58 protein-coding genes and 1 pseudogene (1 of these 59 cut by a window edge) are annotated in these 55,780 nt (G+C 62.3%); 18 read left to right on the forward strand and 41 right to left on the reverse strand.

All coding sequences use genetic code 11. The annotated features are described in order from the left end of the window. Window positions 1–695, reverse strand: a 695-nt coding sequence (locus tag FY112_RS27455) for a LysR family transcriptional regulator (RefSeq protein ID WP_151519736.1), incomplete at its 3' end; no start/stop codon positions are given. Between the two features lie 114 nt (window positions 696–809). Here FY112_RS27455 and FY112_RS27460 point away from each other — a divergent pair. Further along, window positions 810–1,517: a glutathione S-transferase family protein gene (locus FY112_RS27460; protein ID WP_151519737.1), complete on the forward strand. Its 708-nt coding sequence runs from the start codon at window positions 810–812 to the stop codon at window positions 1,515–1,517. 44 nt (window positions 1,518–1,561) lie between these two features. Here FY112_RS27460 and FY112_RS27465 read toward each other — a convergent pair whose 3' ends face one another. Further along, complete coding sequence (locus FY112_RS27465) at window positions 1,562–1,948, reverse strand: RidA family protein (RefSeq protein WP_151519738.1); 387 nt, start codon at window positions 1,946–1,948, stop codon at window positions 1,562–1,564. Between the two features lie 27 nt (window positions 1,949–1,975). Between FY112_RS27465 and FY112_RS27470 the strand changes: the two genes are divergently transcribed. Beyond that, a complete protein-coding gene (locus tag FY112_RS27470) occupies window positions 1,976–2,557 on the forward strand; it encodes an Lrp/AsnC family transcriptional regulator (RefSeq protein WP_151519739.1) in 582 nt (193 codons plus the stop codon). Between the two features lie 26 nt (window positions 2,558–2,583). On the opposite strand, the gene FY112_RS27475 is transcribed toward FY112_RS27470, so the two are convergent. The 4 genes from FY112_RS27475 to FY112_RS27490 form a co-directional block, all read right to left on the reverse strand. Continuing rightward, window positions 2,584–2,985 (reverse strand): GFA family protein, encoded by a 402-nt coding sequence (locus tag FY112_RS27475; RefSeq protein ID WP_017962966.1) that lies wholly within the window; start codon window positions 2,983–2,985, stop codon window positions 2,584–2,586. Between the two features lie 67 nt (window positions 2,986–3,052). Continuing rightward, window positions 3,053–4,585: a carboxypeptidase gene (locus FY112_RS27480; protein ID WP_151519740.1), complete on the reverse strand. Its 1,533-nt coding sequence runs from the start codon at window positions 4,583–4,585 to the stop codon at window positions 3,053–3,055. Between the two features lie 94 nt (window positions 4,586–4,679). Continuing rightward, on the reverse strand, window positions 4,680–5,972 hold the full coding sequence (locus tag FY112_RS27485; RefSeq protein ID WP_017962968.1) for an MFS transporter: 1,293 nt from the start codon (window positions 5,970–5,972) through the stop codon (window positions 4,680–4,682). Beyond that, window positions 5,969–6,646, reverse strand: coding sequence for a FadR/GntR family transcriptional regulator (locus FY112_RS27490; RefSeq protein ID WP_017962969.1), 678 nt, complete (start codon window positions 6,644–6,646; stop codon window positions 5,969–5,971). The genes FY112_RS27485 and FY112_RS27490 overlap by 4 nt, the downstream gene beginning before the upstream one ends. A gap of 523 nt (window positions 6,647–7,169) precedes the next feature. On the opposite strand from FY112_RS27490, the gene FY112_RS27495 reads away from it, so the two are divergent. Continuing rightward, window positions 7,170–7,982: a class II glutamine amidotransferase gene (locus FY112_RS27495; RefSeq protein ID WP_017962970.1), complete on the forward strand. Its 813-nt coding sequence runs from the start codon at window positions 7,170–7,172 to the stop codon at window positions 7,980–7,982. A gap of 29 nt (window positions 7,983–8,011) precedes the next feature. Here the strand turns inward: FY112_RS27495 and coaBC are convergent, their stop codons facing one another. Continuing rightward, a complete protein-coding gene (coaBC, locus tag FY112_RS27500; protein WP_017962971.1) occupies window positions 8,012–9,217 on the reverse strand; it encodes a bifunctional phosphopantothenoylcysteine decarboxylase/phosphopantothenate--cysteine ligase CoaBC in 1,206 nt (401 codons plus the stop codon). A 140-nt stretch (window positions 9,218–9,357) separates the two neighbouring features. Beyond that, a complete protein-coding gene (locus FY112_RS27505) occupies window positions 9,358–10,122 on the reverse strand; it encodes an SDR family oxidoreductase (RefSeq protein WP_151519741.1) in 765 nt (254 codons plus the stop codon). A 126-nt stretch (window positions 10,123–10,248) separates the two neighbouring features. Here FY112_RS27505 and FY112_RS27510 point away from each other — a divergent pair, with 126 nt between their 5' ends. Then, entirely contained in the window at window positions 10,249–11,154 is a 906-nt protein-coding gene (locus FY112_RS27510; protein ID WP_131619540.1) for a LysR family transcriptional regulator, read from the forward strand. On the opposite strand, the pseudogene FY112_RS27515 reads toward FY112_RS27510, so the two are convergent. Then, window positions 11,151–12,025 (reverse strand): annotated as a pseudogene (locus FY112_RS27515) (LysR family transcriptional regulator). The gene FY112_RS27510 and the pseudogene FY112_RS27515 overlap by 4 nt on opposite strands. 91 nt (window positions 12,026–12,116) lie before the next feature. Here FY112_RS27515 and FY112_RS27520 point away from each other — a divergent pair. After that, entirely contained in the window at window positions 12,117–13,367 is a 1,251-nt protein-coding gene (locus tag FY112_RS27520; protein WP_151519742.1) for an MFS transporter, read from the forward strand. Continuing rightward, entirely contained in the window at window positions 13,364–13,750 is a 387-nt protein-coding gene (locus FY112_RS27525; protein ID WP_151519743.1) for a VOC family protein, read from the forward strand. The genes FY112_RS27520 and FY112_RS27525 overlap by 4 nt, the downstream gene beginning before the upstream one ends. 17 nt (window positions 13,751–13,767) lie before the next feature. Here FY112_RS27525 and FY112_RS27530 read toward each other — a convergent pair whose 3' ends face one another. The 8 genes from FY112_RS27530 to ubiE all read right to left on the reverse strand — a co-directional run bounded on the left by FY112_RS27530 (window position 13,768) and on the right by ubiE (window position 23,697). After that, window positions 13,768–15,429 carry a urocanate hydratase gene (locus tag FY112_RS27530; protein ID WP_151519744.1) on the reverse strand — a complete coding sequence of 554 codons (1,662 nt, stop codon included), beginning with the start codon at window positions 15,427–15,429 and terminating at the stop codon, window positions 13,768–13,770. 16 nt (window positions 15,430–15,445) lie between these two features. Continuing rightward, window positions 15,446–15,775 (reverse strand): TfoX/Sxy family protein, encoded by a 330-nt coding sequence (locus FY112_RS27535; RefSeq protein WP_130673467.1) that lies wholly within the window; start codon window positions 15,773–15,775, stop codon window positions 15,446–15,448. A gap of 3 nt (window positions 15,776–15,778) precedes the next feature. Continuing rightward, entirely contained in the window at window positions 15,779–16,876 is a 1,098-nt protein-coding gene (locus FY112_RS27540; protein ID WP_151519745.1) for a DUF917 domain-containing protein, read from the reverse strand. Further along, window positions 16,857–18,137 carry a Zn-dependent hydrolase gene (locus tag FY112_RS27545; protein ID WP_151519746.1) on the reverse strand — a complete coding sequence of 427 codons (1,281 nt, stop codon included), beginning with the start codon at window positions 18,135–18,137 and terminating at the stop codon, window positions 16,857–16,859. Before FY112_RS27545 ends, FY112_RS27540 begins: the two co-directional genes overlap by 20 nt. Further along, the gene (locus tag FY112_RS27550) at window positions 18,134–19,513 is read right to left on the reverse strand and encodes an amidohydrolase family protein (protein ID WP_151519747.1); all 1,380 of its coding nucleotides are present in this window, start codon (window positions 19,511–19,513) and stop codon (window positions 18,134–18,136) included. The genes FY112_RS27545 and FY112_RS27550 overlap by 4 nt, the downstream gene beginning before the upstream one ends. Window positions 19,514–19,536: 23 nt before the next feature. Then, a complete protein-coding gene (locus FY112_RS27555) occupies window positions 19,537–21,123 on the reverse strand; it encodes an aromatic amino acid lyase (protein WP_151519748.1) in 1,587 nt (528 codons plus the stop codon). A 151-nt stretch (window positions 21,124–21,274) separates the two neighbouring features. Beyond that, on the reverse strand, window positions 21,275–22,849 hold the full coding sequence (gene ubiB, locus FY112_RS27560) for a 2-polyprenylphenol 6-hydroxylase (RefSeq protein WP_151519749.1): 1,575 nt from the start codon (window positions 22,847–22,849) through the stop codon (window positions 21,275–21,277). Between the two features lie 71 nt (window positions 22,850–22,920). Further along, window positions 22,921–23,697: a bifunctional demethylmenaquinone methyltransferase/2-methoxy-6-polyprenyl-1,4-benzoquinol methylase UbiE gene (gene ubiE / locus FY112_RS27565; protein ID WP_151519750.1), complete on the reverse strand. Its 777-nt coding sequence runs from the start codon at window positions 23,695–23,697 to the stop codon at window positions 22,921–22,923. Between the two features lie 149 nt (window positions 23,698–23,846). Between ubiE and mutM the strand changes: the two genes are divergently transcribed. From mutM to FY112_RS27590, 5 genes are all read left to right on the forward strand, one after another. Continuing rightward, entirely contained in the window at window positions 23,847–24,752 is a 906-nt protein-coding gene (gene mutM / locus FY112_RS27570) for a bifunctional DNA-formamidopyrimidine glycosylase/DNA-(apurinic or apyrimidinic site) lyase (protein WP_151519751.1), read from the forward strand. A 38-nt stretch (window positions 24,753–24,790) separates the two neighbouring features. Next, on the forward strand, window positions 24,791–25,564 hold the full coding sequence (locus FY112_RS27575) for an enoyl-CoA hydratase (RefSeq protein ID WP_151519752.1): 774 nt from the start codon (window positions 24,791–24,793) through the stop codon (window positions 25,562–25,564). Window positions 25,565–25,756: 192 nt separating this feature from the next. Next, window positions 25,757–26,035 carry a 30S ribosomal protein S20 gene (gene rpsT, locus FY112_RS27580; protein ID WP_003544819.1) on the forward strand — a complete coding sequence of 93 codons (279 nt, stop codon included), beginning with the start codon at window positions 25,757–25,759 and terminating at the stop codon, window positions 26,033–26,035. 858 nt (window positions 26,036–26,893) lie between these two features. Further along, the gene (gene dnaA, locus FY112_RS27585; RefSeq protein ID WP_151519753.1) at window positions 26,894–28,444 is read left to right on the forward strand and encodes a chromosomal replication initiator protein DnaA; all 1,551 of its coding nucleotides are present in this window, start codon (window positions 26,894–26,896) and stop codon (window positions 28,442–28,444) included. A gap of 135 nt (window positions 28,445–28,579) precedes the next feature. Next, entirely contained in the window at window positions 28,580–29,692 is a 1,113-nt protein-coding gene (locus tag FY112_RS27590; protein ID WP_017958685.1) for a saccharopine dehydrogenase C-terminal domain-containing protein, read from the forward strand. A 130-nt stretch (window positions 29,693–29,822) separates the two neighbouring features. Here the strand turns inward: FY112_RS27590 and hemW are convergent, their stop codons facing one another. From hemW to rph, 4 genes are read right to left on the reverse strand one after another with little or no spacing between them, the layout of a single operon-like run. Then, on the reverse strand, window positions 29,823–31,025 hold the full coding sequence (gene hemW / locus FY112_RS27595; RefSeq protein WP_151519754.1) for a radical SAM family heme chaperone HemW: 1,203 nt from the start codon (window positions 31,023–31,025) through the stop codon (window positions 29,823–29,825). Between the two features lie 9 nt (window positions 31,026–31,034). Beyond that, entirely contained in the window at window positions 31,035–31,679 is a 645-nt protein-coding gene (gene rdgB / locus FY112_RS27600) for an RdgB/HAM1 family non-canonical purine NTP pyrophosphatase (protein ID WP_094086844.1), read from the reverse strand. Further along, complete coding sequence (locus FY112_RS27605) at window positions 31,680–32,105, reverse strand: VOC family protein (protein WP_151519755.1); 426 nt, start codon at window positions 32,103–32,105, stop codon at window positions 31,680–31,682. Then, on the reverse strand, window positions 32,102–32,821 hold the full coding sequence (gene rph / locus FY112_RS27610) for a ribonuclease PH (protein WP_017958689.1): 720 nt from the start codon (window positions 32,819–32,821) through the stop codon (window positions 32,102–32,104). The genes FY112_RS27605 and rph overlap by 4 nt, the downstream gene beginning before the upstream one ends. 128 nt (window positions 32,822–32,949) lie before the next feature. Between rph and hrcA the strand changes: the two genes are divergently transcribed. After that, window positions 32,950–34,038, forward strand: a complete 1,089-nt coding sequence (gene hrcA / locus FY112_RS27615; protein WP_012755759.1) for a heat-inducible transcriptional repressor HrcA — start codon at window positions 32,950–32,952, stop codon at window positions 34,036–34,038. A gap of 110 nt (window positions 34,039–34,148) precedes the next feature. After that, complete coding sequence (grpE, locus tag FY112_RS27620; RefSeq protein WP_003544834.1) at window positions 34,149–34,781, forward strand: nucleotide exchange factor GrpE; 633 nt, start codon at window positions 34,149–34,151, stop codon at window positions 34,779–34,781. A gap of 38 nt (window positions 34,782–34,819) precedes the next feature. Here grpE and FY112_RS27625 read toward each other — a convergent pair whose 3' ends face one another. Then, window positions 34,820–35,764, reverse strand: coding sequence for a nucleoside hydrolase (locus FY112_RS27625; RefSeq protein WP_151519756.1), 945 nt, complete (start codon window positions 35,762–35,764; stop codon window positions 34,820–34,822). Between the two features lie 278 nt (window positions 35,765–36,042). Between FY112_RS27625 and FY112_RS27630 the strand changes: the two genes are divergently transcribed. Both FY112_RS27630 and FY112_RS27635 read left to right on the forward strand, forming a co-directional pair. Continuing rightward, window positions 36,043–36,468 (forward strand): Hsp20 family protein, encoded by a 426-nt coding sequence (locus tag FY112_RS27630; RefSeq protein ID WP_151519757.1) that lies wholly within the window; start codon window positions 36,043–36,045, stop codon window positions 36,466–36,468. A 47-nt stretch (window positions 36,469–36,515) separates the two neighbouring features. After that, complete coding sequence (locus FY112_RS27635; protein ID WP_003544838.1) at window positions 36,516–36,773, forward strand: DUF1150 family protein; 258 nt, start codon at window positions 36,516–36,518, stop codon at window positions 36,771–36,773. Window positions 36,774–36,827: 54 nt separating this feature from the next. Here FY112_RS27635 and FY112_RS27640 read toward each other — a convergent pair whose 3' ends face one another. The 17 genes from FY112_RS27640 to FY112_RS27720 all read right to left on the reverse strand — a co-directional run bounded on the left by FY112_RS27640 (window position 36,828) and on the right by FY112_RS27720 (window position 51,479). After that, on the reverse strand, window positions 36,828–37,094 hold the full coding sequence (locus tag FY112_RS27640) for a DUF2277 domain-containing protein (RefSeq protein WP_017958692.1): 267 nt from the start codon (window positions 37,092–37,094) through the stop codon (window positions 36,828–36,830). 234 nt (window positions 37,095–37,328) lie between these two features. Next, complete coding sequence (locus FY112_RS27645) at window positions 37,329–38,030, reverse strand: tRNA (guanosine(46)-N(7))-methyltransferase TrmB (RefSeq protein WP_151519758.1); 702 nt, start codon at window positions 38,028–38,030, stop codon at window positions 37,329–37,331. After that, on the reverse strand, window positions 38,027–39,280 hold the full coding sequence (gene metK / locus FY112_RS27650; RefSeq protein ID WP_017958694.1) for a methionine adenosyltransferase: 1,254 nt from the start codon (window positions 39,278–39,280) through the stop codon (window positions 38,027–38,029). The genes FY112_RS27645 and metK overlap by 4 nt, the downstream gene beginning before the upstream one ends. A 178-nt stretch (window positions 39,281–39,458) precedes the next feature. After that, a complete protein-coding gene (locus FY112_RS27655) occupies window positions 39,459–39,875 on the reverse strand; it encodes a helix-turn-helix domain-containing protein (protein ID WP_003544853.1) in 417 nt (138 codons plus the stop codon). Window positions 39,876–40,027: 152 nt separating this feature from the next. Further along, complete coding sequence (gene lnt, locus FY112_RS27660) at window positions 40,028–41,632, reverse strand: apolipoprotein N-acyltransferase (RefSeq protein WP_151519759.1); 1,605 nt, start codon at window positions 41,630–41,632, stop codon at window positions 40,028–40,030. 80 nt (window positions 41,633–41,712) lie between these two features. Continuing rightward, entirely contained in the window at window positions 41,713–42,846 is a 1,134-nt protein-coding gene (locus FY112_RS27665; RefSeq protein WP_027669322.1) for a hemolysin family protein, read from the reverse strand. After that, entirely contained in the window at window positions 42,843–43,358 is a 516-nt protein-coding gene (gene ybeY / locus FY112_RS27670) for an rRNA maturation RNase YbeY (RefSeq protein WP_017958697.1), read from the reverse strand. The genes FY112_RS27665 and ybeY overlap by 4 nt, the downstream gene beginning before the upstream one ends. Continuing rightward, window positions 43,358–44,407: a PhoH family protein gene (locus FY112_RS27675; RefSeq protein WP_025392894.1), complete on the reverse strand. Its 1,050-nt coding sequence runs from the start codon at window positions 44,405–44,407 to the stop codon at window positions 43,358–43,360. Before FY112_RS27675 ends, ybeY begins: the two co-directional genes overlap by 1 nt. Before the next feature lie 18 nt (window positions 44,408–44,425). Further along, on the reverse strand, window positions 44,426–45,835 hold the full coding sequence (miaB, locus tag FY112_RS27680) for a tRNA (N6-isopentenyl adenosine(37)-C2)-methylthiotransferase MiaB (protein WP_151519760.1): 1,410 nt from the start codon (window positions 45,833–45,835) through the stop codon (window positions 44,426–44,428). A 60-nt stretch (window positions 45,836–45,895) separates the two neighbouring features. Further along, window positions 45,896–46,693: a 1-acyl-sn-glycerol-3-phosphate acyltransferase gene (locus tag FY112_RS27685; protein ID WP_017958700.1), complete on the reverse strand. Its 798-nt coding sequence runs from the start codon at window positions 46,691–46,693 to the stop codon at window positions 45,896–45,898. A 27-nt stretch (window positions 46,694–46,720) separates the two neighbouring features. Next, window positions 46,721–47,149 carry a Fur family transcriptional regulator gene (locus tag FY112_RS27690; protein ID WP_003544875.1) on the reverse strand — a complete coding sequence of 143 codons (429 nt, stop codon included), beginning with the start codon at window positions 47,147–47,149 and terminating at the stop codon, window positions 46,721–46,723. A gap of 83 nt (window positions 47,150–47,232) precedes the next feature. Continuing rightward, window positions 47,233–47,733: an N-acetyltransferase gene (locus FY112_RS27695; protein WP_017958702.1), complete on the reverse strand. Its 501-nt coding sequence runs from the start codon at window positions 47,731–47,733 to the stop codon at window positions 47,233–47,235. Further along, the gene (tsaB, locus tag FY112_RS27700) at window positions 47,730–48,392 is read right to left on the reverse strand and encodes a tRNA (adenosine(37)-N6)-threonylcarbamoyltransferase complex dimerization subunit type 1 TsaB (RefSeq protein WP_151519761.1); all 663 of its coding nucleotides are present in this window, start codon (window positions 48,390–48,392) and stop codon (window positions 47,730–47,732) included. The genes FY112_RS27695 and tsaB overlap by 4 nt, the downstream gene beginning before the upstream one ends. Before the next feature lie 88 nt (window positions 48,393–48,480). Further along, window positions 48,481–49,047 carry a NifU family protein gene (locus tag FY112_RS27705; protein ID WP_017958704.1) on the reverse strand — a complete coding sequence of 189 codons (567 nt, stop codon included), beginning with the start codon at window positions 49,045–49,047 and terminating at the stop codon, window positions 48,481–48,483. A gap of 218 nt (window positions 49,048–49,265) precedes the next feature. Further along, window positions 49,266–49,757 carry a universal stress protein gene (locus tag FY112_RS27710; RefSeq protein WP_003544884.1) on the reverse strand — a complete coding sequence of 164 codons (492 nt, stop codon included), beginning with the start codon at window positions 49,755–49,757 and terminating at the stop codon, window positions 49,266–49,268. Window positions 49,758–49,885: 128 nt separating this feature from the next. Continuing rightward, complete coding sequence (gene trpS, locus FY112_RS27715; RefSeq protein ID WP_151519762.1) at window positions 49,886–50,950, reverse strand: tryptophan--tRNA ligase; 1,065 nt, start codon at window positions 50,948–50,950, stop codon at window positions 49,886–49,888. Between the two features lie 130 nt (window positions 50,951–51,080). Continuing rightward, a complete protein-coding gene (locus FY112_RS27720; protein ID WP_151519778.1) occupies window positions 51,081–51,479 on the reverse strand; it encodes a VOC family protein in 399 nt (132 codons plus the stop codon). A gap of 188 nt (window positions 51,480–51,667) precedes the next feature. Here FY112_RS27720 and FY112_RS27725 point away from each other — a divergent pair, with 188 nt between their 5' ends. Then, complete coding sequence (locus tag FY112_RS27725; RefSeq protein WP_151519763.1) at window positions 51,668–52,096, forward strand: D-Ala-D-Ala carboxypeptidase family metallohydrolase; 429 nt, start codon at window positions 51,668–51,670, stop codon at window positions 52,094–52,096. A gap of 82 nt (window positions 52,097–52,178) precedes the next feature. Here the strand turns inward: FY112_RS27725 and FY112_RS27730 are convergent, their stop codons facing one another. Continuing rightward, on the reverse strand, window positions 52,179–52,772 hold the full coding sequence (locus FY112_RS27730) for a TetR/AcrR family transcriptional regulator (RefSeq protein WP_246700761.1): 594 nt from the start codon (window positions 52,770–52,772) through the stop codon (window positions 52,179–52,181). A 108-nt stretch (window positions 52,773–52,880) separates the two neighbouring features. Between FY112_RS27730 and FY112_RS27735 the strand changes: the two genes are divergently transcribed. Together FY112_RS27735 and FY112_RS27740 are read left to right on the forward strand one after the other, a co-directional pair. Beyond that, window positions 52,881–53,963 carry an aldehyde reductase gene (locus FY112_RS27735; protein WP_151519765.1) on the forward strand — a complete coding sequence of 361 codons (1,083 nt, stop codon included), beginning with the start codon at window positions 52,881–52,883 and terminating at the stop codon, window positions 53,961–53,963. A gap of 165 nt (window positions 53,964–54,128) precedes the next feature. After that, a complete protein-coding gene (locus FY112_RS27740) occupies window positions 54,129–54,533 on the forward strand; it encodes a nuclear transport factor 2 family protein (protein WP_151519766.1) in 405 nt (134 codons plus the stop codon). 26 nt (window positions 54,534–54,559) lie between these two features. Here the strand turns inward: FY112_RS27740 and murJ are convergent, their stop codons facing one another. Then, window positions 54,560–55,780 carry the 3' portion of a murein biosynthesis integral membrane protein MurJ gene (gene murJ / locus FY112_RS27745; RefSeq protein ID WP_151519767.1) on the reverse strand. Its footprint extends 360 nt past the window's final position, so only the last 1,221 of its 1,581 coding nucleotides appear in the window; its start codon lies off the right edge, out of view; its stop codon occupies window positions 54,560–54,562.

Here is a 55,780-nt window from a genome sequence, read left to right on the forward strand (position 1 = left end):
GCCATTTCCATCAAGACATAGGGCTCATCCGCCGCCATGACGGAATGCAGCGCGATGAGAACCTCGTCGCCGCCTGAATAAAGCCGCCACTGGTCCTCCGTCAGGCTGGTCATGATCGTCGCATGCTGTGCCAGCTCCTCCGGCCGGCGCGGTTGCCCATGGGCGCTGACATAATCCGGCGAGGCGAGGATGAAGAAAGGGTGGCTGGCGAGCTTCCTCTGCACGAGCGCCGAATCCGGCAGTGGCCCGCGGTGGCTGCGCAGCGCGATGTCGAACCCTTCCTGGACGATATCGACGAAACGGTCCGTCACATGCACGGAAAGCCGGAGCTTCGGATAGCGCACCGCCAGCGCCGGCAGATGCTCCGTCAAGGTAAACTGCGCCGTCGGCACCGAGGCGGTCAGGCGAACGCTGCCGGCAGGTTCGGCCAGATGCCGGCGCACGATGCCCTCGGCCATCTCCGCTTCGATGATCGAGGCCTGGGCATGCTGAAAGAATTCCCGGCCGAGTTCGGTCAGCGCGAAGCTTCGCGACGTGCGCTGGATCAGCCGCACGCCAAGCCGTGCCTCCAGTTCTGCAACCCGCTTGCTCACCGTCGATTTCGGAATGCCGAGATGCCTTGCAGCGGCCGTAAAGCTGCCGCTGTCGACGGCCTGCACGAAAAGACGGAGGTCGTTGAGATTGAAAAGCGCCATCGTCATCTTCCAGATATGTGGACATTGCGATGCATTTATAGCCTCTACCGCAAGATCGTCCACATCCTCATATTCATCTCGTCCAAACGGGTTCAATTCTGAAAGGAACGATTGATGTCCCCCATATTGTTTTACGGCGTGCCGGAGGGCTGCTCCTTCGGCTCGATCGTCGCGCTGGAATGGTCCGGCCTGCCTTATCGGCTCTGCCGCGTCGAGATGCCGGAAATAGTCTCCAGTGAAGACTACAAGCAGATCAACATGGTCGGCGAAACGCCGTCGCTGCTGCTCGAAGATGGCAGGACGATCAGCGAAAGCATGGCGATCTTGCACCATATCGGCGCCCGCACGATCGGCAACGGTCTGGGCGTTGCGCAGGGATCGGCGGATTTCGATCGGCTGAACCAGATGCTCGCCTTTCTCAACACCACCTTCTTCCAGGCCTTCGGCCCGCTCTGGTATGCGATCGAGCATCCGCTGGAGCCGCAGCAGAAGCAGGTCCTCACGGCCTATGGCATCGCGGCGGTCGAAAAGGCGCATCATACGCTGGAGCGTCTGCTCGATGGCCGCGAATGGCTTCTCGGCAACGGGCCAAGCCTCGCGGACGCCTATTTCGTCGGCATCGCCCGCTGGAACGATTTCCACACGGTCGTCGACCGCCGGCAGTTTCCCGGCCTGCATCGTCTCTATGAGCGCATGCAGCAGGAGCCGGCCGTGCGTTTTGCCCATGCGATCGAGCATCGGCAGGAGGCGAAGAGCAGCGGCGGTTTCCGCGGTGAGGTCGATCTGGCCGAGGCGCTCGGCCAGTTGAAACAGGCGGCCTGAAAACCATGGCCATCGCATCTTTGGGTGCGATGGCCAATGTGCCGTCAGCCGGCAGCGATGATCTCGATTTCGACGAGCCAGTCGTGGCGCAGCGTTTCGACGATGATCGCCGTAGTCGGCACGGCGCGACCGCCAAGTGTCCGAAGACGGGCATTCTGGTTCGCTTCCATAAAGGCGCCGTCGCTGAGATAGCTCGTCAGCCGCACGATATTGTCGACCGTCATATCAGCGGACGTGAGGATGGCGCGAAGATTGGACCAGATGAGCTCTAACTGGCCTTCCAGATCGGCCGCCGCCATTCCCTGTTGATCGAGACCCATCGTACCGCTGACGAAGAGCAGCCGGGATGGATGCCTGACCTCCAGCGCATGGATGTAATCAGGGCTCGCTGCATAGATCCCGTTTGCCGGATTGTGCGCGATCATCTCCATGAGATTCCTCCTCTTCCGAATATCCTATTGAAGAATGCCAGTATCGGCGATTATTCTTCGGCAGAAAGGGGAGTTTGCGGAATGGCGAAAAATACAGAGGATCTTCGGCAGGGACGCGGGCCGCAGCCGGTCATCGATGCATTCGACCGAAGAATATTAGCCGCGCTCGCCGCCGACAGCAGCCAGAGCTATGCCAGACTTGGCGAAGTGGTCGGCCTGTCAGCGCCGGCCGTGCATGAGCGGGTGCGCCGCCTGAGACAATCCGGCGCCATCAAGGGCGTGCATGCCGCGCTGGATGGCGCAGCGCTTGGCAAACCGCTGCTTGCCTTCGTGCATGTGGAGGCGGCCGGCTGGGGCAAGAGCGAGCGGCTGATGCAGGTCCTGCAGTTTCCCGAGGTCGAGGAGATGCATTCGGTTGCCGGCGACGCCAGCGTTCTCTTCAAGGTCCGCACAGCAAGCCCACAGGCCTTGGAAGCTTTTCTCGCCCAGATCCATGCCGTCCCCGGCGTCACCGGTACCCGCAGCTATATCGCGCTTTCCACCTATCTGGAGCGTCCGATACAGGCCGGCGTCACCGATAGCTGGCCGGACATGCCTCTGCCGGAATAAAGGCGGGATGTTAAGCCGAGGCCAGCCTAATCCTCGCCCTCGAAGCGCGGAAGCGTTTCGATATTCGCCACCCCGGGCAGGGCTGAGCGGCACCATATCTGTTTCTTCGGCGCCAGTTCCTGCCGCTGGTCGATGCTGCCCAGGCGGATGCCGAACCCGCCGCCGTCGCCGTCCGTGCGGTAGAGCGGCGATCCGCAATTCGGGCAGAAGAATTGCCGGCTGAGACCACCGCTGTCGCCATATTTTGCGTAGCCTCTCGGCTCGCCTGACGTGAGCGTGAAACTTCCCGGCCGCGCCGGTGCGGTGATGCGATAGGCCGAGCCCGTCAACCGCTGGCAATCGGTGCAATGGCAGATCGAGACCCGCTCCGGGTCGATCTCCGCCTGATAGCGGATCGCGCCGCAGTGGCATCCTCCGGTAATATGCATCGGCAAGTCCCCAAAGCATGTCGCGCAAAACTGTACAGCGGTTAAGCGACAAAGACATCGCCACGCTTTAGTCCGCCGGCTGAGCGGCCAAATGTGTGGCGTAGAAGGCCTTTGCATCCGCCGTGAAGGCGGCCCGCTGATCAGCTCTTGTATAGAACATATGGCCGCCGCGATAAAGCTTCAGCCCGACGCGGCCGCCGGCAAGCGATGGCGGCAGATGGTCGACCACGTAGCGGCTGACGCCATAAGGCGTCACCACATCGCTGTAGCCATGTGCGATCAGCAGATGGAAGGCCGGGTTTGAGGCGAGCAGCTGCCTGATGTCGTCAGTGGCGCTGGCCTGGAAGCGCGATCCGCCGCCGCGCCCGCCGCCCCATTCCCAGCGCCGGCTGATATCGCCGTCGAGCAGCGAATAGGTCATCACCGTCTTGAAGCCGAGTTCGTTGCGGGCGTAATCGGCAAAGGCGCCGCCATAGGCGCGGGTGAAGCCGTCGAGGATGGCGTCGTCGCCGCGATCGTAATCCGATTCCGGATAGGGATCGGGTGCTGCAAAGGAGGCGTCGTAAGAGCTCATCACCTCGCCGCTGCCCCCATCTGAATGTTTGACGAAGGAACTGCCGAGGAAGCCGCGGTTGCGCGTGACGATATCCTCGGGAATGCCGGTCAATGCGGCGATCCTGCCATAGAAGGCAGCGGCGTCGGCACCGGTCGGCGGCGGCCCGGCAAGCGTCGTCAGATAGTCCCCGAGCGCGAAGGTCTCGGCTGCCTTCTGCTTCTCTTCGTCAAAGGCGTTATGCCGGTCGAGTTCGGCGGCGGCGAGCGACGGCAGCTCCAGCGCGGCACCGAGCGGGAACTGGTCGGCATTGAACATCAGCTGGCCCTCGACCAACGGGGAAAGCATCACCGCACCGGCGACGATGATGCCCTGGCTTTCCTGCAGCGCCGAGGCAACCTTGGCCGCGCGGAAGCCGCCATAACTTTCGCCGAGAAGATATTTCGGCGAGTTGGAACGGTTGTTGTGCGCGACATAGAGCCCGATCGCCTTGGCGATGCTCTGGGCATCTGAGTTGACGTTGTAATAATTGGATGCGTCGTCCGCCTTCGCCGTCCGGCTCCAGCCGGTGCCGATCGGATCGATCAGCACGAGATCGGTGAAATCGAGCCAGCTTTGCGGGTTGTCGACGAGTTTCGCATTGGCGCCGTCGCGTCCGTTCGGTCCGAAGTCGAGAACCTTCGGCCCGACCAGCCCAAGATGCAGGAAGGCGGAAGCCGCACCCGGCCCGCCGTTAAAGGCAAAGGTCAGAGGCCGGTTCGCCCCGCTATCTCTTGCAACATAGGCGGTGTAGAAGATCGCGCCGGTCTGCGCCCCGTCCTGGCCGAAGAGATCCAGCGTGCCGGCAGTGGCGGTATAGGCAATCTTCCGGCCACCGATCGTCAACGCGTGTTCGGTGACGGAATCGGCCGGCAGAAGCTTCAGCACGCCGTCGCGTGCGCCGCTCTGGACATTCGCCCTCGGTGGATCGCTTTCCTGCGCATGGGAAAGGGCAGGGGCCAGCGATGCTACAAGCGCGGCGAGCAGGAACAGGGTTCGTATGCGCAAGATGTTTCCTCCGGCGGTCGGGATGCGAGGCTGAGATAGCGTAGCATCCGCGGCCGACGACCGGCATCAAGAGATGGTGATGGATAGGTGAGGCTCAGCCGTCCTTTTCGACCGCGTGAACGTTGATCTCAACCGCCCGCCCGGCCTTCCAGCCGTTGATTGCCGCGCCCAGTCCGAGCGCAACGAAGAGGGCTGCGCACCAGGAAAAACTGCCGGTCCAGCCGCGGATGAGGCCGACGATGAGCGGGCCGATGGCGGCAAGCAGGTAGCCGACGCATTGCGCCATGCCGGAAAGATGGGCGGCGACATCGGGATCGCGTGAGCGCAACACGATCGTCGTCATGGCCGCTGCGATCAGCCCGCCCTGGCCGATGCCCTGCAGAACCGCCCATAGCCAGACCGTCGAAAGCGGCGCGAAGAGCAGGCCGAGCAGGGCGGTGACGGCGACGCCGCAGAGGCTCGCATTGATTAGCCGCTGGTCCCGACCGCGCACCGCGATATGCGGCACGATCAGGCAGGATGCCGCCTGCACCATCACCGACAGCGAAACGATCGCCCCGGCAGTGACGCCGTCGAGCCCGCGTTCACGCAAGATCGGAACCAGCCAGCCGAAGACGCAATAGGCAAGTGCCGATTGCAGCCCCATGAACAGCGTGACCTGCCAGGCGAGCCGGTCGCGCCAGAGGCCTTCGACGCGAAAGCCGTTTCGCCTTGCCTGTCTGCCGCTGCGAAGAACCTCAGGCAGCCAGAGCAGGCTGACGGCGAGCGCCGGCAGCGCCCAGATGGCGAGCGCGCCTTCGAGGGAGCCGCCGAGCCCATGCTCGATCGGCAGTGTCAGTCCGGCGGCACTTGCCGCTCCGGCGCAAAGCGCCATCGTGTAGAAGCCGGTCATCAGCGCGGCGCGCCCGGCGAAATCCCGCTTCACCAGCCCCGGCAGCAGCACGTTGCCGACGGCGATACAGGCGCCGGCAAGGGCCGTGCCGATGAAGAGCAGCGGCACGGAGGAAAGCCCGCGCAAGGCGGTGCCCAGCGCCAAAAGCAGGAGAACGCCGAGCAGCGTGCGTTCGGTCCCGAAGCGCTGGGCAAGACGAGGCGCAAGCGGCGAGAAGGCGCCGAGGCAGACAACCGGAAGCGTCGTCAGCAGGCTGGCGCCAAGCGCGCTGAGGCCGAGTTCGGAGCGGATTTCCGGCAGCAGCGCCGAGGCGCTGGAGAAGACCGGGCGCAGGTTGAAGGCGATCAGCACCAGGCTTGCGCCGAGCAGGAAACGATGCGCAGCTCCCCGCACCGGCGTTGCCTGCGGCGGTAGAAGGCTGCCGGCCTCGGCGTCTACAAGCAATTCGTCGGCCGCCTCGAGCGTGCTGGCGGCATTGTTGGAAGGCGTGTTCATGACAGGATCATCCGCTCGAGTGCGGCAAGAACCGGTGCCATGAAACGGCGCACCGCCGCATCCGCCTTGTCGGGATCGCCGGTTTCGATGGCATCGACGATATCGGCATGCGCCTGCATGTCCGGCTCGGGAATGTCCTTGCCGAGCGTCGCCGCGATGGTGTCGGCGATCGAGGCCGAGAAGAAATCGTAGATCTCGATCATCGCCCGGTTCCCCGAAGCGGCGATGATGGCCTTGTGAAAGGCGAGGTCGCGTTCGATGAAGGTGGCCTGATTGCCGCCGTCGTAATTGCCGCGTTCGGCAAGCAGCCGGCGAAGCCCGGCAACCGTCTCCGGCGTCTTGCGGATCGCCGTCAGCCGGGCGGCCTCGACGTCGAGCGCCAAGCGCGCCTCGAACTGATCACGCAGGCTGGCACGCCGCGCCATCGTCAGCGGCCGGCCGGCATCGCTGGTGGCGCGGACATAGGTGCCCGAACCCTGCCTTGTTTCGAGATAGCCCTGGGAGACGAGAACCCGCACCGCCTCGCGCACCGTGCCGCGGCTGACGGAAAGCATGGCCGACAGCGAGGCTTCATTCGGCAATTTCTCGCCGACCGCCCAGCGTTTGCCGAGAATGTCGCCGCGGATTGCCTCGATCGCCTCATCGGCGAGATTGGTCTTGCTGAGCGCTCGCATCTCACTACTCATAAAGTCATCTGATGACTTTATGAGTAGTGAGATTTCGATCTTCCGTCAACGCCTGGCATCAAGACAATGAAGACATCAAGACAATAAAAAAGGGCCGCCTCGGCGACCCTTTCCATGAGTTTGGCCTCAAACTGGCCTGGACTGTCTATGCAGCCCCAGGAAGGCGGGGATTAGAGCGAGGGCTGCCTCGCCTTCGTCACCTCTTCCATGCCCGTTACGAGGTCCGAAATCTCATTAGACATTGGATCACCTTCCTTTCGTTCTGTTGCCGATGGCTTAAAGTTAGGCTGATTCTTTCGAGATGCAAGCAAAAATGCACGCATGCCCTGCTTTGGGGAACACGGGTGTTCACGAGAGAACACAGTGTTTTGCCGAATTTGAAGAGGCTATACGTCAAGAAACCGTCATGTTTGGCTTGCAAACCGGCCGCGCGTTAAGCTGTTGTTAGCTGCGTCGTTCGACAATTTCAGCATTCCCGCCGATGCGGCGGCGGGTTCCGGAGCAAAGAGCCATGTGTCGCTGGGCAGCCTATCGCGGAGACCCTCTCTATCTCGAGGAACTGGTATCTTCGCCCGCCCATTCCCTGATCGAGCAGTCGCATTGCGCCACCCGCGCCAAGACGGCGACGAATGGCGATGGCTTCGGCATCGCCTGGTATGGTGACAGGCCCGAACCCGGCCGCTACCGCGATATCCTGCCGGCATGGTCGGATTGCAATCTGAAGAGCCTGGCACGGCAGATCCGTTCGCCCCTCTTCCTCGCCCATGTCCGCGCTGCCACAGGCGGCGGCACGCGCCGCGACAACTGCCATCCCTTCACCCATGGCACCTGGTCCTTCATGCATAACGGCCAGATCGCAGGCTTCGAGCGCCTGCGCCGGCCGATGGAGGCGATGCTCGACGACGAGCTGTTCAATGCCCGCGGCGGCACGACCGATTCCGAGCTGATGTTCCTGCTGGCGCTGCAGTTCGGCCTGCGCGAGGCGCCGGTCGCTGCGATGGCGGATATGATCGGTGTCGTCGAGGGCCTGGCCGAAAGCGTCATCGGCTCGATCCTGCTGCGATTCACCGCCGCCTTCTCCGATGGCAGCACGCTCTATGCGATCCGTTATGCCACGGATCGCAAGGCGCCGACGCTCTACGCCTCTCCCGTCGGCGCGGGTTATTGCCTCGTCTCCGAGCCGTTGAATGACGATGTCGATGCCTGGGCCGAAATTCCGGATGGCAGCGCCGTCACCGTCGGCAAAGATGGCATCGACGTCGCCGACTTCCGGCCGGAGAAGCGCAGTGCCGCCAAGCCGCTGCGCGTGGCCATTCCTGCCTAAACGCTCGGTGTCAGCTGAGCCGCTGGCGATCAGCGGAGCTGCTTGGCGATCAGTGCCGCGAGTCGTTCGGCAACCTCTTCCTTCGTCAGGTCAGGCCATTGCTCGACGCCGTCGCGGCGAATGAGTTTGACCCTGTTGCGGCTGCCGCCCATGATTCCGGTCGCAGGAGAGACGTCATTGGCGACGATCAGGTCGGCGCCTTTCCTTTCCAGTTTCGCCTTCGCATTGCTTTCCACATCCTGCGTCTCGGCGGCAAAGCCGATCACCAGCTTCGGTCGCATCGTGTGATGGCCGACGGTTTTCAGGATGTCCGGATTCTCGGTCAGCGCCAGCGTCGGGATGGATTCGCCCGGATGTTTCTTCAGCTTCTGGTCGGCCGCCGAGGCGACGCGCCAGTCCGCCACCGCCGCGACCATCACCGCGATGTCGGCCGGCAGCGCCGCAAGCACGGCGTCGCGCATTTCTTCGGCCCGCTCGACATGCACGGTGCTGACGCCGACGGGATCGGCGATCGTCACCGGCCCCGACACGAGGGTCACCTCCGCCCCGAGCTTTGCAAGGGCTGCGGCGATCGCATGCCCCTGCCGGCCGGAGGAGCGGTTGGCGATATAGCGCACCGGATCGATCGGTTCGTGCGTCGGTCCTGAGGTGACGATCGCCTTGCGTCCCTTGAGCGGCTTTTCTCCATCGTCGAGCATGGTTTCGGCCGCAGCGACAATGTCAAGCGGCTCCGCCATCCGGCCGAGCCCGGCCTCTCGGCTTTCCGCCATCTCGCCGGCCATCGGTCCGATGAAGCGGATGCCGTCGGCTCTGAGCATCGCAGCATTCCGCCGCGTCGCCGGATGCGCCCACATGGCCGGGTTCATCGCCGGTGCGGCAAGCACCGGCCTGTTGGTCGCCAGGAGCACGGTCGAGGCGAGATCGTCGGCAAGCCCGTTCGCCATCTTCGCCATCAGGTCGGCGGAGGCAGGGGCAATCAGCACGAGGTCGCAGTCGCGCGCCAGCCGGATATGGCCGACATCCTGTTCGTCCTGACGCGAAAACAGATCGAGGAACACATGGTCCGCCGCCAGCGCACCGACGGCAAGCGGCGTGACGAATTCCTGCGCGCCCTTGGTCATGACAGGGCGCACGCTCGCGCCGCGCTCGCGCAGCCGGCGGATCAGATCCAGGCTCTTATAGGCCGCGATGCCGCCCGAGATGATGAGGAGGATGCGTTTGCCGCTGAGAGCCATGGCCTTCTACCCGTTGCCTTTTCTGACCGCCCTCGACCCTAAGCCTTTGGCGGAGAACATGCAATCGCGCGGATCTACGCGACGTCCCCACGGGTCGGGGAAGCCCCCCAACCCGCAGCGGATAATCGCGCCGCGCCGTCTCAGGTGCGGGTGATCGAAGCGCCGCCGTCGACCAGCGAGGCCGTGCCGGTGACGAAGCTCGCATCGTCGGAGGCGAGATAGAGAACCGAGCGGGCGAGTTCTTCGGGGGTTGCGACACGCTTCAGCGCATGCAGGTTGGTGACGAAGGCCTGCTTGTCAGGCGTATCGTTCATGTCCCGATACATGTCGGTATCAACAGCACCCGGCAGGATGGCATTGACGCGCACGCCCTGCTGGCCGAATTCGGCGGCAAGCGCCTGCGTCAGGCCGATCAGCCCGGATTTGCTGGCGGCATAGGCGGCAACGCCCGGAAAGGCGAAGCTGTAGCCGACGAAGGTCGAGGTGAAGATTACCGAGCCGCCGCCATTTTCCACCATCGCGCCGATCTGATGCTTGGCGGCGAGGAAGGAAGCCGTCAGATTGATCGCCAGCGCCTCGCTGAAGCCTGCTTCCGAAACGGCGGTGCTCGGACCGGCTTCGCCGAGCGTGCCGGCATTGTTGAAGGCGATATCGAGCTTGCCGTATTTCGTCACGGCGGCGGTGACCAGCGCCTTGTGATAGTCTTCCGAGCGTACGTCGCCGGCAATGGCCATGGCGTCGCCGCCCTCTGCCTTGATCTCTGCGACGAGGCTGTCGAGTTCGCCCTGGCGGCGGGCGCCGACGACGACCTTGGCGCCTTCGGCGGCGAAGAGCTTTGCCGTGGCGCGGCCGATGCCGGAGCTTGCGCCGGTAACGATCGCGACCTTGTTGTTCAAGCGGTTCATGGTTCCATCTCCTGCGTTTAAGGTGAGGCGGCCCCTGCCGTCCCTTTCGATGAGTGGAAGATGGCATTTTCCTTTCGTTCGGATTAGTCTTCAGATTGGGGAATTCGAATTCGGAAAAGCCGAACGATGATCAGAATAGAAGGTATTGCGGCTTTCGTCGCCGTGGTTGAGGCGGGCTCGGTCAGCGAGGCGGCCCGGCGCCTGCGGCTGTCCAAATCCGTCGTCAGCGAAAGGCTGGCGGAACTGGAGAAGTCGCTCGGCGGCATGCTGCTGCACCGAACGACGCGCAAGCTCACCTTGACAGAGGATGGCACGGTCTTCCTGGAGCGCGCCGCGCGCATCGTGCGCGAGATCGAGGAAGCCGCGGCAGATATGGCGGAGCGGCGCGGAACGCTGTCCGGCCCGATCCGCATTGCCGCCCCCGTCACCTTCGGCCGCATGCATCTCGGTCCGGCGCTCTATCCCTTTCTTGCCGAACATCCCGAGATCGAACTGACCCTCGATATCGATGACCGGCGCGTCGATGCCGCCTCGGACGGTTATGATGCCATTATCCGCAACGGCCCAATCGCCGATAGCCGGCTGGTCGCCTGGAAGCTCGCGCATAGCCGCCGTCTTCTCTGCGCCTCGCCGGATTATCTCGCCCGCCAGGGAATTCCGTCGTCGCTTTCCGATCTCAACAGCCATCGCGGCATCTTCTACACCAATCGCGGCGTTGCCGACTGGCGTTTCCAGACGCCCGATGGTGCGATCGTCGTCCGTGCGAAATTGGCGCTCGGCATCAACAATGGCGACATGCTTCGCGATGCCGCGATTGCCGGGCTCGGCATCGCGCTGTTGCCGGCCTTCATCGCCGGCCCGGCCATCCGCGAGGGCCGGCTTGCGGAAGTCGATGTCGGTCACAGGCCGGAGGCCGAATTCATCTACATGGCCCATCCCGAAGGCCGAAATCCCTCCGCCAAGCTTCGCGCCATTGCCGATCATCTGAAGACGAGCTTCGGCGACCCGCCCTATTGGGATCCGGTGGGCTAACTCAGCAAGCTGATCAGGTTCTCGGTGACCGGCGAGCGATGTGTTTTCAGGATTGCCAGCGCCAGGCGCGCCACGGCCGGCGGCCCCTCGATCGGCCGGTAGGCCACACCTTCGAGCTTGATCTGCGAAATCGAGGCCGGCACGATCGAGACGCCGAGATCGGCCGCCACCAGATTGACGACAGAGGAAATCTGCGGTGCCTCCTGCGCCACGGTCAACTCGAATCCCGCCTTGCGGCAGGCGAGCACGACATCGTCGTAGAGGCTCAGGCCCACGAGCCGGGGAAAGAGGATGAAGGGTTCCTCCGCCAGCGCCGCAAGCGGCAGGCTGGGATGCCGTGTCAAGGGATGGCTGGCGGGCAGGGCGATCACCATCGGCTCATCCGGCAGCCGCCGCAGCCGGATGCCGGCGGGATCGTCGAGGCTGGGGCGCATGAAGGTGGCGTCCAGCTCGCCGCGTTCCAGCTTCTGCATCAGCGCCAGCGTATTCATTTCCGTCAGCGACAGCTGCACCTCCGGCCAGCGTGCGCGAAAGCGGCGGACGTCGTGCTGACGACGGGATTGAAGGCGGAGGAAGCGGTGAAACCGAGCGACAGCCGGCCCGTCTCGCCGCGATTGGCGCTTTGCGCCGCAAGCTTCGCCTTTTCCGCGGCCGCGAGCGAAGCCTTTGCCTCGCCGAGGAAGGCCGCGCCAGCTGCCGTCAATTCGGCCCCATGCGGGACGCGGTGAAACAGCGCCGCACCCACTTCCCTTTCCAGGTCGCGGATCTGCTGGCTGAGCGGCGGCTGCCCGATGCCGAGCTTGCCGGCGGCGCGGGTGAAATTGCCTTCTTCCGCCACCGCGAGAAAATATCTCAAATGCCGCAGCTCCATCGCCATCTCCAAAACCTATCGAAATCGCCAGCGCCATATATTGGACAAATGGAGCGGCGTTGACTAGATCGGAGACTGGAAGGATGAAGATATGCCGACGTCAGTGCATGCAGTGAAGACCGCCGAGACAACCGCGATCCAAGGACAGAAGCACTATCTGACCCGTGGCACCGGCGCCTATCGCCGCGCCAGCCTGGCGCTCTTCCTCTCCGGCTTCTCCACCTTCTCGCTGCTCTATTGCGTCCAGCCGCTGCTGCCGATCTTCTCACAGCAATTCTCCGTCAGCCCGGCCGAAAGCTCGCTGTCCCTCTCGCTCTCCACCGGTTTCCTCGCGGTCGCCATCGTCTGCGCCGCCGCGGTTTCGGAAGGCCTTGGCCGCCGCAGCCTGATGTCGATATCGCTGGTCGGCGCGGCATTGCTGACCATTGCCACCGCCTTTGCCCCGAATTGGCACTTGCTGCTCGTCATCCGCGCGCTCCAAGGCCTCGTTCTCGGCGGCGTGCCGGCTGTCGCCATGGCCTATCTCGCCGAGGAAATCGATCCGCGCGGCCTCGGCGCCACCATGGGCCTCTATGTCGGCGGCACGGCCTTCGGCGGCATGTCCGGCCGCGTGCTGACCGGCATCTTCGCCGAATATCTCACCTGGCGTCCGGCGCTTTTTCTCATCGGCGCCATTGGCCTTGCCGCCGCGATCGGCTTCATCGCCCTCCTGCCGCCATCACGCAATTTCGTCCGCCGGCCGGGCTTCGATCCGCGCTTTCATGCAAAAGCCTGGCTCGGCCATCTCACCAATCCGGCGCTGCCCTTCATCTTCGCCATTGCCTTCCTGGCGATGGGCTCCTTCGTGACCATCTATAACTATGCCGGGTTCCGCTTGGTGGCGCCGCCCTACGGCCTCAACCAGACCGAACTCGGCCTGATCTTCACCGTCTACCTCTTCGGCATCGGCGCCTCTTCGATCGGCGGCCTGCTCGGAGACCGGATCGGGCATTTTTCCGTGCTTCTTTTCGGTCTGGCACTCACCGCAGCTGGCAGCGCGCTAACGCTCGCGGCCTCGCTTCCGGTCATCATCTTCGGTATAACAGTGCTCACGACCGGCTTCTTCATGAGCCATTCGATCGCCAGCGGTCTCGTCGGCAAGCTGGCGCGTGGCACCAAGGGCCATGCTTCATCGCTCTATATGCTCGCCTATTATGTCGGCTCCAGCCTCATGGGTTCGGCGGGCGGTTGGTTCTTCGCGGTTGAAGGCTGGGGCGCCGTCGTTATCTTCACCCTTGCCATGCTGGCGCTGGCCTTTGTCTCCGCCTGTCTTGCCCAGCACCTCGCGAGGAGAAAAGCATGATCCGCATAGACCGTCTCGACCATCTCGTGCTGACCGTCGCCGATATCGCCATCACCTGCGATTTTTATTCCCGCATCCTCGGCATGTCGGTCGAAACCTTCGCGGAAGGCCGCAAGGCGCTGAAATTCGGCGGGCAGAAGATCAACCTGCACCAGGCCGGAGACGAATTCGATCCCAAGGCGATACATCCCACACCCGGCTCCGGCGACCTCTGCTTCATCGCCGAAACGCCGATTGCCGATGTCATCGCTGATCTACAGGCCGCGGGCGTTGCGATCGAAGAAGGCCCGGTCGAGCGCACCGGCGCGACAGGAGGTTTGCGCTCGGTCTATTTCAGGGATCCCGACGGCAACCTCATCGAGGTCTCCAATCTGATTGCCTGACGTCCGCCTCCCGCACATCAACCAAGCCGGATATAGGGCACGTCCTTCTTCGCCACCTCGTCCAGCGCCTCCTCGTAACCGGCATCGGCGTAACGCATGACGCCGAGCGCCGTATCGTTGGTCAGCGCATGGTCGAGCCGTTCGTCAGCGTCGTCCGTGCCGTCGGCGACGACGGTGACGCCGCAGCTGGTCATGTAGCCGGCATAGCCGCCGCCGCCGGAATGGACGACGACGAGATCGGCCATCGACGAGCAGAGCATCATCGCATCGATCAGTGGCCAGTCGGCGATCGCATCCGAGCCGTCCTTCATCCCCTCGGTCATGATATTGGGATGCGCCATGGCGCCGGCATCGAGATGGTCGCGGGAGAAGGCGACGGGGCCTTTGAGTTCGCCGCTCGCAACCAGCGCGTTGACGCGCCGGGCGAGTGCCGTGCGTTCGCCATGGCCGAGCCAGGCGATGCGGGCCGGCAGCCCCTCGAAGGGCACGTGCTCGCGCGCCAGCCGGATCCAGTTGGTGATGATCTTGTTGTCGGGGAACATTTCGAGCAGCAGGTCGTCGATGCGGGCGATATCGCTCTCCTCGCCTGACAGAGCCATCCAGCGGAATGGGCCGATCGCCCGGGCAAACAGCGGCCTGAGATAGGCTTCGGTGAAGATCGGGATGTCGAAGGCATTGGCGACGCCGCCCTCTTTGGCCTGCGTGCGGATCAGATTACCGTTGTCGAAGACTTCGGAACCCTTCTTCTGAAACTCCAGCATCGCCGTCACATGCTCGACGATCGAGGCGCGGCTTGCCGCCATCAATTGCCCCTGGCCATTGTCGCGCAGACCCTTGACCTGATCGAGGTTCATGCCCTTCGGCACATAGCCATAGACGAGGTCATGCGCCGAGGTCTGGTCGGTGACGATGTCGGGCACGATGCCGCGCCGGGCGATCTCGGGATAGACTTCCGCCGCATTGCCGACAAGGCCGACGGACAGCGCCCGCTTGTCCTTCACCGCCGCATCGATCATCTGAAGGGCGGTATCGAGATCGGGTGCGATTTCCTGGAGATAACCGATCTGCTGGCGCTTGCGGGCCCGCTCCGGATCGATGTCGACGCAGAGGATCGCAGCGCCTGCCATACGGCCGGCAAGCGGCTGCGCTCCGCCCATGCCGCCGAGGCCGGCCGTCAGCACGAACCGGCCGAGGAGATCGCCGCCGAAGCGCCGCTCGGCGATGCGCATGAAGATTTCGTAGGTACCCTGGATGACGCCCTGGCTACCGATATATTGCCAGGCGCCGGCCGTCAGCCCGCCCCAGCAGATCAGTCCCTTGCGCTGCAGCTCGTAGAACACTTCGGCCTTTGCCCATTGCCCGACGATATTGCAGTTCGCCATGATGACGAGCGGCGCCTTGGCATGCGTTCGAACGAGCCCGATCGGCTTGCCGGACTGGATGAGCAGCGTCTGGTCCTCCTCCATCTCGGTCAGAGCCTTGACAATGCCCCTGTGCGCCGCCCAGTTGCGGGCCGCCTTGCCGAGAGCGGCATAGACAATCAGGTTGTCGGGGTCCTCGCCGACGGAAAGCACATTTTCGAGCAGCCGCAGCAGCGCTTCCTGCCGCCAGCCCTTGGCGCGCAGCTCCGGCCCGCCGGGAATCGGAAATTTCGGATGACGTAGATTGGCCTTCGGCATCGTGGTTCCTCGTTTGTTATTTGCTCGGCAGCGATTCCACATAGGCGAGCGCGGCATCAAGCAGACGCCGTCTGAGAGCATCGTCGCCGTAAACCTCGGCATTGCCTCGCACCCAGCCATGCATCACCCGCTCGCCCGACAGCATCTGGATCACGCCCGGCAGCGCCAGCGCCCAGCCGTCATTGCCCTTGCCGAGACGGATCAGCATGCCGTCATGGCGCGCGCAGCAGAGAAGATTGCCGTTCAGCATGAAGGCCCAGCCGCCGAACATCGATTTTTCGGCAAGGCCCGGCCGACCGCCGAGTTCCTCACGCATCAGTTCTTCGAGGCCGGGATCGCGCGCCATGGCTCAGGCCTTCGTCGCCAGTGCATAACGTGCGATCTCGATCCCCATCGCCTTTTCGACGACGGGATAGACGGTTGGATCGAGCACGCTTGCCGACAGCGGAATGATCTCCATCGGCACATGCAGGATGAAGACAGGCATGCCTTCTTTGAGCTGGCCGACGCTGAGCGGCTCGCCCTCCGGTGAAAGCGTGGTGATGACGGCGGGGAAGGTCGCAAGCCTTTTGCCATCCGCATCGTCCACCGCCATATATTCGTTCATCACATGCAGCGTCACCGATTTTTCGCCCGCGCCGACAGTGATCGTGCCGATGTCGAAGGCCTCCTTGGTGTAGACGACGTCCTTGCGGGTGATGACGCCCTCGGCAAGGATATGCCCGCCCGTCGTCTTGCAGATCGCGTCGATGACGGCAGATCCGCCGCGCTTCTCCGCCGCGATGATCGCCTCGCCGAGCGCAAGCGCCATCGAGATACCGCCGAGCGCTGCATGGGTGCGGACATAGGAGGCGCGGAGCGGATTGCGGCAGCTGGCGATGAAGCCGCCGGATTGGTCGGCGGCGGCGCGCAGCACCGGCGAGATCTTCGCCGTCGCTCCCTTCACCACCAGTTCTATATAACGGTTCTCGGCGCGATTGCCGCCGACGGCGGTCTGGATCATCTGCTCGGGCGAACCGGCCATGCCGATCGAGCCCATGTCGCCTGTGGGATGCGCGCGGATATCACCGACCGCGTCGACCACCTTGGTGCCGAGGATCGCTGACGGCAGCCAGCCGTTCAGCGTCGAGGATTTGCCGTTCTGGCCGATGATCAGCCCGGAAAGCTTTTCGCCCAGCGCCTCCTGCAGCAATTGCACAGCCTTCACATAGTCGATGCCCTGCATTTCCCAGGGCGTCGTGGAGGCCGGTGCGCCAATCGCGGCTGCGGTGGCAATCCAGTCCTCGTCCTTCAGTTCGTCGATCGAGACCAGCTCGGGCTTGCCGACATTGACGGCGGCATAACCGAGCATCCGTCCGTGATCGGCCCAGCCGCCGCCGCCGGCGGCATAGACGGAGCCGCCCTTGACGGCAGCTTCCACGTCCTTCTCAACGAGTATGCGTCCCATTCGCCTTCTCCTGATTCAAGCTTTTGTCCATCGCGCGCACCGCCTCGAACATCACGGCCGCGCCGAGCGCGATATCGTCGTTTTCAGCCCACTCGTCGGCCGAATGGCTGCGGCCGTCCCGGCAGGGCACGAAGATCATCGCCGCCGGCGCCACCTTGGCGATCCAGGCGGTATCGTGTCCCGCGCCGGAGGCCATGCGCCGATGTTTTGCGCCGACCCGTTCGCAGGCAGCCTCCAAGATCGACAGCAGTCCGGCATCGCCAGGCGTCGGCTGATTGTCGGAAACTCGGTTCGGGGTCTTGATCGTCACGCCATAGGCGCCCGCCAGCTTTTCGACATGGCCGTCGAGCCAGCGGCAGAATGCCTCGATGTCGGCACGGACTTCGGCACGGCCATCGATCAGCAGCACCACCTTCGACGGCACGACATTGGCGGCGTTCGGCTCGATCCTGAATTCCCCGACCGTTGCTGCAAAATGGCCCGGCGTTTTGGCAAGTTCGGCGGCGGCGTTGCGGATGTCGAGCACCAACTGCGACGCTGCGACCAGCGCATCCGCCCGCCGATCCATCGGCGTCGTTCCGGCATGGTCGGCCCGCCCTTCGACGGTGATCTCGATACGGGTGATGCCTGAGATCGCGGTGACGATGCCGATATCCTCCTTTTCGGCTTCGAGCACCGGCCCCTGTTCGATATGAAGCTCCAGAAAGCCTGCTATATCGGGCCTGTTCTGCTGCATCAGCACATCGGGTCTGCCGCCGACCTGGGCGATGCCTTCGGCCAGGTCGCGCCCGTCGCTGACGCGCGAAAGCCAGGCCTCCGGCAGTTGGCCGGTCATGCCGCGGCTGCCGATGCAGGACACGCCGAAGATGCTCACCTCCTCGGCAAGGAAATCGACGATTTCGAGATCGTGATCGAGTTCGATATTCTGATCGCGCAGCGCGCGCGCCACCTCCAGCGCCGAGATCACGCCGGCGATGCCGTCAAAGCGGCCGCCCTCCGGCACCGTGTCGGAATGCGAGCCGACCATGATCGTGCCGAGCCACGGTTTCCGGCCTGTCCGCCGTCCGATCAGATTGCCGGCGGCATCGATCCGCGTTTCCAGTCCCGCCGCCTTCATCCGCGCTTCGATATAGGCCCGGCCATCGAGAAAGAGCGGCGAGAAGGCCCGCCGCGTCCAGGGATGCCCCGGCTCGGTGATCCCGGCCAGCGCCTCGATATCTCCAGCGATCCGGCTGGCATTGACGGGAAGATTGCGGCTCATTCGACAGCTCCCGCAATGACCTGGCGCGGCGGCGGCCGCACGAAGCGGCCGTTGCCGGGTTTGGCCAGCACCTTGGCGCCCTCGGCGATCTTTTCGCCCCTGAGGTAGGTGGCGGAAACGGCCCACGGCAGGCGGATGCCGTTATAGGGGCTCCAGCCGACGACGTTGTTGCCGCTCACGGCGGCATCATAGACGCTGTCGCGCGGCTCGAGCACGACGATATCGGCATCCTTGCCCGGGGTCAGCGCGCCCTTGATATGGTCGAGCCGGAAATGCTTTGCCGGGTTCTCCGCCATCAGCCTGGCTGCCCATGTCAGCGGAATGCCGCGGTCCACGGCGCCTTTGACAAACAGCGGCATCATCACCTCGAGACCGGGAACGCCGGAGGCATTGGCAAGCATGTCGGGATTGGTCTTGCGGTTTTCCGACCAGCTGACGTGATCGGTCGAGACCAGCCAGACATCGCCCTCGGCAACCTTCCGCCAGAGCGCCTCCACCTCGGCGCGCGGCCGCACGGGCGGATTGATCTTCGCCTTGCCGCCGAGGCGCTTCACGTCGTTTTCCTCGTCGAGCGTTAGATAGTGGATGCAGCATTCCACCGTCGCCGCAAAGCCGTCGCGGCGATAGGCGCGCGCGATATCGTAGCCGCGCCCGAGCGAGCAGTGCACCACATGCGCCGGGCAGCCGGTATTGGCGCCGGTCTCGAAGATCGTATGCATCGCCAGCAGCTCGGTGATCGGCGGCCGCGACAGGCCGTGCGCCCGCCAATCGGTGATGCCGCTCGCCTTCACCTGCTCCATGTAAGTGCGCACCGCCTCGTCGTCTTCATTGTGTACGCCCGCCGTCAGCCCCGTCGGCGCGATAGCCGCAAAGCAGGCGTCGAGCAGGGCCGGCGGAATGCGCGGAAAGCGCTTCGGGTCGGTACCGAATGTCGAGAATTTGAAGGCCGCAACGCCTGCCTCCACCATTTCGCGGACCCGTGCGGGGCCTTCTTCCGGATCGACGGTGCCGTAAAGCGCGAAATCGACGCGCGCCTGCGGACCGGCATGGTCGATCTTCCGCTTCACCGCCGCTGCCGAGCAGACGAGATTGCCTTCGTCATAGGGCATGTCGACGATCGTTGTCACTCCGCCGGCTGCCGCCGAGCGCGTCGACCAGATGAAATCTTCCTGGTCCTTCTGGGAAAGCGAATGCACCTGGGCGTCGATCGCGCCGGGCAGGATCAGCGCTTTTCCGAGCAGATGCCGTTCGCGGCCCGCAGGCGGCACGCCGAGGCCGGCCTCGGCGATTTTGCCGTCGCGCACGGCGACATAGCCCTCGTCGAGAATGCGGTCCGGCAGCACCACCGTGCCCTGCAAAACGAGATCGAAGTCCATGCCGCTTTCTCCGTAACTGGAAATCACACCGCTGCCGGCTCGTGACGGGTTAGCCGTTCCTCGATGCGCTCCAGCGAGCCGAGGGCGAAGAAATCGTCGAAGGAGGCGATCGGAACCTGCTCGGTCAGCTTCGTAACGAATTCGTCCGAACCAAGTTCCTCCTCGATCGCCTCCACTTCAGCCGAAAGCGGCCGGTCGACCGTATAGAAATCCGCATGTTTGCGCACGACCTCGTAGAGCATGGCGGCGACACCCTTCGGTTCATCGCCGAGAATGTCGATAGCTTGGGCCGACAGCAGCGCCTCGAGTGCTGCGAGACGCTTCAGCGCCCGCATCTGCCGGTCGAAGCGTTCGATGACGAGCGGCAGGAACGCCGCCTCATCCTCGAGCCCGGCCGCGACGACCAGCGACTGCGCCGACACGGGATTGGACATCGACAGCACGCGCGAGAAGATCTCGCCGGCAAGTTTGATGATCGGCCCGAAGCCGGTGGCGATCCGCCCCGGCGGCACGAGATTGACCGGCAGGTCGCGCCGCTGGCCATTGCCGAGAATGACGCAGCGGTTGAAGGCGTTGCGCGCCGCATGCGCCATGCAGAGCGCTGCCGATTCGAGCAGGATCGTCACATCGAGCGGCAGCGAACCGCCCGACGTCATCACCCGGCCTTCGACCACGACGGGATTGTCGTCCGAGCGCCCGGTGGCGGCAAGGATCTTGTGGCCGGTCGATAAGAGGTTTTCGATCACCGCGCCGAACACCTGGGCGATCATCCGCAGGCTGAGCGGATCCTGCACATGGGTTGCGACGGGCCAGTTCCATTCGTCGGAGGCATTGCAGAGCCATGCGCCGATCAGCGCCTCGCGCGCCGTTCCGACATGCCGGACCGCCTTCCAGGGATCGCGGGAAGCGCCGAGCGCGCCGGCCGCCATCATCGCCGTCGCCAGCAGGACGCGGATCGAGGCCGCGGCGTTGCGCGTCGTTTCCGCTGCCGAGGCAAAGCTCACCGCATTGATGCTGAGCGAAGCGAGGCTGTCGCGCGGCGCCATCCGCATCGGTTCCAGCCCGGCCGCCTGGAAAGCCTCGGCCGCCTGCATCCGGTTGCCTCGATAGATCGCTTCGCCGACGCCGGTCAGCACCGCGCCGATCTGTCCCATCAACCCGATATCCGCACAGCCGATCGAGCCGGTACGGCGCACGACCGGGATGAGATCGGCCTCGAGCATCCTGATATAGGCCTGGATCAGCTCCGGCGTGCAGCCGACCTGGCCGGTCAGCGCCGTGTTGATACGGATCGCCATGGCATTGCGCACGATACTGCAGGAAAAAGGGGTGCCGGTGCCGAAATGATGGGCGCGCACCAGGCCTAGATTGAAGGTGTCGAGTTCGTCGGCCGACCACTCCACATCCTTCATGGCGCCGACGCCTGTCGTCGAGCCGTAGACGGGCATGCCGGAGGCAATGGCATCCTCGACGACCTCGCGGGCGATCGCGATGCGGGCCATGCCGGTTGCCGAAGCCGAAACCGCAGCCTTGCCCGCCCCGATCGTCACCATGTCGGCAAAACCGAGCGGCCGTCCGGAAAGTTCGATGCCAAGGCGTTCGTGCTTCATGTGCCTATCTCCCTAGAACAGGATGCTGAGCATGATGTCGCCCGAAAACCGTTCACACTGTTCGGCATCATGCTCGGAACGAGAGACTAAGCGAGCCCTCCGTCACATGGGATATCCCAAATGCCGAACACCGCATGTTTTTGGCAGGCGGTCAGCTCAGCATCCAGGCAATATAGACAAGCGTCAATGCGATGATCCACAGCGCAATCCTGCCCGAGCGGTTGTGCCGCGCTTCGGCCTTGCCGATCGCCTCCGCCGTCTCATTATCGAAACGCAGTCCATGTTCGCTCATATACAGCAGCTGATGGTGGAATTTTTCGGTTTTTGCCGCGATTTCCGGCACGGCTTCGGCGAGCTTGACCGCCGCTTTCAGCCCGTCCTTGAGATCGGTGGCGATCCGTTTCGGACCAAGATTGGTGCGGATCCAGTCGCCGACGACAGGTTCGGAGGCCTTCCACATGTTGAAGCGCGGATTGAGCATGCGCGACACGCCTTCGACCACGACCATGGTCTTCTGCAGCATCACCAGCTCCGGCCGTGTCGCCATGTCGAAGAGTTCGGTCACTTCGAAAAGCAGCGTCAGCAGCTTGCCCATCGAGATCGTCTCGGCCGGCTGCCCATGGATGGGCTCGCCGATCGCCCGGATCGCCTGGGCGAAGCTCTCGACATTGTGGTGACCGGGCACATAGCCGGCCTCGAAATGCACCTCGGCGACGCGGATATAGTCGCGGGTGATGAAGCCATAGAGGATTTCGGCGAGGAACCGCCGCTCCTTCTTGCCCAGCCGCCCGACGATGCCCATGTCGACGGCGACGATCATGCCGCCCGCATCGACGAAGAGATTGCCCGGATGCATGTCGGCATGGAAGAAGCCGTCGCGCAGCGTGTGGCGCAGGAACGACTGGATCAGCGTATCGGCAAGCAGGTTGAGATCGTGGCCTGCCGCGCGCAGGCCGTCGACATCGGACATCCTCGTGCCGTCGATCCACTCCATGGTGATGACGTCGCGCCCGGTGCGTTCCCAGTCGACCTTCGGCACGCGAAAGCCGGGATCCCGTTCGGTATTCTCGGCGATCTCGGAAAGGGCGGCCGCCTCCAGGCGAAGATCCATCTCCACCTTGGTCGTCTGCTCCAGTGTCTTCGTCACCTCGACCGGCCGCAGCCGCCGGCTGGACGGCAGGAAACGCTCCTGCATATGGGCAACGAGATACATTGCCTCGATGTCATGGGCAAAGCGCTGGCGCACGCCGGGGCGCACGATCTTGACGGCGACCTTCTTCCGGCCCTCGGCACTATCGACCTCGGCCGGATGCACCTGCGCGATCGAGGCGGCGGCGATCGGATCGCCGAAGCTCGCATAGAGTTCGCCGATCGGCCGTCCGAGCGAGCCCTCGATATTGGCCTTGGCGGCGGCCGAGGGAAAGAAGGCCATCCGGTCCTGAAGCTGCGACAGGTCGTTGGCGAATTCGACGCCGACGACATCCGGCCGCGTCGCCAGGAACTGCCCGATCTTCACATAGGAAGGACCGAGCCGCTCGACAGCCTGGGCCAACCGGTCGCTGCGCTTCTGATGCCGCGCCTTGCTTCGCTCGAAAATCGTGACGAAGGATTTGGCGAACGCGACCGGAGGCGGCAGCCCTTCGGAAGGAAGGGCTGACACGACACCCTCACGCACGAGCACCCAGCCGACGCGCCAAAGGCGGAAATAGGCGCCGAAAGTGCTCATGCAGGCTGGCCTGCTTGCGAAGGGGCGGCCAAGGACAGGAATGAAGGAAAGCGTGTGGCCTGCGTCATGCCTCAGAGCTTCCAGCCGGAATGGAGTGCGGCAATGCCGCCGGTATAATTGGTGAAGGTGACGCGCGAAAAGTCGGCCTGGCGGATCATTGCCGCGAAATTCTCCTGGTTCGGGAACTTGCGGATCGATTCCACCAGATATTGGTAGGGTTCGGCATCGCCGGTGATCGCCTTGCCGAACTGCGGAATGGCATTGAATGACCAGGCGTCGTAGATCTTGTCGAGAAGCGGCATATCGACTTCGGCAAATTCCAGCACCAGCAGCCGCCCGCCGCGCTTCAAGACGCGATAGGCTTCAGACAGCGCCGCATCGATCCTCGGCACGTTGCGGATGCCGAAGGCGATCGTATAGGCGTCGAAGCTGCCTGCCTCGAAAGGCAGTTCCTCGGCATTCGCCTCGACAAAGGTGAGATTGCCGGAAAGCTTCTTCTTTTCCGCCCGCTCGGCGCCGACGCCGAGCATCGAACCGTTGATGTCGAGCACCGTGGCATGCGCCTGTCTTCCCGAAGCCTCGACGATGCGGAAGGCGATATCACCAGTGCCGCCGGCGACGTCGAGCACCTTGTAGCCAGGCTCCTTGCGCGGGTTCAGCGCCGAGATCATCGCATCCTTCCAGGCGCGGTGCATGCCCATCGACATGACGTCGTTCATGATGTCGTAGCGCTTGGCGACCTTGTGGAACACCTGGTTGACCAGGCTCTGCTTCTGGCCGTCAGGCACCTCGCGGAAGCCGTAGGAGGTCTCCATGCCGCCATCGGCGGAAGTGCGGCTTTCTGACATCAGACTGCTCCGTTCCTGACGATTCGGGCGCGACGGCCATAGCGAAAGACCGCGCGCGACGTTATCACTGGGCCGCGTTTTCCGCGGCACACTGGCGCTATAGCGCACATCGTCGTTTGTTGAAACACGTTAGAGATAGATGGGTTAAGATGCCGGAATTGCCAGAAGTCGAAACGGTGAAACGCGGCCTGACGCCGGCGATGGAGGGCACGCGCGTCACCAGACTGGAGCTGCGCCGCGGCGATCTGCGCTTCCCCTTTCCCGATGCTTTCGCGGACAGGGTTTCCGGCCGCACCATCGTCAGCCTTGGCCGCCGCGCCAAATATCTGCTGGTCGATCTCGACGACGGCAACACGCTGATTTCGCATCTCGGCATGTCTGGTTCTTTCCGCATTGAGGAAGGCCGCATTGAGGAGGGTGCCGCCTCCGGCGTGCCGGGCGAATTCCACCATGCCCGCTCGAAGGACGAGAAGCACGATCACGTCGTCTTCCATCTGGAAGGCACAAGCGGCCCGCGCCGCGTCGTCTATAACGATCCGCGCCGTTTCGGCTTCATGGATATGGTGGGACGTGCCGATCTCGCCGCCCATCCCTTCTTTCGCGATCTCGGCCCGGAGCCGACAGGAAACGAGCTCAGCGCCGCCTATCTGGCCGAACGCTTTCGGGACAAGGCGCAGCCGCTGAAGAGTGCGCTGCTTGACCAGAAGAACATTGCCGGTCTCGGCAATATATATGTGTGCGAGGCGCTGTGGCGCTCGCATCTTTCGCCGATCCGCGCCGCCGGTACGCTGGTAACGGCGACTGGCCGGCCGAAGGCGCAGCTTGACCTGCTCGTCGCCTCGATCCGCGACGTCATCGCCGAAGCGATCGCCGCCGGCGGATCATCGCTGCGCGACCACATCCAGACCGACGGATCGCTCGGTTATTTCCAGCATTCCTTCTCCGTCTATGATCGCGAAAGTCAGGCTTGCCGCACGCCCGGCTGCGGCGGTACGGTCGCCCGCATCGTCCAGGCGGGTCGCTCCACCTTCTATTGCGCCACCTGCCAGAACTAAGCCTGCCAGAAGCAAGAGTGAGAAACCGGGAGAACAGCATGGCCTATGAGACCCTGATCGTCGAAACCCGAGGCAATGTCGGCCTCGTCACGCTAAACCGCCCGCAGGCGCTGAACGCGCTGAATTCCACCGTCCTGAAGGAACTGAAGGAGGCCTATGCCGCCTTCCACGCCGACGAGGCGATCGGCGCGATCGTGCTGACCGGTTCCGAGCGCGCCTTTGCTGCCGGCGCCGATATCAAGGAGATGCAGCCGCTTGAGTTCGCCGATATCTATAAGAGTGATTTCATCAGCGGCTGGGATGAGGTCGCCAAGGCACGCAAGCCGGTGATCGCTGCCGTCAGCGGTTTTGCGCTCGGCGGCGGCTGCGAGCTCGCCATGATGTGCGATTTCATCATCGCCTCGGAGACGGCGAAGTTCGGCCAGCCGGAAATCACCCTCGGCGTCATTCCCGGCATGGGCGGCTCGCAGCGGCTGACGCGCGCCGTCGGCAAGTCGAAGGCAATGGATCTCATCCTGACCGGCCGCATGATGGATGCGGCGGAAGCCGAACGATCGGGACTCGTTTCGCGTGTGGTCGCGTCCGAGCGTCTGCTCGACGAGGCGCTGGCGGCCGCCGAAAAGATCGCTTCGCTGTCGCGCCCCTCGGTGATGATGGCCAAGGAGGCGGTCAACCGCGCATTCGAGACGACGCTGGAGGAGGGATTGCGTTTCGAGCGCCGCCTGTTCCACAGCCTCTTTGCCACGGAAGACCAGAAAGAAGGCATGGCGGCCTTCGTCGAGAAGCGCAAACCGGCTTTTACGCACCGTTGAATGCTTTTAGGCGCTTGCTGGTGGTAAAGCTTGAAAATCCGCGTTGACGTGGGCCGGCTTTAGAGTTATATGCCCGCCCACGGTTCGGAAAGCCGGTTTGGTTTTCCGCGATTGCTCCCGCATTGCTGGATTTTGTGGCCGCAGGGCCCGCGGTAATGGCGGAGTTTGTTCGAATTCTTGAGAGAGGCATCCATGGCCAATACAACTTCGGCGAAAAAAGCGACCCGCAAGATCGCCCGCCGTACCGACGTCAATAAGGCTCGTCGCTCGCGCGTTCGTACTTTCGTTCGCCAGGTCGAAGAGGCCATCGCCTCCGGTGACGCCGCCAAGGCGAAGGAAGCTTTCCTGGCGGCTCAGCCCGAGCTTGCCCGCGCTGCCAGCAAGGGTGTGCTGCATTCCAACACGGCATCTCGCAAGGTCTCGCGCCTGGCCGCTCGTGTGAAGGCTCTTTCGGTCACCACGACCGCGTAATCTTCCGTTAACGACTTCTTCTTTATGATTAGCCCGGTAATTTTACCGGGCTTTTTCGATTCAACCGATCAGCCCCTGCATGGTTAATCTCAAGACTGTTACGTGTCAGCGCCATGACAGGAAAAATTGTTTAAAAACAAAGTCTTGCGCAAGGATGCTTTTGCACTGCGCGACTCTGCCCCAAGCTTCCCGGACCACAGGGGAGTCAAGAGGATTTTATTTTTTTTCTTTCAATGCGTGTCAAAATAGCCCGAACGGGGGAATCTCTTTGATTCAACTGCGATTCTTTTTTGACGCTGGTGTGACGCCCGAAAAGGGCAGGCCGAGTCAATGGCCGCTTGTTAATTTTGCGTAAAATTCATCGTTGATATTGCCGTTTGATCCTGCCTAAATGGCTTCCAACAGAGGGCGCGGACATCACCTGCAGAGGCTCGGTTTTAACTGCCACGTCGGCAGGGCGATGAGTTTGTGCCTTTTGTTACGGAGCCCTGCGCTTTCGTTTTTTCAAGCACTCGACGGATTTGAGCCGTAACGTGGCTGTTACGGAGCGGGGATGTTTTGTGCCTTCAGCGGCCACACGTTTAAGGCGAGGCCGCCGGAGAAGGTAAAGTAATATTGCGTTCGGGCTGGTCGGCCGAAAACGAGGTTCGACCGCCAGCCTGACACGGAAGGCCGATGAAGGTTGCCGCATGAATGCGGCCCCTGCAACGGAGTTCTGCGTCGGTCCCGTTGAGGGGCCAGTGTTTTGAGTGAACCGGCAGGCGAGCGGCTCATGAGGATCCGTCAGCCCGCCAAAGCGGGGATTGATCGGGCGGCTGTTTTAGCGGATGCCGCCCGGTGGAATTGAAAGGCGGCATTATGCAGATGAATACGATGACGACGGGCGGGCTCGACAATGGGGATGCGGCACCGCAAGCGTTCGGCTCCATTCGCCTCGAAGTGGGCGAAGCAAAGGCGGAAATGAAGCAGAGCATTTTGTTTGAGCGCGTCAGCGCGCGCTTGAAGGCCCAGGTCGGTCCTGACGTCTATGCCAGCTGGTTTGCCAGGCTGAAGCTGCATTCGGTATCGAAGAGCGTGGTTCGCCTTTCGGTTCCCACGACCTTCCTGAAGTCGTGGATCAACAATCGTTATCTCGATCTCATCACCGGTCTGTTCCAGGCCGAGGATCCGGAAATTCTGAAAATCGAAGTCCTGGTGCGCACGGCAACGCGCCACGGCACCAAGGCACTCGATGAGGCGGTCGCGCCGGAACCAGCCGCCCCCACGCAGATGCGCCGCCCGACAAGCGCGCAGCCGGCCGGTCAGGCCGTCCAACAGGCGGTTTCGGCTGTTGCCGCCGCAAGGCCAGCAAGCTTTGGCTCGCCGCTCTTCGGTTCGCCGCTTGATAGCCGTTTTACCTTCGACACCTTCGTCGAAGGTAGCTCGAACCGGGTCGCACTTGCGGCTGCAAAGACGATTGCGGAAGCTGGTCAGGGCGCCGTGCGCTTCAACCCGCTCTTCATTCATTCGACCGTCGGCCTGGGCAAGACCCACCTGCTGCAGGCGGTCGCCAATGCGGCGGTGCAGAACCCGCGGGCTCTGCGCGTCGTCTATCTGACGGCCGAATATTTCATGTGGCGCTTTGCCACCGCGATCCGCGACAATGATGCGCTGACGCTGAAGGATTCGTTGCGCAATATCGATCTCCTGATCATCGACGACATGCAGTTCCTGCAGGGCAAGATGATCCAGCATGAATTCTGCCATCTCCTGAACATGCTGCTCGACAGCGCCAAGCAGGTCGTCGTTGCCGCCGACCGTGCGCCCTGGGAGCTGGAGTCGCTCGACCCCCGCGTTCGCTCGCGGCTGCAGGGCGGTGTGGCGATCGAATTCGACGCGCCGGATTACGAGATGCGTCTCGAAATCCTCAAGCGTCGCCTGGCTGTCGCCCGGCTCGAAGATCCGTCGCTCGACATTCCGGCCGAACTGCTCCAGCATGTCGCCCGCAACGTCACGGCCAGCGGCCGCGAACTTGAAGGCGCCTTCAACCAGCTGGTCTTCCGCCGTTCCTTCGAGCCGAACCTGTCGATCGAACGCGTCGACGAACTGCTCGCCCATCTGGTCGGCTCCGGCGAGCCCCGCCGTGTGCGCATCGAGGATATCCAGCGCATCGTCGCAAGGCACTACAACGTCTCGCGCCAGGAACTGGTGTCGAACCGCCGCACCCGCGTCATCGTCAAGCCGCGCCAGATCGCCATGTATCTGTCGAAGACGCTGACGCCGCGCTCCTTCCCGGAGATCGGCCGCCGGTTCGGCGGGCGCGATCACACGACCGTGCTGCATGCCGTGCGCAAGATCGAGGAACTGATTTCGGGAGACACCAAGCTTTCGCACGAAGTCGAGCTTCTGAAGCGGCTGATCAACGAATAATCGATAGTTTTTGCGAAAAATCAACGGCCGGAAGCGATTCCGGCCGTTTTCCTTTATAAGTTTTTTATTCTATACCTCCCGCGCATGACGTGCATGTCAAAGACTGAAGCGCCAAACGGCGCGTGGGAGGAATGAATGAGTTTCGAAAAGATCGCCGTTCTCGGCCTGGGCAAGGTCGGACGGCTGGCGGCGACGCTGTTGCATGAAGGCGGCTTCGAGGTCATCGGCGTCGACGCGCAATTGCCGCTGAGTGACGTCCCCTTCAAGTGCCGCACCGGCGATATCTCCGACCCGCAGGTGATCGGCGAACTGCTCTCGAATGTCGAGGCGGTGCTCTCCTGCCTGCCCTATCATTTGAACATCGAATTGGCGCGCGCCGCCCATCTTGCCGGCATTCATTATTTCGATCTGACCGAAGACGTTCCCACAACCAATTTCATCATCGAGCTGTCGAAGACCGCCCGCGGCCTGATGGCACCGCAATGCGGCCTGGCGCCGGGTTTCGTCGGCATCGTCGGCGCAAGCCTGGCCGACGGCTTCGATCGCTGCCGGTCGATCCGCATGCGCGTCGGCGCCCTGCCGCAGCATCCGACCGGGCTGCTCGGCTACGCCTTCAACTGGTCGCCCGAGGGCGTCGTCAACGAATATCTGAACGACTGCGAGGTCATCGAGGGCGGTGTGCGCAAGCTCGTCTCGCCGATGGAGTGGCACGAGACCGTCTATGTCGGTGGCGTCAAGCTCGAAGCCTTCACGACGTCGGGCGGCCTTGGCACCATGTGCGACACCATGCTCGGCAAGATCGACAATCTCGATTACAAGACCATGCGTTATCCCGGCCATATGGAGCTGATGAACTTCTTCTTCCACGAGCTGCTGATGCGCGACAAGCGCAAGCTCGCCGGCGAGATCCTGACCAATGCCAAGCCGCCGGTTGAAGACGATGTCGTCTATGTCCATGTCGCCGCCGAGGGCACCGAGAATGGCAGCCTGCGCCGCAAGGAGTTCGTGCGCGCCTATTACCCGATCGAGATTGCCGGCGCGCGCCGCACGGCGATCGCCTGGACGACGTCAGCCTCCGTCGTCGCCGTCATCGAGATGGTCCGCGACGGTCTGCTACCGGCGACCGGTTTCCTGCACCAGGAGCATATTCCGTTGGAGATGTTCCTGAAGACGCCGACCGGCAGCCTCTTCAAGGCGGGCGCCACTACAGCGCCGCGCGTCTATTCAGACGCGCAAAGGACGCTGTAGCACTTTGAATGCTGCATAATTTTATCCTTAAATCGATCTCGATTTAAGGAATTATGCAGTAGTCACGGCTGAGACGTGCCTGCGCGGCGGTGATGTCAATGCCGCCGCGCTGCAAATCCAGCCCGCCGCGTTAGCAGGCGAGATCGGCGACGACGGAATCGAGGATCAGCATGCCTGATGGCGTGCAGCGCAGGCGTGAATTACCGATCCGCTCGATGAATTTGTGTTCGAGCAGGAATTCCTCGCGTTTGGGGTCGAGGTCACGGCCCGAAAGCTGCTGCCAGCGGGCGAGATCGACACCTTCTCTCAGCCGCAGCCCCATCAGCAGCAGCTCGTCGGACTGCTCCTCGAAGCCGAGCCGCTCCTCGTCGAGAATGCCGTGCCCGTCACGCTCGACCATGTCGAGCCAGGTTTCCGGCTTGCGTTCGGTCGCCGTCGCGAGCTTCTCGGGGCCACGCGTCAGCCGGCCGTGGGCGCCTGGGCCGATGCCGGCATAATCGCCGTAGCGCCAGTAGGTCAGGTTATGCCGGCTTTCGGCCCCCGGCCGGGCATGATTGGAAACCTCATAGGCCGGCATGCCCTCGCGCGCGGTGATCTCCTGCGTCGCCTCGTAGAGCACTGCCGATTGCTCGCCGTCCGGTACGATCAGCTTGCCGGCCTTGTGCAGGCCGTAGAAGGGCGTGCCCTCCTCGATGGTCAGCTGATAGAGCGAAAGATGGTCGACCGCATGGGAGATAGCCTCCTTCAGTTCCTTTTCCCATTCCTCGACCGTCTGCTCCGGCCGGGCATAGATCAGGTCGAAGGACATGCGCGGAAAGATGTCGCGCGCCAGCCTTATCGCCTTCAGAGCGTCGGCGACATCATGCAGCCGGCCGAGGAATTTCAGATCCCGGTCGTTCAGCGCCTGCACGCCGAGCGAGACGCGATTGACGCCGGCCGCCCGGTAGCCGCGGAAGCGTTCGGCCTCGACGCTCGAAGGGTTGGCCTCCATGGTGATCTCGATGCCGGCAGGCACATGCCAGTGCTGCGCAATGCCGTCGAGAATGGAGGAGACCGTTTCCGGCTTCATCAGCGAAGGCGTGCCGCCGCCGAGGAAGATGCTCGTCACCGTCTTCGGTCCGCTGATCGCCCGGACCGCCGCCATCTCCTTCAAGAAAGCTGATGTAAAGCGTTCTTGATCCACCGGCTGGTGGCGCACATGGCTGTTGAAGTCGCAATAAGGACACTTCGCCGCGCAGAAGGGCCAATGCACATAGACGCCGAAGCCCGGCTCGCCGGTATCAGGCAGCAGAGCCGCGTCGCGCGAGGTGCTTGGCGTATCGAAATTGACCACGGACCGACCTTATGCCTCCAGGCAGGTTTCGACAAAGAGCTTGAAGGCGCGGGCGCGGTGCGACAGCGCTTGCGGCTTGCCGACGTTCCAGCCGTGTTTTTCCTCGCCGCTCATTTCGCCGAAGGTGATGTCGTAGCCCTCGGGCTGGAAGACCGGATCGTAGCCGAAGCCCTGGGTGCCGCGCGGCGGCCAGACGACGCTGCCTTCCACCTCGCCGCGAAACAGCTCCGTATGCCCGTCCGGCCAGGCAAGGCAGAGCACGCTGATGAAACGCGCCCTGCGCTGTTCAGGCTTTGTCGCGCCGGCATCCTGCAGCGCCTTTTCCACCTTCGCCATCGCCATATCGAAATCGCGCGTGCCGTCGGCCTTCTCCGCCCAATTGGCGGTGTAGACACCGGGATCGCCGCCGAGTGCATCGACCACCAGCCCGGAATCGTCCGACAGCGCCGGCATGCCTGAGGCATTGGCCGAGGCGACCGCCTTGATCGTCGCATTCTCCTCGAAGCTCGTGCCGGTCTCATCGGGTTCGACGAAGTTCAGCTCGGCGGCCGATTTGGCGGTGAAGCCGAGCGGCCCGATCAATTCCTGGATCTCGCGGATCTTGCCGGCATTGTGGCTGGCGACGACGATGGTCTTCGTTTCAAGCTTGCGCATTCAGATTTCCTGTTCGATGCCCCAGATTTTAGCCTCCGCGCATTCCAGGCTGTTGCCATCCGGATCGCGGAAATAGATCGAGCGGCCGCCGTTCGGCCAGCGCACTTCGGATTCGATCGCCACGCCCGCCGCCGTCAGCCGTTCGGCCATGGCATCGATATTGCGGCCGGATACCCGGAAACAGGCATGGCCCTGGCCGATCGTGCCGTGCGGCGGCACCTGCAGTGCCTCCGGCGCCGGCGGCTTTACCGTTTCGTCCGGATTGAAGATCAGGAGAACGCCCGGCCCGCAGCGGAAGAAGACATGCCGGTTGGCGGCGCGGGCGATCTTTTCAAGCCCGAGAACGTCTTCGTAGAACGTCTCGGCCTTATCGAGATCCCGCGCATAGAGCGCCGTTTCCAACATGCCTTCCAGCATGGGGTTCATCCTTCGACGGCTTGCTTCTGCAGCGCCACGAGTTCGCCGATGCCGTTTCTGGCAAGCTGCATCAGCGAGGTGAATTCGCCTTCGCTAAACGGCGTGCCTTCGGCTGTGCCCTGGATCTCGACGATCCCGCCGGTGCCTGTCATGACGAAGTTCGCATCGGTCTCTGCCGAGGAATCCTCGATGTAATCGAGATCGATCACCGGCTGGCTGGCGAAGATACCGCAGGAAATGGCGGCGACATGATCTTTCAGGACCCGGTCGACCTTGATCATGTTGCGGCTTTCCATCCACTTCAGGCAGTCGTAAAGCGCGATCCAGCCGCCGGTGATCGAGGCTGTCCGTGTGCCGCCATCGGCCTGGATGACATCGCAATCGAGCGTGATCTGCCGTTCGCCGAGCGCCTGCAGGTCGACGACGGCGCGCAGCGACCGGCCGATCAGCCGCTGGATTTCCTGGGTGCGGCCGCCCTGCTTGCCGGCGGCGGCTTCGCGCTTCATGCGTTCGCCGGTCGCTCGCGGCAGCATGCCGTATTCGGCCGTGACCCAGCCCTTGCCGGTATTGCGCAACCATGGCGGCGTCTTTTCTTCGAGGCTTGCCGTGCAGAGCACATGCGTATCGCCGAACTTCACCAGGCAGGAGCCTTCCGCATGCTTGGAAAAATTGCGCTCGAACGAGACCTTGCGCATCTGGTCGATTTTTCTGCCTGAAGGCCGCATTCTTATCTCCTGGGGTTTATTTGACCGCTTCTACGATTGGCGGCGCTCATTTGCAAATTCCCTTTTGCCACGGGTGTTAGTTTGACTTACTTTTCGGGAAGTATCATCAACACGGGTTCGAAAGCTTCATGGGCATCAGGTCGACGTCGGTTTCGGATGCCGTAGCTGCGCTGGACGAGCGCTCCAGGGAAATTTTTCGTCGCATCGTCGAAGGTTATCTGGAGAGCGGCGAGCCGCTCGGTTCGCGCAACCTGTCCCGTATCCTGCCGATGTCGCTGTCGCCGGCCTCGGTGCGCAACGTCATGAGCGATCTCGAAGAGCTCGGCCTGATCTATTCGCCGCATGTCAGCGCCGGCCGGCTGCCGACCCAGATCGGCCTGCGGTTCTTTGTCGATGCCTTCATGCAGGTCGGCGACCTCTCGGCCGAGGAGCGCGCCAGCATCGACCGCCAGGTGCGGGCCGAAAGCGGCGGCAATCCCGTCGAATCGATGATGAACGAGGCAAGCCGCATGTTATCCGGCATTTCGCGCGGCGCCGGCCTCGTCATCACCTCGAAAAGCGATCCGGTGCTGAAACATGTCGAGTTCATCCGGCTCGAACCGACAAAGGCGCTGGCCGTGCTCGTCGGCGATCATGATCAGGTGGAAAACCGCATCATCGAGCTGCCGGCGGGCGTCACCTCCTCGCAGCTGACGGAAGCGGCGAATTTTCTCAATGCCCATATGTCCGGCCAGACCCTGCCGGAGCTCCGCAAACAATTAAGCCGGCTGAAAGACGACGTCCGTCACGAGCTTGATGCCCTGTCGCGCGATCTGGTCGAGCGCGGCATCGCTGTCTGGGCCGGCAGCCCGGACGAGGGAAAGCCGACGCAGCTGATCATCCGCGGTCGCGCCAACCTGCTCGAAGGGCTCGCTGGTGCCGAGGATCTCGACCGGCTGCGCCTGCTGTTCGATGATCTCGAGAAGAAGGACAGCCTGATCGAGATCCTCAATCTCGCCGAAAGCGGTTCGGGCGTGCGCATCTTCATCGGTTCGGAAAACAAGCTCTTCTCGCTGTCCGGCTCGTCGCTCATCGTCGCGCCGTATCGCGACGATGACGATCGCATCGTCGGCGCCGTCGGCGTCATCGGTCCGACGCGGCTCAATTATTCCCGCATCGTGCCGATGGTGGACTATACAGCCCAGCTCGTCTCCCGCCTTTCGCGCAATCAGCTTTGATGCGCAGCAATCAGTCACGCGGAATTTTCGCTTCTTTGTCACGCAGACTTGATTTTTTTCGGTCAAACCTCGATATCGGGCGCATCTGAAGACACCAACCGGAGACCGTCATGACCGATGACACGACGAAAAACGGACCTGACGCAACTGCGGCCGACGCCGCAGCCGACGCTGCCGCCTACGTCGAGAACGAAACTGCGCAGCAAGAGCCCGCCCAGCCGGACCCGATCGAGCTTCTGAAAGCCGAAAACGGCGAACTGCGCGACCGCTATTTGCGCCTTGCTGCCGAGATGGACAATCTGCGCCGGCGCACCGAGCGCGAGGTAAAGGATGCCAAGTCCTATTCCGTGGCGGGTTTTGCCCGCGATATGCTCGCCGTGTCTGACAATCTGCGCCGCGCGCTTGATGCCATCCCTCCGGAGACCAAGGCTGCAGCAGACGCCGGCCTGAGCACGCTGATCGAGGGTGTCGAGATGACCGAGCGTGCCATGCTGTCGGCTCTGGAACGCCACGGCGTTCGCAAACTGGAGCCGGTTGGCCAAAAGTTCGATCCGAATTTCCATCAGGCGATGTTCGAGGTGCCGAACCCGGACGTGCCGAACAACACGGTCGTGCAGGTCGTGCAGGCCGGTTTCACCATCGGCGAGCGCGTGCTGCGCCCGGCCATGGTCGGCGTCGCCAAGGGCGGTCCGAAGCCGGCCGAAGCCGAAACCAACTCCGTCTTCGACGAGAAAGACGCTTGAGATCGTTTCCTTCCTCCTCGAGGAAGGGAAACCGAAGTTTAGATGCGGGCGAAGCGTTCGATCAGCAGATTGAAGAAGCCGTCCGCATCGACTTGGCGCATGACCCTGGCATTGCGCTTGCGCTCGGTCACATGCCACCAGTCGACGACGGTCATGCCGATCGTGAGTTCGGACTGGACCTCGATCTCGACATTGCACTCCCGGCCCTTGAAAAGCTCCGGCTTCAGCAGGTAGGCGACGACGGTCGGGTCGTGCAGCGGCCCGCCGTCGGAACCGTATTTCTCGATGTCGAAGCGTTCGAAGAATTCCAGCATCTCGACCATGGCCTTTGCCGGCGCCGTGCCGATCTCGGCCATGCGCTTCACCCGGTCCTTGCGGGTCAGCAATTGATGCGTCACGTCTAGCGGCATCATCACGATCAGAACGCCCGAGCGGAAGACGATATCGGCTGCCTCCGGGTCGACATAGATGTTGAACTCGGCCGCCGGCGTGATGTTGCCGCCCTCGAAAAAGCCGCCGCCCATCATCACCAGTTCGCGGATGCGGGGGACGATGTCGGGCGCCTTCTGGAAGGCCATGCCGATATTGGTGAGCGGCCCGAGCGTACACAGCGTCACCGTGCCTTCCGGCTCGCGGCGCAGCGTCTCGATGATGAAGTCGACGGCATGGCCGGGCTGCAGCGCCATCGTCGGCTCGTCGAGATCCGGACCGTCGAGGCCAGTTTTGCCATGCACATGTTCGGCGGTCACCAGCTTGCGAGCGATCGGCGCGTCGGCGCCGGCGAAAACCTTCGTCTCCGCCCGGCCGCAGAGCTCGCAGACGATGCGCGCATTGCGGCTGGTGAGCGAAAGCGGCACATTGCCGGCGACCGTCGTGATCCCCAGCACCTCCAGCTCATCAGGGCTGCCGAAGGCAAGCATGATGGCGGCCGCGTCGTCCTGGCCGGGATCCGTGTCGATGATGATCTTTCTTGCGCTTGCCATTCCGATCGTTCCATCCTCGCACTGCATGTTATCGGCATGTACCGATTTCTTCACGTCCCGTCTCAAATCAGCACATTCGGCGCGGGCATGTTTTGATGCGAGGCAGCTGACGCTTTGTCAAGGAAAGAGCCTGACGCCATCACCTTAAAATCGAGAGGTGACGCCGGCACGTCGCGGCCGATGCCTTGCGGCGCCGGTATTCTGTCCCCATATTAGCGGCATCCGGATGCTGCACTTGAGGTCCGGGATGGTCGCTTGCATCAAGGACTTGAAAAAAGATGAGCCGCATTACCCCTTTCGCCAGTCCGCTGCTTCTGGGCTTCGATGCCATGGAAAAGACGCTGGAGCGCATTTCCAAGGCGAGTGACGGATATCCGCCTTATAATATCGAACGTATCGCCGCCGACACCGGCGCCCCGGAACGTCTGCGCATCACCCTTGCCGTGGCCGGGTTCAGCGAGGAGGAACTCGATGTCTCCATTGAGGAGAACCAGCTTGTGATCCGCGGCCGCCAGGTCGAACAGGGTGAGCGGGACTATCTTTATCGCGGTATCGCCGCCCGTCAGTTCCAGCGTACTTTCGTTCTTGCCGACGGGATGCAGGTGCTGGGTGCGGCCCTGAAGAACGGTCTGCTCTCCGTCGATCTAATTCGTCCGGAACCCGCGCGCATGATCAAGAAAATTAACATTTCGGTCTCACAGTAGCACAACGGTTTGTCGAACCGTTGGTCCCTTCTCCCGGAGGAACAGGAATGTTGATGAAAGAAGCCACGTCTCACTTGACCAAATCCGAGCTTGCCCACATCGGCAACGGCGAGGTCGCCTATATCAGAAAAATGCGCACCGATGAGGTCGCCAAGTGCTTTCCCGAGGCGCCGGATATCGATCCGAACGTCGATCTCTGGGCACTCTTCGGCGCCGACGGCACGCCGATCCTTTTGACGGACAACCGCTCCAGCACCTTTTTCAAGGCTGCCGAGGACGAATTGAAGACGGTCAGCCTGCACTGACCGTCAAGGCCATTTGAGCCTTGATTGAGATCTCTTGTGCGTGACAGGGTTTCCTTAAGCGAACCGGACCGCCGTTCTCGCGCGCGCCTTTGCCGCTACTTCTTCGCGATCACGAGGAGGTTGAGACGTTTCCAGCGAATCGAGCAGCTCGCGGGCACATGCCGCGATGGAATTGACCGCGTGCTCGAATGCGACCTCATTGCGCTTCGACGGTTTGGTCGTTCCGCTCACCTTGCGCACGAACTGGAGCGCGGCATCGTGGATCTCGTCGTCCGTCGCTGGCGGATCGAAATTGAACAGGGGTTTTATATTTCGGCACATGACTTGCTCCCGGTCATTGTCTCTCTTCCATTGAGAGGAGGGTGGCCAGCACAGAAAATAGTCGCGTGAGCGCTAATGGCAACCGGTCCAACGGCGGAACCCTACGCGTCGCAAGGCAGGGCGCAACTCCTTCAGTTCGGTTTTTTGTCGCTGTCGGGAACCATCAGATCAGCGTCCCAGGCGATTGCTCTCGCGAAGAACATCACAGGCGCGTTCGCCGACTTGCCGGCTGCCTCAGATTTTCCTGAACGTCAGATAGGCCGAAGACCGGCCCTCGCGGCGCGCCTTGGCCTCGTAACGTGTGCTCGGCCAGCCCTCATAGGGTGTCAGCCAATCGGCTGCATTGTCGGCTATCCAGTCGAAACCGCCGTGGTCGCGGCACTTGATCAGCGTCCAGTTTACATAGGTATCGATGTCGGAGGCGAAGCAGAACAGGCCGCCGGGCTTCAGCACGCGATGAAAGCGGTCGAGATTGGTTTTCGAGACGAAACGCCGCTTCCAGTGCTTCCGCTTCGGCCAGGGATCGGGATAGAGCAGATCGACCTGATCGAGTGCGCCGTCCGGCAGCCAGTCGAGCAGCTGCGTCGCGTCGTCATTATAGACGCGAATATTGGCGGCACCCGTCTCGCCGATGCGCGACAGCAGCTTCTGCATGGAATTGACGAAGGGTTCGACGCCGATGAAGCCGGTCGAAGACCTTTCCAGCGCGCGGTAGATCAGGTGCTCGCCGCCGCCGAAACCGATTTCCAGCCGCAATCTTTCGACCGGAAGCGGGAAGAGGGAAGTCAGCGGCTCCGGGGGAGCCGCCGACAGATCGATCAGGAATGCCGGCAGGAGACTGTGCAGCGTTTCGGCCTGCTGTTCGCGCAGGGCCTTGCCCTTGCGGCGACCGAAGAAGGCTTCGGTCGCCCGCCCCCGGCGTTCCATATCCGTCATGCAGCGGCTTTGGTCTTAACAGATTCCTTGAGCGCCTTCACGAGGTCGGTGCGCTCCCAGGAGAACGAGCCGTCGCGGCCGGCCTTGCGGCCGAAATGGCCATAAGCCGAGGTCTTGGCGTAGATCGGCTTGTTGAGGTCGAGATGACGGCGGATGCCCGACGGCGACAGGTCCATGTTCTGGCGGATCGCGGCTTCGACCTGATCCTCGAAAACACCCTTGCCGGTGCCGTGCAGGTCGACATAGATCGACAGCGGCTGAGCAACACCGATGGCGTAAGAGAGCTGGATCGTGCAACGGTCGGCAAGGCCGGCAGCTACGACGTTCTTGGCGAGGTAGCGAGCGGCATAGGCGGCCGAACGGTCGACCTTCGTCGTGTCCTTGCCGGAGAATGCGCCGCCGCCATGCGGAGCGGCACCGCCGTAGGTGTCGACGATGATCTTGCGGCCGGTGAGGCCCGCATCGCCGTCCGGTCCGCCGATGACGAACTTGCCGGTCGGGTTGATGTACCACTTGCAATCGTCAGCGATTTTCAGCTCGCCGAGCGCTTCACGGATATAGGGCTCGACGACGGCGCGGACCTTCTTCGAATCCCAGCTCTCGTCCAGATGCTGGGTCGAAAGCACGATCGAGGTTGCTTCCGACGGCTTGCCGTCGACGTAGCGCACGGTCACCTGGCTTTTGGCGTCGGGGCCGAGCTTGGCGACTTCGCCGTCGCCCTTCTTGCGGGCAACTGCGAGCAGCTGCAGGATCTTGTGGGAATAATAGATCGGTGCCGGCATCAGATCCGGCGTTTCACGGCAGGCGTAACCGAACATGATGCCCTGGTCGCCGGCGCCCTCGTCGCCCTGCTGGTCGGCGGCGCTGTCGACGCCCTGCGCGATGTCGGCCGACTGCGAGTGCAGGAGCACGTCGATCTTTGCCGTCTTCCAGTGGAAGCCGTCCTGCTCGTAACCGATATCCTTGATGGCGCGGCGGGCGGCAGCCTTGAACTTCGAAGGATTGATGACGTCTTTGCCGTCCTTGTCCTTCTTCATCAGGCTCGGCGGCAGGCGGACCTCGCCGGCGATGACGACGCGGTTGGTCGTCGCCAGCGTTTCGCAGGCAATGCGCACGCCCCACGGATTGACGCCGGTCTTGGCCGCTTCGCGGTAGACCAGATCGACGATCTCGTCGGAGATGCGATCACAGACCTTGTCCGGATGACCCTCGGCAACAGACTCGCTGGTAAAGAGATAATTCGCGCGCATTTCGGGATTCCCCTCAAAGAATAAAAGCCAGCTAGTAGGTACTCAGTTCGAGGGCCGATGACAAGCGCAGAAGGACATAAATATATCTTTATATCTGCGACAAAGTGACAAATTTTGCCCCAAAAACGCAAAAAAGGCGGCCTTTCGACCGCCTTTCGAATTCTGCGCTGGTCTTGGTTCAGTCGGCGTCGGCTTCAGCGGCCAGGGCTTTCACCAGCTCCACGACCTTGCGGCGAACCTTGGGATCGGAAATCTTGACGAAGGCGCGATTGAGCTGCAGTCCTTCCGAGGACGACAGGAAATCGACGACGTAGTTCGAGCTGGAGGCTTCCATGCCGCCGCCGGCACTGGAATGTTCGCCGGGCGCGTCCTCGAAGAAAAACGACACCGGAACATTGAGGATGTTCGAGATGTTCTGCAGGCGGCTTGCGCCGACGCGGTTGGTGCCCTTTTCGTATTTCTGGATCTGCTGGAAGGTGATGCCAAGGCTTTCGCCAAGCTTTTCCTGGCTCATGCCCAGCATCGTACGGCGGAGGCGAATACGGCTGCCAACATGGATGTCGATCGGATTCGGCTTCTTCTTATTTTCAATCATGGTCGTGCCCTAGCTAAGAATTTCAACCTGTTTCTAACCGGCATGCCCCTGATCCATCCCAAAACGCCACGTTGCAAGCGGTGAGGAACCCACCTTCAAACATACGTTAAGAACGCCGATTGACATCACTATGCAATTTTAGGGGTTTTTGGTCAATTCAACCCGGAAATAAAACCTCTGCGAGAAATTAGCGCAATCAAAATCAGCAGCGCCTCGATCAACCAGAAGTATGCTTGCCGGGGGGATGCCGTTCCGACTCCATCGCCGATGCTATCGAGCGTTGCATCGACGAAGCCGGTTTCTCCAAGATCGAGGCCCGCAATAATTTCCCCATGCGCATTCACCAGCGCTGAAATGCCGCTATTGGCGTCGCGAATCAGCGGCAGGCCGGTTTCGACAGCCCGCACCCGCGCCTGCTGGAAATGCTGGTAGGGGCCGGGCGTCACGCCAAACCAGGCATCATTGGTGATATTGAGGATCGCGTTGGCGTCTTTTATGTCACCGGTCATTTCGCCGGGAAAAATGATCTCATAGCAAATCAGCGGATAGAGATTGAGCCCGCCGGGCAGCGCCAGCAGGTGCCGGTTTGCCGCGGCCGAAAAGCCGCCCGGTATCTCGACGACGTTCTGGATACCGAATTCGGTGAGCACGTCCTCGAAGGGCAGATATTCGCCGAAGGGCACCAGATGCACCTTATCGGAGGCGGCGATGATCTGGCCGCGGCCGTCGATCACGTAGATGGAATTATAGTAGCGCGGCGGCGTGCCTGGTCCCATCTCCTCGGCGCGAACGGCGCCGGCGATCAGGATCTGATTGTCGTCGAGCGTATCGGCGATCCGCGTCAGCGCATCCTGATTGTCGGTCAGGATGAAGGGGATCGACGTTTCCGGCCAGACGATGATATCGGGCTTGCGCCCGCCATTCTCAGGCGCTTCGGCCGACAGCTTCAGATGTGTCTCGAAGATCGCGGCGCGGTCGACGTCGTTATCCATTTTCGCTGTCTGGTCGATCGCCGGCTGCACCAGCCGCACCACCGGCCGCTTGTCCTCAGGCAATGTGTCCGGCCGCGGCGCGAGATGGAGAGCATAGGCGCCATAACCGAGATGGGCGGCAAAGAAGAGGGCGGCGAGCGCGATGCCCGTCCGTGCCCCTTGCCGCGTCCCGGCAAGGGCAGGCGCAGAAAAGACGAAGACGGCAAGGGCCGTTACGCCCATCGCTCCGATCACATGCGCCGACTGCATCATCAGCGGAACCGGCATGATGCCGTAGCCGATGGCGTTCCAGGGAAAGCCGGTGAGGACGAAGCTTCGAAGCCATTCCATCAGCCCGAAGCCTGCCGCAAGCGCGGCGATCCGCCCCATGCCATCAGACCAGACGATGCGGGCAAGGGCGGCTGCCAGGCCGTAGAAGATCGCAAGGCAGGCCGGCAGCCCGAGGATTGCCAGCGGCAGCGCCCAGGCGAATTCTTCCTGATCGATCAGCAGCGCATGGCCGAGCCACCAGAGGCCGGCGACGAAATAGCCGAAGCCGAACAGCCAGCCGGTGGCAAACGCCGGCCACAGCCTGCCGATCAGGCCGCTTTCAGGCGAAGCCGCCGCCCCATCGATCAGCCAGACGAGGAGGGTGAAGGAAACGAACATCGCCGCGAAAAAGCCGATGGGCGGCAGCGCCAGAACCGCGAATGCCCCGGCGGCGATAGCCAGCAGCGACCGTTTGAAACCCCAGACGAGGATAACCCTGTCCGCAAGCCGCTCCATGCGCACTCCCATCAAACCGCGAATCAACCCATTCGCAGTCTTTCAAAAAAGCGGCTCTTTGTCCCGTCAGTTGGGTCCTGTCAGTTGGCGGTCGATTCCGCAGGCCGGTCGTCGCCGGCCTCGGAGCCGCCATCCGCCTTGGCGCGGCGGCGGATCGCGTGGCGCTTACGGGTGATGCGCAGCCGCTTGATGCGGCGCGGATCGGCGTCGAGGATGTGGAATTCGAAGCCCGGCAGCGCCTGGACGACCTCGCCGCGCACCGGGATGCGGCCGAGTGCCGAGAAAATCAGGCCGCCCAGCGTATCGACCTCGTCGACCTGTTCGCTGATGTCGAAATCCGGCCCGATCGCTTGGGCGATCTCTTCCAGCTCGACGCGGGCGTCGGCGATGAACATGTCCTCGGCGACGCGCTTGAACATCACTTCTTCGTCGTCATGTTCGTCGTCGATGTCGCCGACCACCATTTCGACGATATCTTCATGCGAGGCAAGCCCGTCGGTGCCGCCATATTCGTCGATGACGAGCGCCATCTGCGTGCGGTTCACCTGCATCCGGCGCAACAGGTCGGACGCCAGCATGGACGGCGGCACGAACAGGATCTTGCGGATGATGCCGGCCTCGGCCAGCGTCTTTTGCAGGTCGACGCGGGCGAGATCGAAATTCGGCTTGGCCGAACGCGTGGTCTTCTGGATATTTTCGGGCGCGACCTCGATCGCCGGCACGGCAACGGCCGGCTTCGCCGGGGCACGGCGCTTATTGCGCGCCTGCTTGGCGACATAGGAGAGCAGGTCGCGGATATGCACCATGCCGCGCGGATCGTCGAGCGTATCGGCATAGACAGGCATGCGCGAGCGGCCGGATTCCTCGAAGAGGATCATCAGCTCGCCGATGGTGATGTTCTGGTCGACCGCCTCGATATCGGCGCGCGGCACCATCACGTCGGCGACGCGCACCTCGCGAAAACGCAGTATGTTGTTGAGCATCGCCCGTTCGTCGGGCGAAAAGGCGTCGTCGCCGGCTGCATCTGTCATAAGCGCGTCGGCGAGATCCTCGCGCAATCGCGAGCCCTGCTGCGGGCGAAGGATGCGCGCGGCGCGCGACCAGAAGGATTGCGATCGGCCGGATGGCCGACTACTACTGCCTGCCTCGTCCGAAGAGGAGGATGGCTCGGAGTCCTTGGCGTCTGCCGCCGGCTTCGTCGTAAAGTCGCTCATGGTTCCATTTTAAGGTCTTGACCCTCGTAGGGATCAGATAGGCCGAGCTGCGCCAAAATGCGAGTCTCCAACCCCTCCATAATTTCGGCTTCGGCACTATTCATATGGTCGTAGCCGAGAAGATGCAAGAAACCGTGCACCAGAAGATGGGTCAGGTGGTCGTCGAAACTCTTTTCGAGCTCGGCCGCTTCCCGCTCGAGCGTCTCCCGGGCGATGATGATGTCGCCGAGCATAGGGCCGGGCATCTTGCCGGGCTGAACCGGAAAGGCCGGAAAGGAGAGCACGTTGGTCGCCTTGTCCTTGCCGCGCCATTCGGCATTGATGTCCTGGATCGAGGCATCGTCGGTGAAAACAAGCGAAACCTCGGGCGGCATCGTCGGGAAGGGCTGCTTCTCGCTGTCGCGGAGATAGATCGTGGCGGCGCCAAGCACACGTTCGCAAAACGACAGCAGCGTCTCCTCGCCGGGCCAGCCGATGTCCTCGACGCTGATCTGGATGTCGAGTTCGGCCATTAGCCCTGCCGGCTGACGTCTTCGGCGACGGCATAGGTGGAATCATAGGCCCTGACGATGCGCCCGACCAGCGGGTGGCGGACGACGTCGGTATCCGTGAAGCGCACGATCGAGATGCCCTCGACGCCGTTCAGAAGCTGCAGGGCCTCGACGAGGCCGGATTTGACGCCGCGCGGCAGATCGATCTGGCTCGGGTCGCCGGTGACGATCATGCGCGCATTTTCGCCGAGACGCGTCAGGAACATCTTCATCTGCATCGACGTGGTGTTCTGCGCTTCGTCGAGGATGATGGCGGCGTTGGCGAGCGTGCGGCCGCGCATGAAGGCGAGCGGCGCGATTTCGATGACGCCGGCGGTGATCGCCCGGTCGACCTTGTCGGCAGGGATCATGTCGTAGAGCGCATCATAGAGCGGGCGAAGATAGGGATCGACCTTTTCCTTCATGTCTCCGGGCAGGAAGCCGAGGCGTTCGCCGGCCTCGACGGCCGGGCGCGACAGGATGATCTTTTCGACCGCGCCGCGCTCCAGCAGCTGGGCGGCATGGGCGACGGCGAGATAGGTCTTGCCGGTGCCGGCCGGGCCGACGCCGAAGACAAGCTCGGCGCGTTCCAGTGCCCTGATGTAGGCGTCCTGCATCGGCGTGCGGGCGATGATCGTCTTCTTGCGCGTGGAAACCTGCGCCATCGTCAGCTTGGCCTTGCGCTCCATGGTCGGCAGGCTGAGCTGATCGTCGGCGGCGACCGCCATGCGGATTGCACCCTCGACGTCGGATCGTTCCACGCTGCCGCCTTTCTGAAGTTTTTCATAGAGATAGTCGAGCGTGCGCCGCGCCTGATTGGTGGTCACGATATCGCCGGTGATGACGACCGAATTGCCGCGTGCCCGCGCATCGATGTTCAGCCGTTGCTCGAGCAGCTTGAGGTTTTGGTCGAATTGACCAAAGAGCTCGCTGGCGAACCGGTTGTTCTCGAACGTCAGGACGAAGTGATTGGTATCGCTCGGCGTGCGGGGGTGGCGCGGTGAAGAAGAAACCAATTCTTGTCCGTTCAAGCGGTCGGGCTCCTTGGGTTAGACCGCAGCCTCTGCACGTTCGGCAAACAGGCTGTTTGTTCCGGTCCCTGTGATTCGCACTTTAATAATGTCACCGATTTGCGATGCTTTTGCATCAACATTCACTGATTGAAGCCAGGGAGAACGTCCGATTAGTTGTTCCGGCATGCGACCGGGCTTTTCGAGCAACAGGTCGATCTCTTTGCCGATGCAGGATTCGGCAAATTCCTGCTGCTGCTTCAGGAGAAGCATTTGCAGGCGTTCCAGCCGTTCTGCCTTGATCTCTTCCGGCACCTGGTCCTTCAGCTCCGCGCCGGGCGTGCCCGGCCGTGTCGAGTATTTGAACGAGAAGGCCTGTGCATAACGGACCTCCTCCACAAGTCTCAATGTATCCTTAAAATCCTCATCTGTCTCCCCCGGAAAGCCGGTGATGAAATCGCCCGACAGCGCAATGTCGGGCCGCACCGTGCGGATGCGCTCGATCAGCGCCAGATATTCGGCGGCCGTGTGGCGCCGGTTCATCGCTTTCAGGATGCGGTCCGAGCCCGATTGCACCGGCAGGTGCAGATAGGGCATCAGTGCGCTGAGGTCGCGATGGGCATTGATCAGCCGGTCGTCCATGTCGCGCGGATGGCTTGTGGTATAGCGCAGCCGCGCAAGGCCGGGGATCTCGGCCAGCCGGTAGAGCAGGTCGCCGAGGCTCCATGCCTCGTCCCGCGGTCCGGCGCCGTGCCAGGCGTTGACGTTCTGCCCGAGCAGGGTGATCTCGCGCACCCCGCTGTCGGCGAGCTTTTCGGCTTCCTCGACGATCTGGGAAACCGGCCGCGACACTTCCGAGCCGCGTGTATAGGGCACGACGCAGAAGGTGCAGAATTTGTCGCAGCCTTCCTGCACCGTCAGGAAGGCGGTGACGCCGCGGGCGCGGATCCTTCGGCTCTCGGCGATCGGCAGATGCTCGAACTTGTCCTCGATCGCATATTCCGTATCGACGACGCGCTGGCCTTGTTTGGCCAGGCGTAGCGCTTCCGGCAGGCGATGATAGGTCTGCGGCCCGATGACGACGTCGACGGCGGGTGCGCGGCGCAGGATCTCCTCGCCTTCGGCCTGGGCGACGCAGCCGGCAACGCCGATCATCATCTCCCGGCCGTCCGCCGCCTTCTTCTTTTTCATATCGCGCAGCCGTCCGAGCGCCGAATAGACCTTCTCGGCCGCCTTCTCGCGGATATGGCAGGTGTTGAGGAGAACGAGGTCCGCCTCTTCCATATCTTCCGTCGGCTCATAGCCGTCGCGGGCGAGCGCATCGCTCATGCGCGTCGAATCGTAGACGTTCATCTGGCAGCCATAGGTCTTGATGAAGACCTTGCGGCTGTTGCTGCCATCGCGGGGTGTCGATTCCGGGGCCTGGAGAAGGGCGCTGTCCTGTGTCATGGCGCGCTATTTAGTGGTTTTTGCCGCCGGAGAAAATCGAAATCTTGTTCTAGCAGCCTGCTAGGAGATTTCGCGCCCGCGCAAGCGGCTGTTCAGGAGGTTGCGGATGCGCATGGCGATTGTCGCGCTCACCTCCTTGCGGCTGGTCTCGGCGCGGTAATCTACCGCCTCGCCGAAGGAAACCTCGGCGTCGATGGCGCCGCAGCGCACGATGTCAATGAGATGCGGCAGCAGCTCGATATCACCCGGCCAGGCGGCGAGCGGCCGATGATAGCGCCCCATGGCGATGCCGTGCACCCTGGTATAGGCAACAGCCACCGGCTGCACCACGACCGTTCCCGTCGGTGAATAAGGCACAGCCATCGCCGCGGCGCCGAACAGCGACGACTTGACCTCCAGTAGCCGGTTCCCATCCGAGGTCGTGCCTTCGGGAAAGAGTACGACGATCTCGCCGTCGGCCATGCGTCCGGCGATCTCGTTTGCCTGGTGGCCGGTCTTGCGCCGCTCCTCGCGCACGACGAAGACGCTCTTCTGCAGCTTGGCGAGCGTGCCGAAGATCGGCCAGTCGCTCACCTCGATCTTGGCAATGAAGGCGACGTCGGCAACGGCCGACAACACCATGATATCAAGCCAGGAGGAATGGTTGGAACAGAGCATCAGCGGCCGGCGATCTTCCAGCTTGCCCGTGACGCGGACACGGATGCCGAGACAATAGCAGACGATACGGTGCCAGACGCGTGGAAGCCGGCGGCGCAGCCGCCAGTCGAAGCGCAGCGCCAGCAGCTGCAGCGGCATGAGCACGATGCTGACCGCAAGGATGACGATCGCGGCGAAGGCGATGCGCAGCCAGGCGATCAAATGCTGGGCTCCCGGGCGGCCATTGCTTCAGAGGTCTTCTTTCTTCAACGGGACGCCGTAGAGCTCCAGCCGATGATCGACCAGCCGGAAGCCGTGCTCGCGGGCGATACGCTCCTGCAGCGCTTCGATCTCCGGCGAGCGGAATTCGATGACCGTGCCGGTCTTCAGGTCGATGAGATGGTCGTGGTGTTCTTCCGGCACCGTTTCGTAACGCGAGCGCCCGTCGCGGAAGTCGTGGCGGGCGATAATGCCGGCATCCTCGAACAGTTTCACGGTGCGATAGACGGTCGAGATCGAGATCTTCGCATCGACTTTCACCGAGCGGCGGTAGAGTTCTTCGACGTCGGGATGGTCTTCCGAGTCTTCCAGGATGCGCGCGATCACGCGGCGCTGCTCGGTCATGCGCATGCCGCGTTCGGTGCAAAGCTCCTCAAGGGTCTTGGCTACATCAGTCATCGCCGGCCTATAGAGATATTCGTGTTTCGACAACGCCGCTGGGGCATTTGCGCCGGCCTGCATGTTATCTCGCTGCCAGGGAACTACCGAAGAACGCGCTTCATGACAAGCGCCGTGGAGAGGGCGCCGTTTTCTTGTCTGTAGTAACCCTGACGTTCGCCGACCTTTTCGAAGCCGAGCTTGCGGTAGAGGCCAAGCGCTGCCGTATTGCCGTTGTCGACCTCGAGAAACATGCTCTCGCCGCCGCGCGACCGCGCTTCCCGCATCGCCGCCTGCATCAGCCGCCAGCCAAGTCCGGCACGGGCGACCTTCGCCTGCACGGCAATCGTCAGGATCTCCGCCTCGCCGGCGACATGGCGGGCGAGAATGAACCCCGGAAGCGGCTTTTTCAGGAAGGCATTGGTCTGGCGCGCGACGAAGCCGAAGACGGTATCCTGCATCAGCAGCCCGTGAAATTCACCGTCGCCCCAGGGCCGGGCGAACCGCTCGCCGTGCAGGGCGGCAACATCGCGGCAATCCTCGCGCTCCATGGCGATGATCTCGAATTCCGGTTTCAGCGTCAGATAGCTTTCCAGCATCGTCATACTCGTCGCGCAATCGCGTACCCGGCCTGCGGCTTGGCATCGGGTCCGCGCAGATAAAGGGGCTTCGGCTTTCCGGCATCGGGGGAGGCGGCAGCGCCCAGGCGCGCCACGACGGAGATTGGATACCTGTTGGTGTGATCGCCGAAGGTGTCGGCCTTGAGGAGCGGCGTCGCCGAACCGGTAATCTCGCCGTCGAAACCGGCGGCAAAAACCCGCGCTTCCGCAACGCTGACTGCCCGTGGCGTGTCGAGGGGCGAACCGTCGGCCGCGAAGGACTGGAGGTAGATTTCGTCCCGCTTGGCATCCATCGCCGCCAGCACGGCGCGATGAGGCGTCTTGTCGCGCTGGGCTGATGCCATAACTTGGAGCGTGGTGACGCCGACGGCCGGCACATTGAGGGAAAGCGCAAAACCGCGGGCTGCGGCAACGCCGACGCGGATACCGGTAAAGGAGCCGGGACCGATGGTGACGGCAAGGCGGTCGACATCCGAAAGGGTCAGTCCCGCCTGATCGAGTGCGCGATCGACGATACCAATCAGATGTTCAGCATGCCCCTTGCCGATCATGTCCGATGCCTCCCCCAGCACCGTATCCCTGCCGCTGTCATAGACGGCGGCAGCGCAGTCCACACCTGCCGTGTCGAGCGCCAGAATGATCATGCCATCAATTTCCGAATAAACCAGTGTCGCCTATCGATAAATCCGTTCGGCCGAACCTGAGATGAACGGCTGGACGAATTCAAGATTTTTAAGCGGCAATCACTTCCTGCACTTCCGGAACGAAATGGCGCAGCAGGTTCTGGACGCCGTGCTTCAGCGTTGCCGTCGAAGACGGGCAGCCGGCGCAGGAACCCTTCATGTTCAGATAGACCTTGCCATCCTTGAAGCCGCGGAAGGTGATGTCGCCGCCATCCTGGGCAACGGCCGGGCGTACGCGGGTCTCCAGAAGCTCCTTGATGGTCAGCACGATCGATTCATCGCCTTCGTCGAAGAATTCATCGCCGGCATCGGCGTCTTCGGAAAGGATGGAGGCATCGCCCATGACCGGCTTGCCGGACATGAAGTGCTCCATGATCGAGCCTAATATAGCCGGCTTAAGATGCTGCCAGTCGGCATTGTCCTTGGAGACGGAAATGAAATCATAGCCGAAATAGACGCCGGTGACGCCGGATATTTCGAACAGGCGGGCAGCGAGCGGCGAAGCTTGAGCTTCTTCGGCGCTGCGGAACTCGGCCGTGCCGTTTTCCATCACCACCTTGCCCGGCAGGAACTTCTGCGTGGCGGGGTTCGGCGTGGCTTCGGTCTGAATGAACATCTGATTCTCCATGCGGCCGGCCCATGGTCTCGGCCGTCTTTAGAATTCTTCAAAAGAAGATAAGCCGATTGACGGCTCTAATCAAGAGACTTGTACTCAAGAAATGCCAGAACAGGATGATTTTAGGCCCGTTGGCATAAAATCTGAATCCTGTTCTACATTATATAGTTAGAGCATGATGTCGTCCGAAAACCGCTCATACTTTTCGGCATCATGCTCTAGCAAAGGGCGTCGATTTCCTCGTTGGTCAGAGTATCCGGCAGCACGGTGACCGGGATCGGAAACGCCGCCGCGCGACCGGCAACCGAGGAAACCAGCGGCCCTGGACCTTCCTTCGCCGAACCGGCGGCCAGAACCAGGATCGCTACATCGCGGTCTTCCTCGATCACGGCGTTGATCTGTTCGGCAGCGCCGCCCTCGCGGATGACGACCTCGGGCTCGATGCCGATGGTCTCGCGCACGATCTGGGCGATCTTGGCAACCACCGCCTCGGCCTCCTCACGCGCTTCGGCCCGCATGATCTCTTCGACGCCGAGCCATTGCTGGAAATCCCCATCCGGGATCACGTAGAGCAGCACCAGCCCGCCATTGGAATTCTTCGCGCGCCGGCCGGCATAATGAACGGCGCGTTGGCATTCGGGTGTACCGTCGATCACCGCCATGAATTTGCGGCGATGACCTTCGAGCCGTGAGAGTCGCTTCGATACCATGGCGCGGACTCTGACACCCGAAGCGGAAAATTTGCAAGTCCAGTTTTTCCTCTTCCCCTCGCGGAAGATTCTCTTCTCCCCCAGGGGAGGGCCCCTTCTCCCGCGACAGGGAGAAGAGGAGATTTATCTCAATAGAGGAAGCCGATGACGTCGCGCACCTGGCGCATGGTCACTTCGGCGCGTGCCCTGGCGCGTTCGCCGCCCTTGCGCAGGATCGCGTCGATATGGCTGGTATCGTCCATCAGCCGGCGCATTTCGCCGGTGATCGGCGCCAGCACGTTGATTGCCAGGTCGACCAGCGCCGGCTTGAAGACGGAGAATTGCTGGCCGCCGAATTCGGCGAGCACGTCCGCCTTCGACTTGTCGGCGAGTGCGGCATAGATCGCCACGAGATTGTCGGCTTCCGGACGGCCCTGCAGCCCGTCGATCTCGCTCGGCAAACCATCCGGATCGGTCTTGGCCTTGCGGATCTTCTTCGAGATCGCGTCCTCGTCGTCCATCAGGTTGATGCGCGAGAGATCGGAGGGGTCCGACTTCGACATTTTCTTGGTGCCGTCGCGCAGCGACATGACACGCGGCGCCGGCCCGCCGATCAACGGCTCGACCATCGGGAAATAGGCATGCACCAGCTCGTTGCCGACGGTGATGTCGACGCCGTAGCCGGTCCTGCTGATATGCTCGGCATAGTCGAGGTTGAACTTCATCGCGATGTCGCGGGCAAGCTCCAGATGCTGCTTCTGGTCCTCACCAACAGGCACATGCGTGGCGCGATAGACGAGAATGTCGGCGGCCATCAGGCTCGGATAGGCGTAGAGCCCGAGCGAGGCCTGCTCGCGGTCCTTGCCGGCCTTGTCCTTGAACTGCGTCATCCGGTTCATCCAGCCGATGCGGGCGACGCAGTTGAAGATCCAGGCGAGTTCGGCATGCTGCGGCACGGCCGACTGATTGAAGACGATATGTTTTTCCGGATCGATGCCGGCGGCGATGAAGGCGGCGGCGATCGAGCGCGTCTGGCCCGGCATGTCCTCATGCACGAGCTGGGCGGTGAGCGCATGCATGTCGACGACGCAGTAGATGCAGTCATTGCCTTCCTGCAGCGCCACGAACCGGCGGATCGCGCCGAGATAATTGCCGAGATGCAGATTGCCGGTCGGCTGCACGCCGGAGAATACGAGTTTCTTGAATTCGCTCATGTCGTCCTCAATAGGCTGGTGGAGGGCCCACGCTGTCACAGTTTAAATTGCTGCAGAATGCAGCAGGGCTTTTCGCCCATCTTGTTAACGCCGCGGCTTATGCACGGGCAATCGGTCGCAATCAAGGGGTTCAGGCGGCAGTGTGCTGGATCAGATCGAAAGTGTTGCCGTAGGGATCCGCAAACACCGCCACCGTGCCGTAGACCTCGTGACGCGGCTCTTCCAGAAAGCGCACGCCGACTGCCAGCATCGCGGCATGGTCGCGGGCGAAATCGTCGGTCTTCAGAAAGAAGCCGACACGCCCGCCGGTCTGATTGCCGATGGCCGCGCGCTGCGTCTCGTCTGCCGCCTGCGCCAGCAGAAAGGCGGCTCCATCCCCACCCCTCGGCTTCACAACTACCCAGCGCTTGCCCTCCGGCTGCAGCTCGTCCTGAAGGCAATCGAAACCAAGACTATCGCAGTAAAAAGCCTTGGCGCGGTCGTAATCGTCGACCACGAGGGTGACGAGGAAAAGAGACTGGATCACCAGGTGCTGCCTCGCGTTTGAGATGTTTATTCCAGTTTTGAGTCGCAATTACCTAGAATTTAAGCCGAATTGATCAACCGCCTTAGTCATAATTGAGTATAAAATTTCACAGAAAAGCTTTTTTTGAACCGAAAATCCTGCGCCTGGTGCCGGCGCCGTTGGGGTCGCTGCGATAGCCGATAGGAGCGACCATGCAGAACGCAATTTTGCTTGCCATGGCAGGCCTTTTCGCCCTTCAATCAGCAACGGGTGCCGTCGGTCAAGACATGAAAAGGCATGCCGTTCATCTTGCAAAACCTCAGGCACGTCTCGCCTACACGGTCCAGACCGTCAGCGTTCGTGCCGGCTGCTTTCCAGGGCGCCTGCGGGCGATCCTGTCGCATATTGCTGCGAAGACCGGCCGCCGCCCTGTGATAACCTCGGGCCACAGGCCGCATCCCCGCCGCCATGGGTCCCTGCACGGGAAATGTCTGGCAGCCGATTTCAGGATGCCCGGCCTGTCGGAGCGCACGATCATTGCTGCTGCAAGAAGCGCGCCAGGCATCGGCGGCATCGGCAGCTACTGCAATGGCATCATTCATGTCGACGTTGGACCGCAGCGACGATGGGTGGATTGCTGAGGGATCATGCGGTCCGCCTTTTCCCATTCCGGCTTAAGGATCGTCGATTCAGTGGCCGCGAAAAAACCTGCCGTGACCGCCTCTATTGGCCGCTCCGCGTCGTCACCGCCGCCCGCAGGAGGCGCATGAATAGTTTTGTATCGTCATCGAGGCTGGAGCCATTCCATTGCGCGTGTTTGATCCCGTCCATTGCAGCCATCATGATATTGGCCAGTTGATGAGGCGAGGCCTGCAGTGGTTCGAGATCGATTTCCTTGGCTTCCGCAGCGGCATTCAGCGTCTGTGTCAGCATAGTCAATAGCCGTGTCCGCGCGTCGAGCGTGATATCCGCAGCCAAGGCCATATTGGCGGCAAACAGTTCTTCTGCATCGGAACTGCCGCCAAAAGGGGCGATTAACTCCCGCTGAAACACTGCTATGGCCATTTCCATGCGGTCAAACGCGTTCCCCTGTCCTGCCAGAGCCGCTCCCACCTCATCCAATGCGCGAGTATGCGCCCGCATCGAGCCGGCTCGGAAAAGCTCTTCCTTGCTGTTGAAACTCAGATAGAGCGATGCTCGCGAAATACCTGCGGCGCGCGCAATGTCGGCCATGGACGTCTTGCGAAAGCCGAAACGCACGAACACCGGCAGGGCGGCATCCAGGATTTGGGCGATTTTTCGATTAGTCTGCGTCATTTGGACAGACTGGCATTTTGTGACCATTCTGTCAAAAGACGAGTAGACAAATAATGTATATCTGTCTAAGTCGATGAAGGCGCATCGGTGCGCAGTCAGGAGATACCCATGAGTATCACGTCAGATAATTCTAATGGCGCCAACGTACTGGTGACCGGCATTGGCGGATTTCTCGCAGGCCACATTGCCTTGCAGTTGCTCAAGCAGGGGTATCGGGTCAGAGGAAGCCTGCGCAGCACCGGTACAAGCGCTGCGACGGTCGGTCTGCTTGGAGCGCACACTGACGGGCAACTGCAAAACCTCAGTCTGGTGCAGGCCGATCTTGATAGCGATGGCGGTTGGGCTGCGGCTGTCGAAGGATGCGACTATGTCATTCACACCGCATCGCCTTTCCCTCCGGGATATCCTGAAAATGCGAATGCACTGATCCAGACAGCCCGCGACGGTGCGTTGCGCGTGCTTCGCGAGGCGCATCGGGCACAAGTCAAACGTGTGGTTCTGACATCCTCCATAGCTGCCACCAACCATGGCGACGGGCAGGCGCCCTTTACCGAAGAGAATTGGACCGACCCGGAAAGCCCGCGGGCGACGCCCTATTACAAATCCAAGACGCTGACTGAGCGGGCCGCCTGGGCCTTTGCTCATGAAGTCGGGCTCGATCTGGCCGTGATCAATCCAAGCACGATCCTCGGGCCGTTGCTCGGGCCGAATTTCGGGACGTCTGTTGGATTGATCCACCATTTGATGACGGGACGATTCAACGGTATCCCGCGCTTTGGCTTCTCCGTCGTGGATGTGCGCGATACCGCCGATGCCCACATTCGAGCGATGACCAATCCTGCTGCCGGCGGCCAACGGTTCATCATCGGTGGACGGTTTTTCTGGCTCAAGGACCTTGTGGCCATTCTTGCTCATTCCTTTCCGGACCATGCCTCCCGCCTGCCGTCACGCGAAGTCTCTGACGAGATCGTCAGGGTCATGGCGCAATCCGACCCCGATGCACGAACCATTGTTCATGAGCTCAATCGCGATCTTAGTGTCAGTGCAGCAAAAGCCCACCGCGTCCTCGGGTGGCGCTCACGTCCAGAAGAGCAATGCATCCGCGCCAGCGCCCAAAGCCTCATCGACTTGGGATTGGTGCCGACCTCGAATGGAGAACCGGCAACGCGACGGCCAGTGACTGCATCATAGTCGCCGCCTATGCCGAGAGAATTGAACGATCCTTAGAACAGGATGATTTTAGGCTGGTCGGCCTGAGGATAGAATCCTGTTACAAATCAGATTATTAGAGCACGATGTCGCCGAAAACCGCTGACGTTTTCGGCATCATGCTCCAGCTTCAATTGGAGAACGGACATGACAATCCCGACCGTCGACGCATCCCAATCGGCCAGTCAGGCCAACCTTCTTCGCGAAACGGAGCGCGCGAGGCTGCGTGCCCTGATCAACGCCGATATGGTTCGGGCACGACAGCTTCACGCTCCGGACTTCCAGCTGATAACGCCGATCGGTGCCACGCTTTCAAAGGAAGAATATCTGGGTGCGATCGCCTCCGGGCAGATCAAATACCTGACCTGGCAGCCCGCTGAAATTGCCGTGCGGCTTTATGACGGTGTCGCCGTTCTCCGGTATCGCGCTCAGTTGGAGGTCGTCTTCGGTGGCCACAAAGTCGCCCTCAACGACTACTGGCACACCGACACTTATGAGCGGCATGACGAACGTTGGATGGTTGTCTGGTCGCAAGCCACAGCCATCAAGTAGCCAGAGTCACGGTGGTACGACTGGCCTCACCCGTCCTTTGCCGGCGCCGGCTTTCGGTTCAGATTGCGTCGGATCATGCCGAGATTTGCCCCGCCGACCAGGAAAGCGGCGGCGAAATAGATCAGCATGGCGATTGCAATCAGCAGCCCGAGGGTGCCGATTTTGGTGAGAAGCGGCGCGCCGGAAGCAAGCCAAGGCGCCCAATATTGCTTGAGGAAGACGATGGCCGCACCCATGACGGCCGCAGCGACGATCAGCAGGGCGGTACGCTTTGCCAGCGCCCATTCCCATGTCAGGTGGCCACGGCGCAAAAGCGTGGCAAACAGCAGCACGGTGCTGATCCAGCCGGCGGTGGCTTCGGCAACGGCGATGCCGGGGGCGCCCATATAGGGAAAGAGGGTCAGCGCCGTGGCGCAGTTGGCCGCAACCGCGATGGCCGAAAAGCGCATCGGCGTCTTGGTGTCCTCGCGGGCATAGAAGCCGGGCTGCAACGCCTTGATCAGCACGAAGGCCGGCAGGCCGATGCCGTAAATCGCCAGGATCGAGCCGACAACGGCGGTGTTTTCCTGATGGAAGGCGCCACGCTCGTAGAGAACGCGGATGATCTCGTCGGACAGGATCCAGAGCGCGAAGGCGGCGGGGATCGTCAGGAACAGCACGAATTCGATCGAGCGGTTCTGCAGGTTTCCGGCCTCGCGCAGGTTGCCGCCCTTCAGCGCTCGGGCAAGTTCCGGCAGAAGCACCACGCCGACAGCGACGCCGACGACGCCGAGCGGCAGCTGATAGATGCGGTCGGCATATTGCAGCGCTGCGATCGCGCCGTCGCGGGACGACGCAATCGCCTGGCCGATCAGCTGGTTGATCTGGGTGATGCCGCCCGTCACCGCAGCCGGCACCGCCAGGATCAGCAGCCGCTTGACGTTCGGCGTCATCTTCGGGAAACGGAAGCCGATGCTCATGCCGGCCGCAAGCACGCCGACATAGACGACGACAAGCTGCAGGACGCCGGCGGCTAGAACGCCCCAGGAGAGGTACCAGGCCGTCGCCAGCGGATCGGCGCCGGTATAGAGCGCATAAAACAGCGCTCCGATCATCACCACGTTGAGGAAGACCGGTGCTATCGCGGCGGCGAAGAAATGATGCAGCGAATTCAGCATGCCGCTCATCATCGCCGTCAGCGACATGCACATCAGATAGGGAAACATCACGGCCGCCATGCGGATCGTGATCGAGAATTTTTCGGGATC

The sequence above is a fragment of the Rhizobium sp. PEPV16 genome, from assembly GCF_008919455.1.
Taxonomy (GTDB): domain Bacteria; phylum Pseudomonadota; class Alphaproteobacteria; order Rhizobiales; family Rhizobiaceae; genus Rhizobium; species Rhizobium leguminosarum_Q.

Coding starts and splice junctions, on each gene's coding strand:
- FY112_RS27535 (WP_130673467.1), bottom strand. CDS start 15,775: ATGGCGCGCGATCCCGGCCTCGAAGAACTGATGCGTGAGGAACTCGGC.
- FY112_RS27665 (WP_027669322.1), bottom strand. CDS start 42,846: ATGAGCGACTTTACGACGAAGCCGGCGGCAGACGCCAAGGACTCCGAG.
- FY112_RS27550 (WP_151519747.1), bottom strand. CDS start 19,513: ATGGACTTCGATCTCGTTTTGCAGGGCACGGTGGTGCTGCCGGACCGC.
- ubiE (WP_151519750.1), bottom strand. CDS start 23,697: ATGTCAGAAAGCCGCACTTCCGCCGATGGCGGCATGGAGACCTCCTAC.
- dnaA (WP_151519753.1), top strand. CDS start 26,894: ATGCAGATGAATACGATGACGACGGGCGGGCTCGACAATGGGGATGCG.
- FY112_RS27475 (WP_017962966.1), bottom strand. CDS start 2,985: ATGCATATTACCGGAGGATGCCACTGCGGCGCGATCCGCTATCAGGCG.
- FY112_RS27725 (WP_151519763.1), top strand. CDS start 51,668: ATGCAGAACGCAATTTTGCTTGCCATGGCAGGCCTTTTCGCCCTTCAA.
- tsaB (WP_151519761.1), bottom strand. CDS start 48,392: ATGATCATTCTGGCGCTCGACACGGCAGGTGTGGACTGCGCTGCCGCC.
- coaBC (WP_017962971.1), bottom strand. CDS start 9,217: ATGGCTCTCAGCGGCAAACGCATCCTCCTCATCATCTCGGGCGGCATC.
- FY112_RS27705 (WP_017958704.1), bottom strand. CDS start 49,047: ATGTTCATTCAGACCGAAGCCACGCCGAACCCCGCCACGCAGAAGTTC.
- FY112_RS27735 (WP_151519765.1), top strand. CDS start 52,881: ATGAGTATCACGTCAGATAATTCTAATGGCGCCAACGTACTGGTGACC.
- FY112_RS27555 (WP_151519748.1), bottom strand. CDS start 21,123: ATGAAGCACGAACGCCTTGGCATCGAACTTTCCGGACGGCCGCTCGGT.
- FY112_RS27690 (WP_003544875.1), bottom strand. CDS start 47,149: ATGACTGATGTAGCCAAGACCCTTGAGGAGCTTTGCACCGAACGCGGC.
- FY112_RS27465 (WP_151519738.1), bottom strand. CDS start 1,948: ATGGAGATGATCGCGCACAATCCGGCAAACGGGATCTATGCAGCGAGC.
- FY112_RS27485 (WP_017962968.1), bottom strand. CDS start 5,972: ATGAACACGCCTTCCAACAATGCCGCCAGCACGCTCGAGGCGGCCGAC.
- hrcA (WP_012755759.1), top strand. CDS start 32,950: ATGGGCATCAGGTCGACGTCGGTTTCGGATGCCGTAGCTGCGCTGGAC.
- FY112_RS27645 (WP_151519758.1), bottom strand. CDS start 38,030: ATGACGGATATGGAACGCCGGGGGCGGGCGACCGAAGCCTTCTTCGGT.
- mutM (WP_151519751.1), top strand. CDS start 23,847: ATGCCGGAATTGCCAGAAGTCGAAACGGTGAAACGCGGCCTGACGCCG.
- ubiB (WP_151519749.1), bottom strand. CDS start 22,849: ATGAGCACTTTCGGCGCCTATTTCCGCCTTTGGCGCGTCGGCTGGGTG.
- FY112_RS27505 (WP_151519741.1), bottom strand. CDS start 10,122: ATGAACCGCTTGAACAACAAGGTCGCGATCGTTACCGGCGCAAGCTCC.
- FY112_RS27655 (WP_003544853.1), bottom strand. CDS start 39,875: ATGATTGAAAATAAGAAGAAGCCGAATCCGATCGACATCCATGTTGGC.
- FY112_RS27545 (WP_151519746.1), bottom strand. CDS start 18,137: ATGAGCCGCAATCTTCCCGTCAATGCCAGCCGGATCGCTGGAGATATC.
- FY112_RS27495 (WP_017962970.1), top strand. CDS start 7,170: ATGTGTCGCTGGGCAGCCTATCGCGGAGACCCTCTCTATCTCGAGGAA.
- lnt (WP_151519759.1), bottom strand. CDS start 41,632: ATGGAGCGGCTTGCGGACAGGGTTATCCTCGTCTGGGGTTTCAAACGG.
- FY112_RS27630 (WP_151519757.1), top strand. CDS start 36,043: ATGAGCCGCATTACCCCTTTCGCCAGTCCGCTGCTTCTGGGCTTCGAT.
- FY112_RS27695 (WP_017958702.1), bottom strand. CDS start 47,733: ATGACGATGCTGGAAAGCTATCTGACGCTGAAACCGGAATTCGAGATC.
- FY112_RS27605 (WP_151519755.1), bottom strand. CDS start 32,105: ATGAACCCCATGCTGGAAGGCATGTTGGAAACGGCGCTCTATGCGCGG.
- rpsT (WP_003544819.1), top strand. CDS start 25,757: ATGGCCAATACAACTTCGGCGAAAAAAGCGACCCGCAAGATCGCCCGC.
- ybeY (WP_017958697.1), bottom strand. CDS start 43,358: ATGGCCGAACTCGACATCCAGATCAGCGTCGAGGACATCGGCTGGCCC.
- FY112_RS27710 (WP_003544884.1), bottom strand. CDS start 49,757: ATGGTATCGAAGCGACTCTCACGGCTCGAAGGTCATCGCCGCAAATTC.
- metK (WP_017958694.1), bottom strand. CDS start 39,280: ATGCGCGCGAATTATCTCTTTACCAGCGAGTCTGTTGCCGAGGGTCAT.
- FY112_RS27730 (WP_246700761.1), bottom strand. CDS start 52,772: ATGACGCAGACTAATCGAAAAATCGCCCAAATCCTGGATGCCGCCCTG.
- FY112_RS27510 (WP_131619540.1), top strand. CDS start 10,249: ATGATCAGAATAGAAGGTATTGCGGCTTTCGTCGCCGTGGTTGAGGCG.
- FY112_RS27575 (WP_151519752.1), top strand. CDS start 24,791: ATGGCCTATGAGACCCTGATCGTCGAAACCCGAGGCAATGTCGGCCTC.
- FY112_RS27635 (WP_003544838.1), top strand. CDS start 36,516: ATGTTGATGAAAGAAGCCACGTCTCACTTGACCAAATCCGAGCTTGCC.
- FY112_RS27520 (WP_151519742.1), top strand. CDS start 12,117: ATGCCGACGTCAGTGCATGCAGTGAAGACCGCCGAGACAACCGCGATC.
- FY112_RS27740 (WP_151519766.1), top strand. CDS start 54,129: ATGACAATCCCGACCGTCGACGCATCCCAATCGGCCAGTCAGGCCAAC.
- miaB (WP_151519760.1), bottom strand. CDS start 45,835: ATGACACAGGACAGCGCCCTTCTCCAGGCCCCGGAATCGACACCCCGC.
- FY112_RS27640 (WP_017958692.1), bottom strand. CDS start 37,094: ATGTGCCGAAATATAAAACCCCTGTTCAATTTCGATCCGCCAGCGACG.
- trpS (WP_151519762.1), bottom strand. CDS start 50,950: ATGAGCGAATTCAAGAAACTCGTATTCTCCGGCGTGCAGCCGACCGGC.
- FY112_RS27460 (WP_151519737.1), top strand. CDS start 810: ATGTCCCCCATATTGTTTTACGGCGTGCCGGAGGGCTGCTCCTTCGGC.
- FY112_RS27590 (WP_017958685.1), top strand. CDS start 28,580: ATGAGTTTCGAAAAGATCGCCGTTCTCGGCCTGGGCAAGGTCGGACGG.
- rph (WP_017958689.1), bottom strand. CDS start 32,821: ATGCGGCCTTCAGGCAGAAAAATCGACCAGATGCGCAAGGTCTCGTTC.
- FY112_RS27625 (WP_151519756.1), bottom strand. CDS start 35,764: ATGGCAAGCGCAAGAAAGATCATCATCGACACGGATCCCGGCCAGGAC.
- FY112_RS27530 (WP_151519744.1), bottom strand. CDS start 15,429: ATGCCGAAGGCCAATCTACGTCATCCGAAATTTCCGATTCCCGGCGGG.
- rdgB (WP_094086844.1), bottom strand. CDS start 31,679: ATGCGCAAGCTTGAAACGAAGACCATCGTCGTCGCCAGCCACAATGCC.
- FY112_RS27525 (WP_151519743.1), top strand. CDS start 13,364: ATGATCCGCATAGACCGTCTCGACCATCTCGTGCTGACCGTCGCCGAT.
- FY112_RS27490 (WP_017962969.1), bottom strand. CDS start 6,646: ATGCGAGCGCTCAGCAAGACCAATCTCGCCGATGAGGCGATCGAGGCA.
- FY112_RS27540 (WP_151519745.1), bottom strand. CDS start 16,876: ATGGGACGCATACTCGTTGAGAAGGACGTGGAAGCTGCCGTCAAGGGC.
- grpE (WP_003544834.1), top strand. CDS start 34,149: ATGACCGATGACACGACGAAAAACGGACCTGACGCAACTGCGGCCGAC.